Raw genomic sequence first — 57,671 nt, 5'->3', positions numbered from 1 at the left:
CCTGTTCCTGCCCGGCGGCGCGCCGGCCGGCGGCTGGACCATGTATCCGCCGCTGATGCTGCAGGGCGGCTACAACGTCGCCTTCTCGGTGTTCGCCATCCACGTCGCCGGCATCAGCTCGATCATGGGCGCGATCAACATCATCGCCACCGTGCTCAACATGCGCGCGCCGGGCATCGACCTGCTGAAGATGCCGATCTTCTGCTGGGCCTGGCTGATCACCGCGTTCCTGCTGATCGCGGTGATGCCGGTGCTGGCGGGCGCGGTGACCATGCTGCTCACCGACAAGTTCTTCGGCACCTCGTTCTTCAACGCCGCCGGCGGCGGCGATCCGGTGATGTACCAGCACATCTTCTGGTTCTTCGGGCACCCCGAGGTCTACATCATGATCCTGCCGGCGTTCGGCGTGATCAGCGAAATCATCCCGACCTTCAGCCGCAAGCCGCTGTTCGGCTACCAGGCGATGGTCTACGCGATCGCGGCGATCGCGTTCCTGAGCTTCATCGTCTGGGCGCACCACATGTTCACCGTGGGCATGCCGTTGGGCGGCGAGATCTACTTCATGTTCGCCACCATGCTGATCTCCATCCCCACCGGGGTGAAGGTGTTCAACTGGGTCAGCACCATGTGGCAGGGCTCGATGACCTTCGAGTCGCCGATGCTGTGGGCCATCGCCTTCGTCATCCTGTTCACCATCGGCGGTTTCTCCGGGCTGATGCTGGCGATCGTGCCGGCCGACTTCCAATACCACGACACCTATTTCGTGGTCGCGCACTTCCACTACGTGCTGGTCACCGGCGCGGTGTTCGCGCTGATCGCGGCGGTGTACTACTGGTGGCCGAAGTGGACCGGGCGCATGTACAACGAGACCTGGGCCAAGTTCCACTTCTGGTGGACGATGCTGTTCGTCAACCTGCTGTTCTTCCCGCAGCACTTCCTCGGCCTGGCCGGCATGCCGCGGCGCATCCCCGACTACAACGTGGTGTTCGCCGACTGGAACCTGGTCAGCTCGATCGGCGCGTTCGGCATGTTCGTCACCCCGTTCCTGATGGCCGGCATCCTGCTGGCGTCGCTGCGCAATGGCGCGCGTGCCGAAGCACGCTCGTGGGAAGGCGCGCGCGGCCTGGAGTGGACGGTGCCGTCGCCGGCGCCGGCGCACACCTTCACCCTGCCGCCGGTGCTCAAGCCCGGCGACCTGGCCCACGACGACATCAGCCACTGATGACCGCGCAACCGCCGCTCGACGACCTGGTCCTGCGCCGCAAACGTGCGGTGCGCACCGCGCTGGTGGTCGGCGCGGTGGCGCTGGCGATCTACGTCGCCTTCGTCCTTTCGGGGGTGCTGGGCCGATGAACGCGCCAGCGCCGCGGGTGCACAGCAGCGCCGGGCTGTTCAAGCTGGTCGGCGTGGCGCTGGCGGTGTTCGTGCTGACCTTCTCGCTGGTGCCGCTGTACCGCATCGCCTGCGAGAAGGTGTTCGGCGTGCGCCTGGAGCGCGGCCCCGGCGAAGGGCCGCAGGCCGGCAAACCGCTCGCGGGCAAGCGCACGGTCACTGTGCAGTTCGATGGCGGGGTGAACTCCAAGCTGCCCTGGTCGTTCCATCCGGAGCAGCTGACCATGCAGGTGGTGCCGGGCGAACTCAACGAGGCGCTGTACTACGCGCACAACGATGGCGCGCACGCCATCGTCGGCAGTGCGGTGCCCTCGGTGGCGCCGGCGCGCGCTTCGGGCTACTTCACCAAGACCGAGTGCTTCTGCTTCACCGCGCAGACCCTGCAGGCTGGCGAGAAGCGCGACATGCCGGTGCGCTTCATCGTCGATCCCAACCTGCCCAGCGACATCAGCACCATCACCCTGTCCTACACCTTCTACAAGAACGATGCGCTGAGCGCGGAACTGGGATCGCCGAAACTGGCCGGTTCCGCGCGCGCGGCTCCCTGACCCGACCGGAATGCCTGCCATGGCCCAGCCCAGCACCGACGCCACCGCCAACGCCAACGCCTACTACGTGCCCAGCCAGAGCCGTTGGCCGTTCATCGGCTCGATCGCGATGTTCGTGACCATGATCGGCGTGGCCAGTTGGCTCAACGACGCGTCCTGGGGCAAGTGGACCTTCTTCACCGGCATCGCGATGCTGGTGGCGACGCTGTTCATGTGGTTCGGCGATGTGATCCGCGAATCGATCGCCGGGCACTACAACCGCCAGGTCGACGTGTCGTTCCGCATGGGCATGGTGTGGTTCATCTTCTCCGAGGTGATGTTCTTCGGCGCTTTCTTCGGCGCGCTGTTCTACACCCGCACTTTCATCCTGCCGTGGCTGGGCGGCGAGGGCGACGGGGTGATGACCAATGCGCTGCTGTGGGACGGCTACTCCGCCGCCTGGCCGACCAACGGCCCGGGCGGCATCGGCGGCCAGTTCCAGACCATCCCGGCCTGGGGCCTGCCGCTGATCAACACGCTGATCCTGCTCAGCTCCGGCGTCACCCTGACCATCGCCCACCACGCGCTCAAGGCCGGTCAGCGCACCCGGCTGATGGTGTTCCAGGCGCTGACCGTGGCGCTGGGCTGCACCTTCCTGTACTTCCAGGCCGAGGAGTACATGCATGCCTACAAGGAACTCAACCTGACCCTGGGCTCGGGCATCTACGGCTCGACCTTCTTCATGCTCACCGGCTTCCACGGCGCGCACGTGCTGCTGGGCACGATCATGCTGCTGGTGATGCTGCTGCGGATCAGCCGCGGCCACTTCAGCCGCGACAACCACTTCGCCTTCGAAGCGGCGGCGTGGTACTGGCACTTCGTCGACGTGGTGTGGCTGGCGCTGTTCCTGTTCGTCTATGTGCTTTGACTGCTGGAAATAGGGAGTCGGGAATGGGGAATCGCAAGCACGGCTTTCGCTTGCGCTCCCGCTTTGCCGATTCTCTTTTCCCGATTCCCCATTCCCGGCTTCTCAGCGGCCAAGTCCGTGAGGCTTGATCACTCCCGTGTAGATGCCCAGGATCACCAGCAGGATCAGGCACACCGATAGGCCGATGCGCCAGGTCAACGCGTTCACCGTGCGCTTGCTCTGGCCGCGGTCCACCAACAGGTAGTACAGGCCGGCGCCCAGGTTCCACAGGATGAGCAGCAGGAACGCGACGATCAGCAAAGTCTTCAGCGAGTCGTTCATGGGCGTCTCGGCGCATGGTGTGTCCGCATTATGACCCTCGCCGCTGCCTCGCGCGTGGGTGCGCGCCGGCGCATGCCGCTGTGGCTGGGTTGGAGCATCGCGTTGGCGGTGGCGGTGTGCTTTTGCATGCTCGGCCGCTGGCAGTTGCAGCGCATGCACGAGAAGCAGGCGCTGTTGGCGCAGGCGGCGCATGTGCGCGATCGTCCGCAGACGCTGGCCGATGCGCTGCGTGCGACGCCACCGGGACAACTGCGCTGGGTGCATGGCGCTGGCCGCTTCCTGCCCGGCCAGATCCTGCTCGACAACCAGCTGCGACAGGGCCGCAGCGGGGTGAAGGTGTACCAGCCGTTCCTGGCCGACGGCGCGGCGGCGCCGCTGCTGGTGGAACTGGGCTGGCTGCCGCTGCCGGCCGATCGCGCGCTGCCGGAGCCGGCGCCGCTGCAGGGCCGCTACACCGTGGCCGGCCTACTCGGACCGGCACCGTCGCATGGGCTGGCCCTGGGTCCGGCGCTGGTGGCGGCGCCGTCGCCGCAGCGCTGGCTGGCGATGCGCATCGAGCCGGGAGCGATCGGCGAGGCACTCGGCCGCCGCGACATTTTGTCGCAGGTGCTGCGCCTGGATCCGGCCCTGCCGCTGGGCTATCCGCGCGACCTGGACCTGTTGCCGAACACGCTGCCGCCCGAGCGCCACTTGGGTTACGCGGTGCAATGGTTCGGCCTGGCGCTGGCGGTGCTGGTCACCGCGGCGCTGCTCAGCTGGCGTGCGCGCAGGGGACGGGGCGGGCGCTGAGCGCGCGCGCATGAGAAAATCCCCGGCATGAATGCTCCCACCCCGGCCCCGCGCCCGGCGGCCGCACGCGGCCGCTGGCCGCTGATCGTGTTGTTCGTCCTGTTCTTCGGCTCGATGCTGGTCGCCGGCGCGTTGCGCTTTTCCGGCTGGCAGCCGGCCGCCAGCCGCAACCACGGCGAACTGCTGCAGCCGCCGGCCGACCTGCGCGCGCTGCAGCCGCGGCTGGCCGACGGCCGCGTCTACGCCTGGGAGCCGCAGCGGCGGCTGTGGCGCATCGCGCTGGCGCCGCCGGCGGACTGCGGCAGCGCCTGCGAGGCGCTGGCGCGCGACCTGGACAAGGTCTGGCAGCTGTTCGGCCACGACGCCGACCACGTGCAGATCCTGTGGATCGGCACGCCGCCGGCCGCCGCCCAGGCCCTGCCGCAGGTGCAGGCGCTGCGCGCGGATCCGGCGCTGCTGGCGACGCTGCCGCGGGTGCGCGATGCGGCCGGGGTGCCGGTCTACGTCATCGATCCGAACGGTTTCGTGGTGCTGCGCTATGCCCCCGGGTTCGACCCGGCCGGGTTGCGCGCGGACCTGGCGAAACTGCTGAAACTCCTGTGAGCCGCTTCCTATGACCTTGTTCGCGCGCCCGGCGCTGTTCCGGCATTTCCATCGCATGGCCTGGCTGGCGGCGCTGTTCACCGCCAGCACCATCATGTTCGGCTCGTTCGTGCGCCTGTCCGATGCGGGCATGAGCTGCCCGGATTGGCCGACCTGCTACGGCCGCATCACCTGGCCGCAGACCAGTGCCGAAGCCGATACCCACGCCGCCAGCAAGATCCGGCCGCTGGAGACGCACAAGGCGTGGCGCGAGCAGATCCACCGCTTCCTGGCCGGTGCGCTGGGCGTGGAAGTGTTGGTGCTGTCGCTGCTGGCGGCGCGGCGGCGCCGGCTCGGCATCGCCCAGATCGTCACGGCGGCGGCGCTGGTGGCGCTGTCGATCCCGCTGTACATGTCCGGCTGGCCGGGGCTGGCGATGCTGGTGGCGGTCGGCGGCGAGGCGATCCTGCTGCTGGCGGCGCTGCGCTGGTCCAACGACGACCTGGCCCGTGCCGCGGTGCTGACCCTGTCGGTGGTGATCTTCCAGGCCCTGCTGGGCATGTGGACGGTGACCCTGCTGCTCAAGCCGATCGTGGTGATGGGGCATCTGCTGGGCGGCCTGCTGATGTTCTCGCTGCTGGTGTGGATGGCCTGGCGCGCCACCCATCTGCCGATCACCCTGGCCGATGCGCCGCGCCTGAAGTGGCTGCTGCGCCTGGGCGTGGCGGTGCTGGTGCTGCAGATCGCCCTGGGCGGCTGGGTCAGCGCCAACTACGCGGCGTTGGCCTGCGGCGGCGGCAGCTGGTCGGCCGACAACTTCCCGCGCTGCGTCAGCCAGTGGTGGCCGCCGCACGATTTCCGCGAGGGCTTCACCCTGTGGCGCGGCATCGGCGTGGACTACGAAGGCGGCGTGCTCGACGGCGCGGCGCGCATCGCCATCCAGATGGCGCACCGGATGATGGCGATGGTGGTGGCGGCCTACCTGCTGTGGCTGAGCTGGCGCCTGAGCCGCACGCCGGGCATGCGCGGCTGGGCCGCGGCGCTGGCGCTGCTGCTGGTCGCGCAGGTGTGCCTGGGCATCCTCAACGTCAAGCTGGCGCTGCCCTTGCCGGTGGCGGTGCTGCACAACGCCGGCGCGGTGGCGCTGCTGTTCGTGCTGGTGTCGTTGCTGGCGCGCTTGCGGGCGCCGCAATGAGCGCGCATCGCGTCCACTGGCGCGACTACTGGGACCTGACCAAGCCCAAGGTGGTGGCGCTGATCGTGTTCACCGCCCTGGTCGGCATGTGCCTGGCGATCCCGGGGCTGCCGACCTGGGCGCAGGTGCGCACCGGCCTGCTCGGCTTCTTCGGCATCTGGCTGGCGGCCTCGGCGGCGGCGGCGATCAACCAGCTGCTGGACGCACGCATCGATGCGCAGATGGCGCGCACCTCCTGGCGTCCGCTGGTGGTGGGCAAGGTGCTGCCGTGGCAGGTGCTGCTGTTCGCTACCCTGCTGACGGCGCTGTCGATGACCGTGCTGGTGGTGTGGGTCAACGGGATCACCGCGGTGCTGACCTTCGCCTCGCTGATCGGCTATGCGGTGATCTACACGGTGTTCCTCAAGCGCACCACGCCGCAGAACATCGTCATCGGCGGCCTGGCCGGCGCGGCGCCGCCGCTGCTGGGCTGGGCCGCGATCACCGGCATGCAGGGCCAGTGGGACTGGGCCTATGCCTCGCTGTTGGTGCTGATCATCTTCGTGTGGACGCCGCCGCACTTCTGGGCATTGGCGATCTTCCGCCGCGCCGACTACGCCAAGGCCTCGATCCCGATGCTGCCGGTCACCCATGGCGTGGCGCATACCCGCCGGCAGATCCTGGTGTACACGGTGCTGCTGGTGGTGGTGACGCTGCTGCCGGTGGCGGTGGGCATGAGCGGGGTGTTCTACCTCGGCGGCACCCTGGTGCTGGACGCGGTGTTCCTCTGGTACGCCTGGCGCATGCTCGATCCGCCGGACGAGATGTTCTCGATGCGCATGTTCGGCTACTCCATCGTGTACCTGATGGCGCTGTTCGCGTTCCTGCTGGTCGATCACTGGATCGCCTGAACGGGTCGTTCAGTTTTCCGCTCAAGTGTTGCCGGTCGCGGTCGTTACCGGGCGAACGACCAAGATCGGCAAAGCCGCGGAGACATCCATGTGGGGCAAGAGCAAGCAAGACGCGGCGAAGCTGCAGGCACTGACCGAGCGCCTGCGCGAGGCCGAGGCCGAGCGTGACCGCGCCCGTGCGCAGGCCGACAGCGCCCTCGCCAATGTGGACGACATGCGCGTCCGTTTCGACCTGGTCACCAAGGCGACCACCGACGGCCTGTGGGAAATGCGGGTGATCGCCGGCGATCCGATCAACCCCGCCAACGAATTCTGGTGGTCCTCGCAGTTCCGCACGATGCTGGGCTTCTCCTCCGAGCTCGACTTTCCCAACGTGCTCGACAGCTGGGCCTCGCGCCTGCATCCGGACGACAAGCAGGCCACGCTGGACGCGTTCGCCAAGCACCTGGGCGACCGCAGCGGCCAGACTCCGTACGACGTGGACTACCGCCTGCAGCTGAAGAACGGCCAGTACCGCTGGTTCCGCGCGATAGGCACCACCCAGCGCGACGCCCAGGGCTTACCGCTGCGGGTGGCCGGCGCGCTGACCGACATCACCGAGCGGCGCGAGCGCGAGGCGTTCCTGGACATCGTGCTGACGCGCTTCGAGCTGGGCCAGCAGATGCTCAACGACGGCCTGTGGGACATGAGCGTGACCGCCGGCGATCCGATCAATCCGGCCAACGAGTTCTGGTGGTCGCCGCAGTTCCGCGCGTTGCTGGGCTTCGCCTCCGAGGCCGAGTTCCCCAACGTGCTCGACAGCTGGTCCTCGCGCCTGCATCCGGAGGACGCGGAATTCGCGCTCAATGCCTTCGCGTCGCATATCAACGACCGCACCGGCCGGACCGGCTTCGACATTCAGTATCGGATCAAGCTGAAGAGCGGTGAGTACCGCTGGGTCCACGCGCGCGGCCTGACCAAGCGCGCCGCCGACGGCACCCCGCTGCGTGCGGTCGGCGCGTTGCTGGACATCCATGCCACGCGTCAGCTCGGCGAGGCGGCGCACACGCTGCAGACCGCGGCCGCGGAGATGGTCGAGGACAACAACGATCTGGCCCGGCGTACCGAGCAGCAGGCCGCGGCGCTGGAAGAGGCGGCCAGCTCGATGGAGGAGATCACCGGCACCGTGCAGCGCAACGTCGAGCACGTCGGTCACGCCAACCGCCTGGTGGATGGTGCCAGCGACGTCGCCCAGCGCGGTGGCGAGGTGGTGCGCGACGTGGTGCAGACCATGGCCGGCATCGAGAGCGCCTCACGCAAGATCGCCGACATCATCAGCGTGATCGACGGCATCGCCTTCCAGACCAACATCCTGGCGCTGAACGCGGCGGTGGAAGCGGCGCGTGCGGGCGAGCAGGGCCGTGGTTTCGCCGTGGTCGCCACCGAAGTGCGCAGCCTGGCGCAGCGCTGCGCCGATGCGGCCAAGGAAGTGCGCGGCCTGATCGCCAGCTCCAGCGAGCAGGTCGATCGCGGTTCGGCGCTGGTCGCACGCGCCGGTGCCACCATGGAAGAACTGCTCGGCTCGGTGCGCGAGGTGCAGCGCATCATGACCGACATCGCCGGCGCCAGCCGCGAGCAGAGTGCCGGCATCGGCCAGGTCAACCAGATCGTGGTGCAGATGGACACCGCCACGCAGCAGAACGCGGCGCTGGTCGAAAAGATGGCCGAAGCGGCGCGCGCGCTGGAAAACCAGGCCAGCGGCCTGAACGCGCATACCGCCAAGGAGCAGCAGCGCGCGGCCAACCAGGCGGCGCCGGTGCGCGTGGCGGCCTGATCGGGAGCGGCCCAGCCCACGGCGCGTCTGCCGCGTCGTGGGCGTGAGGGGGGCTGTCGCGTCCTGCGACGCGGCAGATCCGCCGGCTCGGGAGCGGACAGCTGTGCAGGCACTGGCGGTCGCCCCCGGCGTGCTGCCCTGCCGTGGTGCGTGAGGCGCCTCTCGCGCTCACCCCAGCCAATGCTGGCAGCCGTCGCCCTCCTGGCTGCCGCAGCTTTGCTGCATCTTGTGCTGCAGCCGCGCGAGCACCGCGCTGCCGTCGTGGCCCTTGCTCCAGGCCTGCAGGGTCTTGGCCAGGGTATCGAAACGCTGCCGGGTGCGCTGGTGATAGCCATCCGGCTGGCCGGCCAACTCCCCGATCACCTGGCCGGCGGCCGCCTCGATCGCGGCCGCATTGTCCGGCTGCAGCCGGACCAGCCCATCGACATAGAGCACGCCCCACTGCACGCGGGTGGCCGGGCCCTGCGCGCTCTCGTAGGCCTTTTTCAGCCAGAACAGCGCCGTCTGCTTGTCGCCGCGCGCCTCGGCCAGGCCGGCCAGTTCCGGCATGTAGTAGTACGGGGTCTTGCTGCGCTGAAGCTCGGCCAGCAGCAGTTGTTCGGCACCGGCGCTGTCGCCGGCGGCGTCCAGCAGGCTGGCGGCGTTGCTGATCGTGGACTGGCGTTCGTAGTCGGTCGTGGCGGCCTGCTCGGCCCAGTGCACGCGCTGCTGCACCTTGGCGACCACCGCCGGCGGCAGCGGCGGATGCGGACCGTCGCCGGCATCGGCCGGCTGGCCTTGCGCCAAGCGTGCCAAGGCGATGTCCGCGGCGGCGGTGTCCAGGCGATCGCTGATCGGCAGGCTGCTGTCGGCGTAGACCTGGTCCAGCGCATGGGTCAGTGCGGCGGACAGCGTGTTGCGCTCGGCGGCGTCGCTGGCCGCGGCCTGCACCAGCTCGCGCGCCGCATAGGTCAGCGTGCTGCGGTTGGCGCGCACTTCGGCAGGGTCGGCCAGCACCGTCTGCAGCAGTTCGCGGTCGGCGGCGCGGTGCTTGGCGTCCACCTTGGCAGCCTTGGCCGGATCCTGCGCGGCCAGCGCCAGCAACGCGAAACGGCGCTGCAAGGCCGGCTGCGGCGCGGCCGCGGCCAGGCGCGTGAGCATGTCGGCCGCCTGACCCGGCTTGACCAGTTGGGCCGCATCCACCGCCCAGCCGTATTCGCCGAGCAGGATCCAGTCGTCGGCGCTGAGCGTGGCCGGTGCCTTCAGCGCTTGCTGCAGCAACTGCGCCGAGGTGGTGGTGCGGGTCGCGGCCACGCGCAGGGCCTCGGCCAGACGCACGGTATCGCTGTCCCCGGCCAGGCGGGTGATCTCGCTGCGGTCCGGGCGCAGCACGATGATGGTCGGATAGCCCTTGACGCCGAAGCGTTCGCCCCAGGCCTGCGCGCCTTCCGAATCGCCGTCCAGGTGCACCGCGACGAAGGCGCGGGTGCGGGCAATGAACGCCGGGTCCTTGAACAGCGTGGCCTTGAGCCGATTGCAGGGCGGGCACCAGGCCGCGCCCCAGTACAGCAGCACCGGCTTGTCGTGTTCGCGCGCTTCGGCGAAGGCGTCGTCGACGTCGCCCTCGCGCCAGGCGATGCCGGCGCTGTCGGCGGCAGGCGCCGCTGGGGCGGCCTTGGGCGCGGCCGGCGCGGGCGGTTGCTGGCAGGCACTCAGCGCCAGCAGCGCGGCCAGGCTGGCGGAGATCGTCGCGGAACGGCGGAACATGCGGCTCATGGGGGCACCGGGAGGGGAGGGAGACACGGCGCCGGCCGTGCCGGCCGTCTACTGTACGCAGCCGTTGCCGTCATCGCTCATGCCGGCTGCGCATCTGCATATGCCGCCCGTGCAGGTGCTGCGCGGCGCATGACACGCGCTTGCGGCCCGCGTCGGCGCGGCGTGCCGGCCGGCGCCCGCGACCGCCCCTTGCCGTTCGCCGCTAGCCGGTCGCTTCTGCCTTCGCCGCGCGCGCGTAGCGTTGCGCGATCACCGCGCAGACGATCAGCTGGATCTGGTGGTAGATCATCACCGGCAACACGATCGCGCCGAGGCTGCCGCTGGCGAACAGTACCTTGGCCATCGGCACGCCGGTGGCCAGGCTCTTCTTCGAGCCGCAGAACACGATCGGAATCTCGTCCTCGCGGGAAAAGCCCAGGCGCCGTGCGCCGAAGGTGATCAACGCCATCGCCAGCGCCAGCAGCACCGCGCCGACCACGGCGACGCCGAGCAGCGCCGGCAGCGGCGTCTTGCGCCACAGGCCTTCGACCACCGCGGCGCTGAACGCGGTGTACACCACCAGCAGGATGGTGCTCTGGTCGGTGTAGCGCAGCACCGCGCGGCGGCGCTCGACCCAGCCGCCGATCCAGCGCTGCAGCAGATGGCCGGCGACGAACGGCACCAGCAGCTGCAGCATGATCTTGCCCATCGCCTCCAGCGGATTGGACATGGCGTTCTGCGCGTCGGTCAGCACGCCCATCAGCAGCGGCGTCAGGAACACCCCGAGCAGGCTCGACAGCGAGGCGCTGCACACCGCCGCCGGCACGTTGCCGCCGGCCATCGAGGTGAAGGCGATCGACGACTGCACCGTGGACGGCAGCGTGCACAGGAACAGCACACCGATGTACAGGTCCGGGGTCAGCAGCCAGTGCGACAGCGGCTTGAACAGCAGGCCCAGCAGCGGGAACAGGATGAAGGTGGCGGCGAAGATGGTCAGGTGCAGCCGCCAGTGCAGCGCGCCGGCGACGATGGCCTCGCGCGACAGCCGCGCGCCATGCAGGAAGAACAGCGCGGCGATCGCCAGATCGGTGACCACGTCCATCACCGACGCCGCGCGCCCCTGCACCGGCAGCAGCGAGGCCAGCAGCACCGTGCACAGCAGCGCCAGGGTGAAGGGTTCGATGCGCAGGCGCGCAAGCCAGGACTTGATCATCGGGGAAGGTCGAGCGGTGGGGGGAGTCGTGCATTTTAGAAAGCATGGCGCCCGCACGCGAATCCGGACGCACTGCGTAGACAACTCGCAGACATGTTGCGCTGCCGGCCGTTTCGGTCAAATGCGCGTACCGGCAGCTTGCTAGATTGCGGCCACCCGGTCGATGGGGAGCGCGCCGGGCACGCAGGCGCGTCGTGCACGCGTTTGTGCTTCCCGCTCCTCCAGGCATTGCCACGGACTCGGAGCTTGCATATGTCGTACGACCAGTATCAGACCGTTTTTGCGCTTTCGACATTGGCTAATTGGGTCAGTACCCAAAAGGGAACAGCGGTACAGCTGCAGGCCGCCTACCAAGCAGTGCTACAAAATACGCTGGCGTCGCAGCCGGCGAAGGATGCCATCGGCAGCTGGGAGTTGGTCTGGGGACCGCAGGTGTGGCAGATGGATGGTTCCGACCTTTCGGAAAATGCGATGTTCGTAGCCAAGGCGAGCGACGTGGGCGCTATCGCCGGAGACGTGTACGTCGTGGCGATCGCAGCTACCAACCCGAATTCTCTTTACGACTGGCTGATCGAGGATTTCAATGTGGTGCCGGTTGTGGACTTTTCCCACTTCAATCCACTAGACAAGAGTCCGCCGACCAGGGCCGTGTGGCCATGGGCGCCGAATGTCCCCTTTATCTCGATGGGAACTGCTCTGGGAGTATGGCATCTGCTGCAGATGGTCAGCCCGGCCAAGGCGATGGCGCCGGGTAAGAGCCTATGCGATTTCCTGCAGAGTGTGGCGCATAGCGATGCTACGGTGATCTTCGCCGGACATAGTCTTGGCGGTGCCTTGTCGCCGACTATGGCGTTCTGGCTCAAGAATGCTAACAAACTCAGTGGATACAAGGCGGTGTATTGCTATCCCACCGCTGGTGCCACGCCGGGGAATGGAGTGTTCGCGCAGGCGTATGCAAAGGCGCTTTCGGCGGAACCATCCGGTGCCACGGGATATCAGTCGTGGAATTGCGATCTGTGGAATACGCTTGATGCGGTGCCGCATGCCTGGAGAATAAACATGCTGGGCGATATCAAGACGAAGTTGTACGGAAATGTGTCGATCCCCGACGTCAATCACTTTGTCGATTTTGCGATCGCCAGTTCGTTGGCATCGCGCATTGGTTATGCGCAGATCCCCAATCAGTCGCTTCCGGGAAAGGTAAGTGGTGATAAGCCGAGCGATTTTAGATCTTTCATGAATCAGGTGAGGATTCAGCACACCGATGCGTATGAGACGTTGATTGCGGCCAAGCTTCAGCCCGTGCTGCCGCCCTCGCATGCGCTTCAGACCACAATGCGTGATAGCGAGGCGCAATTGGATGCCCTGGCCGCGCGGATGGAAGCGGAGCGCGAGGAACTGGCCGAACGTTTCTCAAAAGCGCGCGAGGCGTTGGGCGTGACCGATCCTGCAAAGTCGACGGCATAAGCGGAATCTGCGCCGATGCAACAGCGATGATCGGCACGACGGTCGCCGCCCTGCGCCGTATGCGGGCTGCAGCGCAGGTGAGTCCTCAATGCAGCCCCGCACGCGCCTTCAGCAGTTCCCGCAGCTCGTACTTGTCGGTCTCGTCCAACCCTTGCGCGCGCTGCTTGGCCTGCAGTTCGTCCAGGCGCTGCTGCAGCGTCTGCTTTTCCAGCTGCACGACCACGTCGTGCAGTTCCTGGCGCCAACTGGTGGTCTCGCCGGCGATCTCCTGCACCGCCAGCTTCTGCAGTGCGGCCAGTTCCTCGCGTTCTTGGAAGTGTTCGAGCAGGGCGCCGGTGGTGATTTCCGGGCGCGCATGCACGATCTGCAGCAGTTCGATCATCAGCTCGATGCCGGGCAGGCGCAGGCCAGCGAACGGGTAGGGCGGCGGCAGGTCCAGCGCCAGCGACGGTGCCTGCAGCAGGCGCACGATCCCCTCGCGGACCAGGCTGCGCTTGTGCGCCGGGCGCGGCGCGCGCGGCGGCGGCCGGCTCGCCGCGGCCGTGGCGACTGCCGGTGCGGCGGCGCCGATGCCGGTGAGTTCGGCCAGGCGCTGACGCATCAGGTCGCCGAAGGCGCCGTCGGGAATCTGCGCCAGCATCGGCCGCGCGCGTTCGGCCAGGCGCGCCTTGCCGTCGAGCGTGCCGAGGTTGATCTCGCGCGAGAGTTCGTCGAAGAAGAACTGCGACAGCGGCGTGGCCTGGACCAGGCGCGCGTCGAAGGCCGCGGCGCCTTCCTTGCGCACGATGGTGTCCGGATCCTCGCCGTCGGGCAGGAACAGGAAGAACGCCTGGCGTCCGTCCTTCATCCGCGGCAGCACCGATTCCAGCGCCTTCCAGCCGGCGCGGCGGCCGGCGGCGTCGCCGTCGAAGCAGAAGAACACGTCCGGCGCGTTGCGGAACAGCAGCTCGGCATGGTCCGGCGTGGTCGCGGTGCCCAGCGTCGCCACCGCCTGGGTGACGCCGAACTGGAACAGCGAGACCACGTCCATGTAGCCCTCGACCACGATCAGCCGCTCGATCTTCTGGTTGGCCTGGCGCACCTGCCACAGGCCGTACAGCTCGCGGCCCTTGTGGAACAGCGCGGTCTCCGGCGAGTTCAGGTACTTGGGGCCGTCGTCCTTGTCGAGCACGCGGCCGCCGAAGGCGATGACCCGGCCGCGGCGGTCGAAGATCGGGAACATCACCCGGTCGCGGAACTTGTCGTAGACGTGGCCGCGGTCGTTCTTGGAGAACAGCCCGGCGCGGTCGAGCAGCTTGAGCCGGCGCTCGTCGGTGCCCAGCGCGTCCTTGAGCGCGCTGTAGCCGTCCGGGGCGTAGCCGATCTGGAAGCGCGCGCGGTTTTCGGCGTCCACGCCCCGGCCGTCCAGGTAGGCGCGCGCCTTCTCGCTGCCGTCGAACTGGCGTTGGAAGAACTTGGCCGCCGCTTCCAGCGCGGAGTACAGGTCGCGATGGTCGTCGCCGGCGGCCTGCGCCGCGCCACGCTGCTGGGCGTCGCGCGGGATCTCCATGCCGGCGCGCTTGGCCAGCTCGTCGACCGCGTCGAGGAATTCGAGGCGGTCGTAATTCATCAGGAAGCTGATCGCGGTGCCGTGCGCGCCGCAGCCGAAGCAGTGGTAGAACTGCTTGGTCGGCGACACCGTGAACGAGGCCGAGCGCTCGTCGTGGAACGGGCAGCGCGCCGCGTATTCCTTGCCCTGGCGCTTCAGCGGCACGCGCGTGCCGATCACCTCGACGATGTCGGTGCGTGCGAGCAGGTCGTCGATGAATGCGTCGGGGATGCGGGCCATCCGCATAGGATGCCACGCGCGTGTGCCGTCACGCTGGCCGCGCGGCCTGCGTGTGGTTCAGTGCCGTGCGGTCAGGGCGCCGGCGGTGTCTGCGCAACGCTGCGCGGGTCGATCCCGGCGGCGACGAGCTTGCTGTGCGAGCGCAGCCGCTCGTCGATCACCGCGGTGATCAGCGCGCCGACGAAGAACACCACCGTGGCGTAGTAGATCCACACCAGCAGGATCACCAGCGCGCCCATCGAGCCGTAGGCGCTGCCGGGCGCGGCGGTGGCGATGTACAGGCCGATCGCGTAGCGCCCGGCCACGAACAGGCAGGCGGTGATCGCGCCGCCGATGATGGCCTGGCGCCATTCCACGCGGCGGTCGGGCAGGTAGTGGTAGAGCACGGCGAAGGCCAGCACGTAGATCGCCAGGGTCGAGACATAGCCGACCGCCGGCAGCACCGACGGCATTCGTGCGAACACCACCTGCAGCACGGTGGTCAGGATCATCGAGATCAGCAGCAGGAAGCCCAGCGCGAATACCACGCCGAAGGAGAACACGCGCTTCTTCAGCCAGGCCATGAGGCCGTCCAGGCGCTGCTTGTCGGTGCGGAAGATCAGGTTCAGCGCGTTCTGCAACTGCGCGAACACCGCGGTGGCGCCGACGAACAGCAGCAGGGTGCTCCACAGCCCGGCCAGCGAGCCCACGCTGGGCTGGTTCTTGGCGTTGTCGATCACCGTCTGCGCGACCTCGCGCGCGCCGTGTCCGGCCAGTTGCCCGATCTGCGCGATCAGCGCCTCCTGCGCCTGCGGATACAGCGAGGCGGTGAGCCACAGCAGCAGCACCAGCAGCGGCGCCAGCGACAGCAGCGCGTAGAACGACAGCGACGCCGCCTGGGTCATCACGTCGATCTCGACGAAGCGCCGCACCAGCGCGGCCGGCAGGCTTTGCTGCAGGCGGTCGAGATGTTTGTGCAGGCGATCGGACGACAGGGGCATGGACATGGGCGCGGGACCTTCGGCGCGCGGCGTCGCAACGCCGGTCCCGCACTGCGCGCAGAAGGGGGCGCGGGCTTGCCGGCGTTGTAGCAGCCCGTCGCCGAAAGGCGGGTGAAGCCCGCCGCGCGCGCTAACGCATCGGTGCGGTCAGCCGGCCAGCTGCTGCTTGACCAGCACCGAGACCTGGCCCATGTCGGCCTTGCCCGCGAGCATCGGCTTGAGCACGGCCATCAGCTTGCCCATGTCGGCCGGGCTGGCGGCGCCGGTCTGCGCCTTCGCCGCCTGGATCGCGGCGACGATCTCGGCCTCGCCCATCTTGCTCGGCAGGTAGCGCTCGATCACCACGATCTCCTCGCGCTCCACCTGGGCCAGGTCGTCGCGGCCGGCGGCCTCGTACTGGCTCACCGAGTCCTTGCGCTGCTTGACCATCTTGTCCATCACCGCGATCACCGCGGCGTCGTCCATCTCCACGCGCTCGTCCACTTCCTTCTGCTTGATCGCGGCGTTGATCAGCCGGATCACGCCCAGGCTGTGCTTGTCGCCGGACTTCATCGCGGCCTTCATGTCGTCGGTGAGCTGCTGCTTGAGGGTCATGAGGGGCTCCACAGGGAAGAGAAAAGGGGGAAGGGCATTCTAGGCAAGCGCGCTGGCGCTGGCCGTGGCCGAGGTGGCACGCGGGTGCCGAGGGACAGGGATGGGACCGATGCCCGCGCGGGGCGGAGCGCCTGGCCAAGGTGGAAGACGCACAAAAAGCCGGCGACGCTTGCGCGTGCCGGCTTCGTGGGCTTATCGTAGCGGATGCCGAAACCGGCACATCCCGCTACCGCAGGCCGCGATCCTCAGTACAGACGCTGGCGCTTGGTGACGTCGCGCGAGGTGCGACGCAGCTGGCGCTTCACCGCAGCAGCGGCCTTGCGCTTGCGTTCCTGGGTCGGCTTTTCGTAGAACTCGCGCTTGCGGGTTTCGGCCAGCACGCCGGCCTTTTCGCAGGTGCGCTTGAAGCGACGGAGCGCAAACTCGAAGGGCTCGTTCTCGCGGACTTTAACGCTGGGCATGGAATCTCCGGGACACAATGGTGACCGGGTCAGGCCCGGCGAGCCGCACATTATAGCGACAGATTTCGCGGCTGCAAGCACCCCGTTTGGCCTGCCGCCGATTCGGCCGCACAATGCACCCCATGAACGTGCTCGGCATCGAATCCAGTTGCGACGAAACCGGCGTCGCCGTCTACGACACCACTCGCTCCGGGGCGGCCGCGCTGCGTGCGCATGCGCTGTACAGCCAGATCGCCCTGCACGCCGAGTACGGCGGGGTGGTGCCGGAGTTGGCCAGCCGCGACCACGTGCGCAAGCTGCTGCCGCTGATCCGCCAGACCCTGGCCGAGGCCGGCCTGCAGGTGCGCGACCTGGACGGGGTGGCCTACACCGCCGGCCCGGGTCTGGTCGGCGCGCTGCTGGTCGGTGCCGGCGTGGCCCGGGCCCTGGCCTGGGCGCTGGAGGTGCCGGCGATCGGCGTGCACCACATGGAAGGCCACCTGCTGGCGCCGCTGATGGAGGATCCGGACCCGGGGCACGGCGCGCCGGCGCCGCCGTTCGTGGCGCTGCTGGTCTCCGGCGGCCACACCCAGTTGATCGCGGTGGAGGCCATCGGCCGCTATCGCCTGCTCGGCGAGACCCTGGACGACGCCGCCGGCGAGGCCTTCGACAAGACCGCCAAGCTGATGGGGCTGCCGTATCCGGGCGGCCCGCAACTGGCGGCGCTGGCCACGCAGGGCACCTCGGGCCGGTTCCGCTTCGCACGGCCGATGACCGACCGGCCCGGCCTGGACTTCAGTTTTTCCGGGCTCAAGACCCAGGTGCTGCTGGCCTGGCGCGACAGCGACCAGTCCGACGCGGTGCGCGCCGATATCGCCCGCGGCTTCGAGGACGCGGTGGTGGACACGCTGGCGATCAAGTGCGAGCGCGCGCTGGAGGCGGCCGGCAGCGACACCATCGTGGTCGCCGGCGGCGTCGGCGCCAATCTGCGCCTGCGCGCCAAGCTGCAGGCGATGGCGCAGGCCCGCGGCGGCCGTGCCTGCTTCCCGCGCCCGGCGCTGTGCACCGACAACGGCGCGATGATCGCCTTCGCTGGCGCCCTGCGCCTGCAGGCCGGCCTGCACGACACCGCGTCCGCGGTGCAGGTGACCCCGCGCTGGGACATGGCGGACTTGCCGCCATTGGCGGCAAGTCGGGAATCGGGAATGGAGAATCGGGAATCGTGAGCGGCTCACGCGCCGCTTTTGCCTCTGCTCTTACCATTCCCCACTCCCTATTCCCCATTCCCCGCTCCCCATGGATAAAGTCTTCATCGAAGGTCTGGAAATCGACGCGCTGATCGGCATCTACGATTGGGAGCGGCGGATCCGGCAGACGCTGCGCTTCGATCTGGAAATGGGCTTCGACAACCGCAAGCCCGCGGCCAGCGACGACATCGCCGACACGCTCAACTACAAGGCGGTGAGCAAGCGCCTGGTGGAACTGGTCGAGCAGTCCGGCTACGGGCTGGTGGAAACCCTGGCCGAGCGCTGCGCGGAAGCGGTGCTGCAAGAATTCGACGTGCAGTGGCTGCGGCTGAAGCTGAGCAAGCCGGGCGCGGTGCGCGGAGCGCAGGCAGTGGGGGTCATCATCGAGCGCAGCCGCGCATGAGCACGCAGGCATCGCTGCCATTCGCCAGCGCCGCGCCGGCGGCGCTGCCCGGCGCACGTTTCTTCGCCGACCTGCAGCACACCCTGGCACCGTATCCCTGGGCCTACGACGCGATGGTGATCGTGGCGCTGCTGCTGGCGGCGTGGCTGGCCAACTGGGTGACCAAGCGCATCCTGCTGCGCGGGCTGCGGCGGGCGCTGCGCGCCACCGTGCTCAGCGACAAGGAAGTGAAGCTGAGCGTGATCCCGCGCCTGGCCAACGTCATCCCGGCGCTGGTGCTGTCGCTGGGCATCGGCGCGGTGCCGCACCTGCCGGCGGCGATGGTCAGCGTGGTGCGCAACGTCTGCGCCGCCTTCATCGTGCTGACCGTGGCGCTGGCCCTGTCGCGCGTGCTGGACCTGCTCAACCACGTCTACGAGCGGCGCCCGGACGCGCACAACAAGCCGATCAAGGGCTACATGCAGTTGCTCAAGATCGTGCTCGGCGTGGTCGCGGCGGTGCTGATGGTGTCGGTGCTGGTCGACAAGTCGCCGGTGATCCTGCTGTCGGGCGTGGGCGCGATGATGGCGGTGCTGATCCTGGTGTTCCAGGACACCCTGCTGTCGCTGGTGGCCAGCGTCACCATCAGTTCCAACGACATGGTCCGCGTCGGCGACTGGATCGAGATGCCGCAGCAGAACGCCGACGGCGACGTGATCGACATCGCGCTGCATACGGTCAAGGTCCAGAACTGGGACAAGACCATCACCACCATCCCGACCAAGAAGCTGATCAGCGATTCGTTCAAGAACTGGCGCGGGATGAGCGAGGCCGGCGGGCGCCGGATCAAGCGCGCGCTGTACCTGGACCAGCACAGCGTGCGCTTCCTCGACGCTGCCGAGATCGAGCAGATGCGGCAGTTGACCGTGCTGCGCGAGTACATCGACCGCAAGCGCGACGAACTCGGCGCCTGGAACGGGGCGCTGGCCGAACGTGGGGTGGCGCCGATCAACGGCCGCCGGATCACCAACCTCGGCACCTTCCGCGCCTACGTCGAACATTACCTGCGCGCCAGCCCGCACGTGCGCCAGGACATGACCCTGCTGGTGCGGCAGCTGGAACCCGGCGCCAACGGCCTGCCGCTGGAGCTGTACTGCTTCGCCAACGACACCCGCTGGGCGATGTACGAGCAGATCCAGGCGGACCTGTTCGATCACCTGCTGGCGATCCTGCCCAATTTCGACCTGCGCGTGTTCCAGGCTTCCAGCGACGCGATGTTCATGGACAGCGCGCGGATCCGCCGCGCCCCGGACGCCGTGCCGCCGCCGGCGGCTTGACGGCTGTCACGTCTGCGGGCATGTTGCGGGACAACATGCCGGCGCCTCTCGCCGCCGGCCCGCAGCAACAAGGGGCGCGATGGACTGGAGCAAGTACCGCACGGCCACCTTCGACGAGCTGATCCAGTCCGACGGGCAGCCACGTCCGGCCGCGCGCCGGGTCATCGAGTACCTGTCCAGCCTCAGTGGACGCGAATTGTCCGAACGCCAGCTCGCCGCCGACGTCGCCGCGCGGGTCATGGGCATCACCTTCACGGTCTACTCCGACGGCCGCAACGTCGACCGCACGCTGCCGTTCGACCTGATCCCGCGGGTGATCCCGCTGCACGAATGGCAGCGCACCGAGGCCGGGCTGAAGCAGCGCATGCGCGCGCTCAACCTGTTCATCGGCGACATCTACGGCGCCCAGCGCATCGTCAAGGACAAGGTGTTCCCGGCGATGCTGCTGGAGCACTCGGTGAACTTCCGCCCGCAGTGCGTGGGCATCACCCCGGCGCTGGGGGTGTGGGCGCACGTGTGCGGTTCGGACCTGGTGCGCGACGCCGACGGCACGCTGTACGCGCTGGAGGACAACCTGCGCATCCCCAGCGGCGTGTCGTACATGCTCGAGAACCGCATGGTCGCCAAGCGGGTGTTCCCGGAACTGTTCGAGACCAGCGCGATCCTGCCGGTGGACGATTACCCGGCGCAGCTCTACGACACCCTGGCGGCGCTGTCGCCGCGCCCGGGCGACCAGCCGGTGATCGCGTTGCTGACCCCGGGCATCTTCAACAGCGCCTACTTTGAGCATGCCTACCTGGCGCAGGCGATGGGCATCGAGCTGGTCGAGGGCGACGACCTGTTCGTGGCCGACGACGACTGCACCTACATGCGCACCGTGTACGGACCGCGCCGGGTCGACGTGATCTACCGCCGGGTCGACGACCTGTTCCTGGACCCGGAGGCGTTCCGCGCCGATTCGGTGCTGGGCGTGGCCGGGCTGATCCGCAGCTGGCGCGCCGGCAAGGTGGCGCTGGCCAATGCGCCGGGCGCCGGCGTGGCCGACGACAAGGTGGTGTTCGCCTACGTGCCGAAGATGATCCGTTACTACCTGGACGAGGAGCCGATCCTGCCCAACGTGCCCAGCTACCTGTGCCACGACGACAAGGACCGCCAGTACGTGCTCGAGCACCTGGACGAACTGGTGGTGAAGCCGGCCAACGAGTCCGGCGGCTACGGCATGCTGATCGGCCCGCGCTCGACCACGCGCCAGCGCGAGCAGTTCCGCAAGCTGATCCTGGCCGACCCGCGCAACTACATGGCGCAGCCGACCCTGGGCCTGTCCACCGCGCCGATCGTGACCGAGGCCGGGCCGGCGCCGCGGCACCTGGACCTGCGCCCGTTCATCCTGTCCCGCGAGGACGTCTACGTGACCACCGGCGGGTTGACCCGGGTGGCGATGGAGGAGGGCTCGCTGGTGGTCAATTCCTCGCAGGGAGGCGGCGCCAAGGACACCTGGGTGGTGGACCTGGACGAGGAGCTGGACTGATGCTCTCGCGCGTTGCCGACAACCTCTACTGGTTCAGCCGCTACGTACGCCGCGCCGAGACCACCGCGCGGTTGGTGGGCGTGGGCAGCCTGCTGCAGCTGGACCTGCCGCGCTCGGTGCGCTTCGCCTGGCGGCCGATGATCGACACGGTCGGCGCCGGCGAGATCTTCGCGCTGTGGTTCCCCAACGCCGGCGACGACGTCGGCGACGCCGACGTGGTGCGCTTCCTGCTGCTGGACGAGCGCAATCCGTCCTCGCTGCGCAGTTCGGTGCAGTACGCGCGCGAACTGCTGCGCAGCATCCGCGACACCCTGCCGCAGGAGATCTGGGAAGCGGTCAACGACCTGCACCTGTACATCGACGCCAACGGCGAGCGCAGCGTCGGTCGCCGTTACCGCATGGAGTTCCTGGGCCACGTGACCGACGCCTGCCTGAAGGTGTCCGGGCTGCTGACCGCCAACGTCAGCCGCGACATCGGCTTCCAGTTCCTGCGCCTGGGCACGGCGATCGAGCAGGCCGACATGACCACGCGCATCATCGATGCCGGCGCCTCGGGCCTGATCACCCCGCGCAAGGCCGACGACCGCGAGGCCTACCAGGCCATGCAGTGGATGAGCGTGCTGCGTGCGCAGGCCGCCTACCAGATGTACCGCCGCCACGTGCGCCAGCGCGTCACCGGCGAGCAGGCGCTGCGCTTCCTGCTGCAGAACAACGATTTCCCGCGCAGCGTGCAGTTCTGCCTGGTCCGCGCCCAGCACATCCTGCCGACCATGCCGCCGCGGCCGCCGGTGGAGCGCGCGCTGATGCGCATCAGCGGGCTGGTGCGCAATGCCGACCCGGCGTACCTGGCGCAGCACAACCCGGCCGGGTTCATGGACGAGATCCAGACCCACCTCGGCCACCTGCACAGCGCCATCGCCGAGGCCTACTTCAGCTCCTGAGCTGAGGCGGGCGGCCTGTGCGCTGCGCCAGCGGCCGGCCGCGGCGATCCGGGATCAGCGCCGGGCTGAGCCGGGCCCGGCTCTCCCTCCAGTCCCCCTAGGCGGCGCCCCTTCGCAGGCGTATGGTGCGCGGCGGCCGGGCCGGCCCCGGTCGGTAGACAGTTTTATGAATAGGCGATTCCGGCGCCGGAACTTGCCCCATCGACTGGCCGCAGAGCTAGAATTGGCGGCTATGTAAACGTTTTCTCAAAGGACCCCATGGCTTCGGATCGTATCGAATCGCTCATCGCCCGCATGACCGTCGAGGAGAAGGTCGGCCAGCTCGGCGTCTTCGCCGACATGGTGCGCCCGTTCGCCCCCGACGTGAATCCGGAAGCCAACGTCCGCAATGCCGACGAGGTGCTGCAGCAGGTGCGCGCCGGCCGGGTCGGCTCGCTGTTCAACGGCGTCGGCGCGGAACTGGGGCGGCGCATCCAGCAGGTCGCGCTGGAGGAGAGCCGGCTGGGGATCCCGGTGATCCTGGCTGCGGACGTGATCCATGGCATGCGCACGGTGTTCCCGATCCCGCTGGGCGAGGCCGCCAGCTTCGAGCCGGAACTGGCCGAGCGCACCGCGCGCGCCACCGCGGTCGAGGCCACCGCCGCCGGCATCCACTGGACCTACGCGCCGGCGGTGGACATCGCCCGCGATCAGCGCTGGGGCCGCGGCGCCGAGGGCGCCGGCGAGGATGTGGTGCTGGGCTGCGCCTTCGCCGCCGCGCGCGTGCGCGGCTTCCACGGGCCGGACCTGCGCGCCGACGACGCCTTGCTGGCCACGCCCAAGCACTTCGCCGCCTATGGCGCGGTCGCCGCCGGCATGGAGTACGCCAGCGTCGACATCGCCCCGCAGACCCTGCGCGACGTGCATCTGCCGCCGTTCCAGGCCGCCTTCGAGGCCGGCGCGCTGAGCGTGATGACCTCCTTCAACGACATCAACGGCGTGCCGGCCAGCGCCAACCACGAACTGCTGACCGAGATCCTGCGCGGCGAATGGAAATTCCCCGGCGTGGTGATCTCCGACTACACCGCCGACATGGAGCTGATCGCGCACGGCTATGCCGCCGACGAGCGCGACGCGACCAAGAAGGCGTTCCTGGCCGGCATGGACATGAGCATGCAGAGCGGCTTCTACGCCGCGCACCTGCCGTCGCTGGTGGAGGACGGCGAGGTGCCGATGGCGCTGCTGGATGCCTCGGTGCGCCGCGTGCTGGAACTGAAGGAAGCGATCGGCCTGCTCGACGATCCGTACCGTTCGCTGGACCCGGCGCGCGAGGCCGACCCGTCGCACATCGCCGCGCACGATGCGCTGGCGCGCGACGCGGCGCGGCGCTCGATCGTGCTGCTGAAGAACGACGGCCCGGTGCTGCCGCTGCGCAAGCAGGGCCAGAAGATCGCGCTGATCGGCCCGTTCGCGCAGGACCGCGACAACATCGAAGGCTGCTGGACCCTGTTCGGCGACAAGACCCGCTACGTGACCCTGGAAGCCGGCGTGCGCGCCGCGCTGGCCGACGCGCAGGCGCTGACCGTGGTGCCCGGCTGCGGCCTGGAAGCGCCGCTGGACGGCGGCATCGAGGCGGCGGTGGCCGCCGCGCGCGCCGCCGACGTGGTGGTGCTGGCCCTTGGCGAGCCGCAGCGCTACAGCGGCGAGGCGCAGTCGCGCACGCAGATCGTGCTGCCGCCGGCGCAGCAGGCGCTGGCCGAGGCGGTCGCCGCCACCGGCACGCCGCTGGTGGTGCTGCTGCGCAACGGCCGCGCGCTGGCGCTGCAGGGCGCGGTGCGCGATGCCGCGGCGATCGCGGTGACCTGGTACCTGGGCACGCAGACCGGTCCGGCGGTGGCCGACGTGCTGTTCGGCGACTACAACCCGTCCGCGCGCCTGCCGGTGAGCTTCCCGCTGGATGCCGGGCAGCAGCCGTACTTCTACAACCACCCGCGCACCGGCCGGCCGGAACTGCCGACGATGAGCGAGTTCAAGTCGCGCTGGCGCGAGGTGCCGAACGCGCCGCTGTATCCGTTCGGCCATGGCCTCGGCTACACGCAGTTCGCCTATGGCGCGCCGCAGCTCGACCGCACTCAGGTCGGCTGGGACGACACCCTGACCGTGACCACGCGCATCGACAACGTCGGCGAGCGCGAAGGCGAGGAAGTGGTGCAGCTGTACATCCACGACCGCGTTGCCAGCCGGGTGCGCCCGGTGCGCGAGTTGAAGGCGTTCCGCAAGGTGCGGCTGGCCGCGGGCGAGGGCATGGAGGTCCGCTTCACCCTCGACCGCCACGCGCTGGCCTTCACCGGCCGCGACGGACAGTGCGCGGCCGAGCCGGGCCTGTTCGACCTGTGGGTGTGCGCGTCCTCGGCCAGCGGCGAGCCGGTGGCCTTCGAGCTGCTGCCCGGCTGAGCCTGGCGCAGCGACAGCCGTCGCCGACCTGGGCATGACGCCGATGGTGATTCGGTCGCGCGGATTGCCCTGATCCGGAGGCAGCGCCATGCGGCCCGGAGGACGCGCGCTGGCTGCTCTTGCAGCCACTTTCATGGTCTGGCGTGCCTCTGTGGGGTCGCAACGGACGCCTGTTGTGGGTGTGGGCGCGTGTACTCGTCGCGTCGGCTCCTGCCTGCGGCCTGCGTTCCCGGCCTTCCATGCAGGACGCGGCGTGACGCCGCCTGCATCTGCGGTAGCGTTCCGATGCGGCCTGCTGCAGGCGTCTACGGCGGGGCGGCGCAGCATCCACTGTGATCGGGTGCGTAACTCGCCGCTTTCCTCTACCTTATGCATTCAGGTTGCGTTGTCGGGATGCGCGCTGCGCCTCGCCCGTGCGCCGATCCTGGTCTTCCCTCATCACAAGGAATTTCTCATGCAAGCTGCGCCCAAGACCTCCGCCGCCTTTATCGCTGCCTCCTGGGGGGCGTTGCTGCTGGGCACGGGCGGGTTCCTGATCGGCTTGTGGAATGCCGAAATGATGTTGAACGAGAAGGGCTATTACTTCACGGTCCTGCTGTTCGGCCTGTTTTCCGCGGTCTCGCTGCAAAAGAGCGTGCGCGACCGGGTCGAGGACATTCCGGTGAGCGCGTTGTATTACTCGATCTGCTGGTTCTCGGTGATCGCGGCGCTGGTGCTGTTGGCAGTCGGTCTATTCAATGCAACCTTGTTGCTGAGCGAGAAAGGCTTCTATGCCATGGCCTTCGCGCTTAGCCTGTTCGGTGCAGTGGCGGTGCAGAAGAACACCCGCGATGCGGTGGGGGCCGGTCAAGGCGGCAAGCGCCACGTCGGGCAGACGTTGCCGCCTCCGCTGGAGTGATCCGGTCTGGCGCGCTGCCCCGGGCGGGCAGACCGCTGCCGTCGTGACCGCGACCACGGCTTGGCCGCGGCATGCTTGCCGTGCACGCGGGCTCTGCTAGGTTCGGGATTCGACCCCAACCGATAGGTGCACGTCATGCGAACTCCCCTGGGTTTGGCTTGCGCGCTGGCCATGGGCCTGGCGATCTCTGCGGCGCACGCCGCCCCCGCCGACACGGCCGCCGAGCGGCGCGGCGACTGGCCGTTCTCGGCGACGCCGGTCGCCACCTTCAACGAACCGTGGGCGATGAGCTTCCTGCCCGACGGCACTGCGCTGGTCAGCGAGAAGGGTGGCACGCTCAAGCGCATCGATCCGGTCAGCGGCCATACCGGCACGGTCAGCGGCGTCCCCACCGTGGCGTACGGCGGCCAGGGCGGTCTCGGCGACGTGCTGCCGCATCCGGGCTTCGCCAAGAACGGCTGGGTCTACCTGAGCTACGCCGAACCCGGCAGCGGCGATACCCGCGGCGCAGCGGTGATGCGCGCCAAGCTGACGCTCGACAACAACGGCGGCGGCAGCCTGTCCCAACAGCAGGTGATCTGGCGGCAGCAGCCCAAGGTGTCCGGCAACGGCCACTTCGGCCATCGGCTGGCGTTCGGGCCGGACGGCAAGCTGTGGATCAGTTCCAGCGAGCGGCAGAAGTTCGATCCGGCGCAGGACATGAGCGGCAACCTGGGCAAGATCGTGCGCCTCAACGACGACGGTAGCGTGCCGGCCGACAATCCGTTCGCCAACCGCGGCGGCGTCGCCGCGCAGGTGTGGTCGCTGGGCCACCGCAACGTGCTCGGCCTGGCCTTCGACGCCAACGGCCGGTTGTGGGAACACGAAATGGGCCCGGCCGGCGGCGACGAGCTGAACCTGATCCAGCGCGGCGCCAATTACGGCTACCCGATCGTGTCCAATGGCGATCATTACGACGGCCGCCCGATTCCCGATCACAGCACACGCCCGGAATTCGCCGCGCCCAAGGTGAGCTGGACGCCGGTGATCTCGCCGGCCGGCTTCGTCATCTACAACGGCAGCCGCTTCCCGCAGTGGCGCGGCAATGGCTTCATCGGCGGCCTGTCCTCGCAGTCGCTGGTGCGGATCGAGTTCAATGGCGAGACCGCACGCGAGGCCGCCCGCTACGACATGGGCAAGCGCATCCGCGAGGTGGAGCAGGGGCCGGATGGCGCGCTGTGGCTGCTGGAGGATGGCGCCGGTGGGCGGTTGCTGAAGTTGCAGCCGCTGGAGAGTTGAGGAGTACACCCGGCAGCGGCGGTTGCGCCGCTGCCGGGTGAGCGGCGTGGGGCGCGTGCGCCTGCCGATGCGTCGGTGCTGGCGGCGTGGGTGCGATCAGGAACATCGCCGTGCTGCCTTCGTAGGCGCGGCTTCAGCCGCGACGGGCTTTACTGAGAAAGCCTGTCGCGGCTGAAGCCGCTTCTACAGGTGGGAACGTGGCGCGTCGCCTTATTCGCCGTTGCCGGCACGCTCCCAGGCGCGGCGCACCGCGTGGCGGGCCTTGCTCCAGCTCAGCGTCTGCGAGCCCTTGTTGTTGTCCCAGTCGCGGTGCAGTTCCGCTTCCACCTGCTCGTAGGCGCGGTTGAAGTCGCGGATGCGCGCCTCGTGGCCGGCGTGGTAGGCGGGTTCGTAGTCCTCGAACCGCTCGCCTTCGCTGTAATAGGGCTCGTCGGCGAAACGATCGCGCCAGTACTGCGAGACGCTGTTGCGGTCCTCGTCGTTGGGCGCACGGCCGGGAATCTGATACGGAACGCTCATGATGGTTCTCCGTGGGCGATGAATGCGCTTAAAGCTAGCCACGCCGGCGTTAAACCCGCCCCTGCGCGGTGTGATCGCGATATGAAACATTCATGCCTTCTGGCAGGCTGCGCCGGCGCTCAGGGTGGCTTACGATCCGCCGCTACGCCCCCTCTCTACCGACAAATCCCATGGCCGCCAACGGCATCGCCTTGTTGACCCCGTACCTGGCCACGGCCGGCGTCGGCTGGCTGTATTACCGACGCATCCGTCGCTACTTCGGCCGCCAGCCCTGGCAGCCGCGGCGCACCGGCGTGCGGCTGGGGTTCCTGCTGCTGGTCGCGGGCCTGCTGACCTGGCTGGCCGTGCAGTTGCCGGCCGTGCGCCTGGGCATGGCGCTGGGCGCCGTGTTGGGCGCCGCGCTGGGCGCCTTCGCCCTGCACCACACCCGCATCGAGCTGCAGGACGGCGCGCGCTGGTATACGCCAAATCCCTGGATCGGCGCCGCGCTGAGCGTGCTGTTGCTCGGGCGCCTGGCCTGGCGCTGGGCCAGCGGCGCCTTCGCCGGCGGCAGTGCCGAGACCCTGCAGAACGCCAGTCCGCTGACCATGAGCATTGCCGCGGCGCTGATCGCCTATGGGCTGGTGTACGCCGCTGGTCTGTTGGTACGCATGCGGTCGCTGACGCCAGCCGCCTGACGAAACGCGCCTGCCGATGACGACGCCATGGCGGCGGGCCTTCGGGCCGTGCAACCGCGTCAGTACGGAACTGCGCAACGGAGAGCGTCTCGCGCCAGGCCTGGCCTAGCTGGCGTGATGTCAGTGCGCGGCAGCCGCCGCTTCGTAAGGCAAGGCCGTGGTGCCGGCCGCGCGCAGCGGCGCGTCGGCGGCGTCCAGTAGCTCCGGCTCGCCTTCGATCACCACCAGGATGCGCCCGGCCTCGATTTCCTCTTCGAAGTTGCGCCGCACCGGGTCCGGCACGGTGGACCCGACCAGCGCCGAGGACCAACTGCCGACCAGGGCACCGGCGATCGCCATGACCCCGGCGCCGGCCAGGGTGATGCCGAGTGGCGGCACCGCGATCGCCGCCAGCCCGGCCAGCAGTCCGGCCGCACCGCCGCCCAGGGCGCCACGCGCCGCGGCCGGCACGGTGTCGGTCTTGCCTTCCTTGCGGTCGTCGGGGATGGCGTCCAGCTCGATGTCGCCGCGCGCGACCAGCGACAGGTCGTCGTTGTCGAGACCGGCACTGCGCGCGGCCTGCAGTGCGCGCGTGGCGGTGGGCAGATCCGGAGCGCTGTAGACGCGGCGTCGTTTCATGGCGGGCGGCTCTGGCTGGTGGGCGCCCAGCGTCCGGGTGCCGCGGTTATCCGCGCGTGACCTGCGCGCAAGGCGGCGTGAAGGCGTTCATGCCGCGTCCCTGCGCGGGAACCGATAGAGCAGCGCGCCCACCAGCAACGCCACGCCCGCGGCGGCCAGGTTCTGCCAGCTGGCGCTGAGCAGCAACGCCAGCGCCAGCAACAGCGCCGCCAGCGGGATCAACGGCCCGCCCGGCAGCCGCAGCGCGCCGGGCCGATCGCGATAGCGCCGTGCCAGCACCAGCACCGCTGCGGCGGTGCCGATGTAGGCGAACAGGCGGGTGACCATCGACAGCAGCGCCAGTTGCACGAACGAGCCGGACAGCGCCAGCGCCAGCGACAGCACGCCTTGCAGCAGGATCGCCGCGGCCGGCGTGCGGAAGCGCGGATGCACCCGCGCCAGGAACGCCGGGCCGTAGCCGTCCTTGGCCAGCGCGAACAGGAAGCGCGGCCCCAGCATCACCGTGTTGCTGGTGGTGCCGAGGATGGAGATGGTGGCGCCGACGGTGAGGATCAGCGCCAGCGCTTCGCCGCCGAAGCCGCTGGCGGCATCGGCCAGTGGCGTCGCCGATTGCGCCACGTTGGGCAGCGTGCCCTGCGCCACCACCTGCACCGCGGCATAGATCAGGGTGACGGTGACGATCATGGTGATCAGCGCGAACGGCACGTCGCGGCGCGGATTGCGGTATTCGCCCGCGGCGGCCGGGATGTTCTCGAAGCCGGCATAGGCGAACAGCAGCAGCAACGCCGCCTCGCCGAGGTTGCCGACATCGTGCGGGTCCGGGGTCTTGCCCGAGAACGCCCACGACCAGTCCACGTAGAACACGCCGATCGCCACGAACAGCAGCAGCGGCACCAGCTTGCCGATCACCAGCGCCACGCCGGTGCGCGCGGCCGACTTCACCCCGATCACGTTGATCGCGGTGAGCAGGCCGAGCGAGCCGATCACGATGGCCAGGCGCGCGCCGCCCCCGGCCGCGGCCGGCCAGAAGCGCACCACCGCATCGGCCAGCCCGTTGCTCAGCGCCGCTGCCGAACTGATCCGGGTCAGCCAGATCATCCAGCCGATCTCGAAGCCGGCGAAACGGCCGAACGCCTCGCGCGCATACAGATAGCTGCCGCCGGGTTCGTCGAAGTAACTGGCCGCCTGCGCGTAACACAGCACCAGCAGCGCCACCGCCACACCGGCCAGCAACACCGCCCACAGGCTCAACGGCCCGAGCAGGGCGGCGGTGGCCGCGGGCAGCAGGTAGATGCCGCTGCCGATCACGTCGTTGATCGACAACCCGACGATCTGCCAGCGGCTGACCGCGCGGACCAGCCCGGGTGCGGGCGCCTGGCTCACGACGCCGGCTCCACGGCCGGCAGCGCCCACTCGGCCTGCAGGCGCCGGTAGGCATGGCGCGGCAGCAGCACGAACAGCGGCGCGGCGGACGGCCGCAACCACGCCAGCAGCCGCTGCATGTCGGCCGGCTGCATCGCGGTGCAGCCGGCGGTGGGCGCGCCGGGCGCGCGCCACAGGTGCGCAAAGATGCAGCTGCCGGCGCCCGGCGTGGCCTGCGCGTTGTGCTGGATCACGAAGCCTTCGCGGTAGCGCTGATCGCCGGCGTGTTGCAGGTCCAGGCGCATCGGTTCGGTGGACCCGGCCACCGCGGCGCTGCCGACCTTGTCGGCATCGACGATCTGGTTGTACAGCGGCGATCCTGGCACATCGATGCAGTAGTTGCTCTGCTGCATCGCCTGGTAGGGCATGGCGCTGTCGATGCGCGGCGCATAGCCGAAGGCTTCGCCGATGGTGAACACGCCGGCCGGGCTGCGGCCGTCGCCTTCGCGCTTCTGCGGGCCGTCCGTCTGCGCCGGATGCAGGCCGAGGCCCCAGGCGCTGCCGTGGCGGCCGAGGCTCACGTCGAAGGCCTTGCCCTGCGCGCGCCAGCCTTTCGCGTCGCGCTCGAACGCCTGCAACGTGCCCTGCGGGCTGTCCCAATCAGGCGCCAGCACCAAGATCAGTTGCTGCGCGCGCTGCACGGCCGGCACGGTGGTGTCGGCGGCCATGCAGGGCGCGCCGATCAGGGCGCACAGCAGGGCCAAGCCGATGCGCCAGGCGCGATGGTGGCCGGCATGCGGTGGCGTGGCGGGGGACCGATGGAGCAGGGGCATGGGGATCTCCGGGGGGCGACATGGGCGCGAGGGCGCCTTGGGTGCAAGGTAGCGCAGTTGCGAGGCGGATGGCGCGCACTGGTGCGGCGATCTTGTCGACGACCTGGTCGATGCAGTGGGTGGCGAGTGGTCTATGTGTTGGTGACGTGTGGGCGGCGGTATGGGTGTTGTGTCGTGAGTGTCCGCGCTGCGCCAGAGCAAGCTGATCCACGCCGTTGCCGTTGCCGTTGCCTTTGCCTTTACCGTTGCTGTTGCTCTTGCTCTTGCTTCTGTTGTTGCTGTTGTTCTGGCTTTTGACTTACCGGGTTCCCTTCCGAAGCGGCGAACCAGGCGGGAAAAACCCGAAGGGCGGCGCACATGGATGTGCGCCGTCCGCGGCAGGGGCAGGATGCCCCTTCCGCGGATCCCGTCTGGTTCGCGGACCCGGAGCGCGCAGCGCGGAGGGCGCGTAGGCAGGGCGCGCTTTCTTTTGGTTACCTTTTCTTTGCGCGAGCAAAGAAAAGTAACTCGCCCGAAAGGGCGAAAGCCTTTAAAGCCTTTGCTGTTGCTGCTGCCGTTGCTTGAAGTCTGTCTGTCGGACGAGAAGATCTGTAAGAGCGGCTTCAGCCGCGACAGCGAGAGTCCGTTGTGTCTGTTGTGTCTGTCGCGGCTGAAGCCGCTCCTGTAATTCAGCTACGGCGGCAGCATCTTCAAGAGCAAAGCTTTCGCCTGGCGGCGAGTTACTTTTCTTTGCTTGTGCAAAGAAAAGTAACCAAAAGAAAGCACACCCTGCCTCGCGCCCTCCGCGCTAACGCGCTCCGGGTCCGCGTCCATCGCGGGGATCCGCGGAAGGGGCATCCTGCCCCTGCCGCGGACGGCGCACGTCCATGTGCGCCGCCCCTTCGGGGTTTTTCCCCGTGATGGCCGCCGCTTCGGAAGGGGACCCGGCAAGTCAAAAGCCAAAGCCACTGCAAGAGCAACAGCAACAGCAACAGCAACAGCAGTACTCGCTGACGGTGCAGCTGTGCGACGCGCATGAGGCACGGACGTTCCTCGACGTTCTCCCCCCAGTCCGCGCCCGACGATAAGAAGCTAGCGACCCAGCAGCGGCCCCGAGACGGAATCGCGCGCGACCAGCCGGTGCGGCACAACATGATTGACGCAGGTACGCCCCGAACCGGCCCCCTGCCGGATCTCCCGCAGCAGCAGATCGATGGCCGCATCCGTCATGTCCGCCACCGGCTGATGGATGGTGGTCAGCTCCGGCCACACCATCGTCGACGCCGACGTGTCGTCGAATCCCACCACCGACAGATCCTCCGGCACCTTCAGGCGGCGACGATGCGCCACCGACACCACCGCCGAGGCCATGTCGTCGTTGCTCGCGAAAATCGCACTGGGGCGTGCCCGCAACGCCAACAGTCGCTCGGCGGCCTCTAGCCCGGCGCGATAAGTGAAGTCGCCCGGCTGCACGAGCGCGGCGTCGTAGTCGATGCCCGCATCCGCCAGGGCATCGCGGTAACCCTGCCAGCGGTGCGCACTGGCGGTCTGGTTCGGGTCGCCGGTGATGTAGCCGATGCGGTTATGCCCGTGCGCGATCAGGTGCGAGACCATGTCATGGCTGGCACGGCGATCGTCGATGTGCACGCAGGACAGCCTGTCGCTGAATCGGCTCGACGCAATGGAGACGACGGGAATCCCGGCGTCGACGAACACGGCGACGATGGCTTTCGATTCGCACAAGGGCGCGGGGAGAATCACCCCTGCCACGCTGCTGCAGAGCGTGCGTGCGGCCTCGCGGCGTGCCCGCGGACCCAGTCCGTCCCACGTGGCGATTACCAGTTGCGCCGCCACGCGGGTCGAACCGCGCAGCGCGCCGACCAGCAGTTCGCGCAGATAGCTGGAGCTGGGGTTGGTGTAGATCAACGCGATGCAGGTGTGCTGCGCGGCGGCGAGCGCGCTGGCGGCCGGGTTGGGCCGGTAGTCCAGTGCGCGCACGCTGCGCATCACCCGCTCGCGCGTGCTCTCGCGCACGCCGGCGTGACCGTGGGTGACGCGCGAGACGGTCATCGGCGAGACGCCCGCATGCGCCGCGACGTCGTCGATGGTGATGGCGTTCCCTCTTCGACGCGTCGTTTTGGGGGTGTTCTTCAAGGAATGCCGTCCTTTGTTGCGACGCATGATGACAAGCGATGTCCCGGGTGCGTAGTCTGCGCCGTGACGCGATGATAGCGCTATCAATCAGCGGCAGTCGGGCTCGGGGGGAGCCTTTATCGCGCGTCGTCTGGCAATCCTGAAACGGAGTTTTGAGTCGCAGCGACCGCAGAGCGCGCTGCGATGTTCGGCGTGGAAGACGGGCATCGCCCGTGCGTGCCTCTTAGGGGAGGGGCGGTACATCCATCGATCGCATGTCAGAGGGGAGAGTCATGAGCGCTTCTATGTTTCGTCGTAGCCCAGACCTGGGGGCTCGTCCATGAGCCGCACGCTGGCGAAGTTCAAATCCAGGGCCATGTTCACCTTCGTCGGTGGCGTCCTGGTCATCAATCCCGCATTCGCACAGGACGCGTCGACGCAGACGCCGCCGGCGGCAGAGCAACAGGCGCAGAGCAGCCCGACGCAGCTGGACACGGTCCAGGTCACCGGCCTGCGCAACAGCCTCAGCCAGGCGATGGACATCAAGCGCGACGCCGCGGGCGTGGTGGATGCCATCAGTGCCGAAGACATCGGCAAGTTCCCCGATACCAACCTGGCCGAGTCGCTGCAGCGCATCACCGGCATCTCCATCGAACGGCGCGATGGCGAAGGCGCGCAGGTCACCGCGCGCGGCTTCGGCCCGCAGTTCAACATGGTGACGCTCAACGGGCGGCAGATGCCGGGCGCCGATGCGTTCGGCGCTGCCGGCCAGGTCGCCATCGGCGGGGTCGACGGCGGCACCCGTGCCTTCAACTTCGCCCAGCTGGCTGCCGAAGCGATCAATGGCATCGAGGTCTACAAGACCAGCCAGGCCAACATGCCCAGCGGCGGCATCGGCGCCACCATCAACATCCTGACTGCGCGCCCATTCGACCACCAGGGCATCGTCGCCAGTGCCGGCGCCAAGGCCGTCTCCGACCGCAGCCAGCCGTTCGACAACGACATCACCCCGGAACTGTCGGGCATCTTCAGCTACAGCAATCCGGACAAGACCTTCGGCGTCGGCGTGAGCGCGAGCTACCAGAAGCGCAAGGGCGGCTCGGTGCAGGCCACCGAAAACTATTGGAACGTGCAGCCGTGGACGGGCTCGATGCCCGGCAATCCGACCGTGGTCAATGCGCCGCAGATCGGCGCGCTGTACGCCCGGCCGAACGACCTGCGCTATGCGTTCTCCGAGTTCGAACGCGAGCGCGTCAACGGCCAGGCAGTGCTGCAGTTCGCGCCCACCGACAGCCTGACCCTGACCCTGGACTACACCTACTCGACCAACGAGATCACCGAGAATCGTGGCGAGCAGGGCATGTGGCTGCAGAACAGCAACTACACCGATGTGACGTTCGATACCAGCGGCGCGGTGGCCGTGCCGACCTACATCCGCGAAATCGCCGGCACCAAGGATTTCGGCCTTGAGCAGCAGCGCAGCATGCAGAAGTACAAGCTGGGCTCGCTCGGCCTGAATGCGGTGTGGAACGTGACCGACCGGCTCAAGCTCAGCTTCGACGCGCACGACTCGAAGAACGAAAGCCGCCCCAACGATCCGCTGACCGGCGGCGGCTCCCTCTTCATGAGCATCGCCGGCACCAACAACTGCACCACCGGGCCGCACTGCGGCGGCTCCTGGGTGCAGGAGCTGAACTTCAACAATGGCCTGCCGATCGGCACCCAGGTCTGGTATCCGAGCGACGCCGCTGCCGCGGCCAAGGCCAATGGCGTGGTCAATCCGGGCTTCGTGCCCGGCGAGATCGGTTCGCAGGTGCTGCGGGTCAACTCGCAGAGCCAGATCAGCCAGATCAAGCAGGCGCGCGTCGACGGCGAATGGAGCTTCGACCAGGGCCGCTTCCAGTTCGGCGTGGACACCAACAAGTCGACCACCCACCGCATCCAGGCGGCCGAGGCGTATTCCACGCTGGGCGACTGGGGCGTGGCCAACGTCGACCGCGATACCGCCGGCGGCCTGATGAACCTGATGCAGCCGGTCAACATCATCGGCCTGTTCCATGACTACAGCGGGACGAGTTGGCCGGCATGGCGCGGCGATGCGGGCCGGCTGGCGGAATGGGCGGCCAGCCAGTACGGCGTCGGCCTGGGCGTGAGCCCGCAGCGCGCCGCCGACAACTTCGTGGAGGAGAAGACCCGCTCGGCGTATTTCCAGGTGGAACTGGATGGCGAGCTGGCCGGTCGGCGCACCAATACCCGGCTCGGCGTGCGCTACGAAACCACCGACGTGGTGTCGACCTCGATCATCGCCACGCCCGAAGCGATCCAGTGGCAGTCCAACAACGACTTCCGCGTACTGCTGTCCAACGAGCAGCAGCCGTTCAGCGAGAAGACCACGTACAGCTACATCCTGCCCAACCTCGATTTCAGCATCGACCTCACCGACACGCTGAAGGGCCGTGTCTCGTTCGGCAAGAGCATCGCACGCGCGCCGATCGGCAACCTGTATGCCGGTGCCGGGGCACAGCAGCCGTTCGGGTCGGTGCTGATCGATCCGTCCTCGCGGGCCAGCGGCAACGCGCAGAATCCTGCGCTGAAGCCACTGGAATCCGACAACCTCGACCTGGCGCTGGAGTGGTACTTCGCCGATGCGAGCTACCTGTCGGTGACGTACTGGAACAAGTCGGTCAACAACTTCATCGGCAACACCGTCGTGCAGGAGAATCTGTACGGCCTGCGCGATCCCACCTCGGGTCCGGACGCGAAGTCGGCGCTGGCGTTCCTCACCAGCGGCGCCTGTCTGGCCCAGGTCGGCCCGGCCAATGCGGCGGCCTGCTCGGCCAACGACACCTCGCTGTTCACCGCGCTGGCCCTGCTGCGCAACAACCCGGCCGGCCTGGCCGCCTACAACGGCACCGGTGCGCAGGTGCTGGCGACCGAAGCGGCCTACGATCTCTACGGCGAGGCCGACGATCCGCTGTACGAGTTCAACGTCAACCGTCCGATCAACCAGAACCAGGCCAAGCTGCACGGCTGGGAGCTCGGCGGGCAGTACTTCCTCGGCGACACCGGGTTCGGCATCCTCGCCAACTACACCATCGTCAAGGGCGACGTCGGCTACGACAACGGTGGCGACCCGGGCATCGACCAGTTCGCGCTCACCGGCCTGAGCGACACCGCCAACGCGGTGCTGATGTACGAGAAGTACGGCTGGTCGGTGCGCCTGGCCTGGAACTGGCGCGACCAGTACCTGATCCTGGCCAACCAGGGTACCAGCCGCAATCCGTACTATGTGGAACCCTACGAACAGTGGGATCTCAGCGTGAACTACACGTTGAACGACCACTGGTCGTTCGGCCTGGAGGCGATCAACCTGACCGGCGAGGACGTGCGCTGGCGCTCGCGCACCTCGAAGATGATCGTGAAGCTGGCCGACCAGAGCCCGCGTTATATGCTGGGCGTTCGCTACAAGTTCTGAAGAAGCGGGGAGTCCTTCTTCGCATGTCGCACGGGTGTCGCCGCTGTTGCGGCGGCACCTTGTGCCGGGCTCCAGAGGGGAGTACGCATCACCATGCCGCGTTACGAGATGCTCAACAACATCGCCCATCGCGACCTGCGCGTGGCCACCGACTTCGGTCCGGAGTTCGGCGACGCGGTGGGCATGCTGCCGGCCTACCCGAGCGAGTTCGCCGAGTTGCAGCGGGAATATCCGATCTTCCTGCGCAAGGACCCGGCGGACGGCGCCTGGCAGTCGGTGGCGCTGCTGGGGTTCGAGCAGCACGAGAACCTGTTCCTGCACGAGCGGCGCTGGACGGCCTCGTATCTGCCCGGGGCGGCGGCCAAGGGGCCGTTCCTGATCGGCTTCCAGGAGCAGCGCATCGATGGCGTGCTCACCCAGGAAGCGGTGCTGCACGTGGACATGGAGCATCCGCGGGTGACGGCGATGCAGGGCGAGCCGGTGTTCCTGCCGCAGGGCGGCAACACGCCCTATCTCGACCACATCGCCACGGTGCTGCGCGGCATCCACGAGGGCAGTGCCTTCGGTGCGGACATGTTCGCCGCGCTCCATGCACACGGCTTGATCCAGCCGGTGGCGCTCGACGTGCAGCTCGATGCGCAGCATCGGGTGGGCGTCAACGGCCTGCATGCGATCGACCGTGAGCGCCTGGCCCAACTGGACGGCGTCGCGCTGGCCGCGCTCAACCGCGCCGGCTATCTGGAAGGCGCGTATCTGATGCTGGCCTCGCTGCACAACATGCGCCGCCTGATCGCCGAGAAGCAGCGACGCCTGCGCCTGCAGGATGCCGCCGGCGCGGCAGGCAGGAACTGAGCGTGCCGGACGGCGCAGCCATGCGGACACTGGAAGGCGTGCAACCCACTGCATTGCCACTGCAGGCGCTGGTGGCGGCCGGGGAGCCGGTGGTGTTACGCGGCATCGCGCGCGACTGGGGACTGGTGCAGGCCGGGCTGCGTTCCACGCAGGACGCAATGGCCTACCTGCGCGGGTTCGATGCGGGCGTGCCGGTGCCGTATTCCTTCGGCGAACCCGGGATCGAGGGACGCCCGTTCTACAACGCCGAGTTCACCGCGTTGAATTTCGAGGTCCGCCGCGGACCGCTCACGCAGGTGCTGGAGGCGATCGCCGCGACCTTCGAGGATCCGCGGCCGCCCACCTACTATGTCGCGTCGCTGCCGATCGCGCGGGCGCTGCCGGGTTTCGCGCAGGCCAACGATGCTGGCCTGGCCGGGCAGGGCATCGATGCGCCGCCGAGCATCTGGATCGGCAACCGGGTCACGGCGTCCTGCCATTTCGACACGCCGGACAACCTGGCCTGCTGTGCGGTGGGCCGGCGCCACTTCACCCTGTTTCCGCCCGAGCAGATCGACAACCTGTATCCGGGGCCGCTGGAGCCGACGCCGGGCGGCCAGGTGGTCAGCGTGGTGGATGTCGACCGCCCCGACTTCGCGCGTTATCCGCGTTTCCGTGATGCGCTGGCCAGCGCACGGCACGCCGAGCTGGAGCCGGGCGATGCGCTGTTCATCCCCAGCATGTGGTGGCACAACGTACGCAGCCTCGCGCCGTTCAACGTGCTGGTGAACTACTGGTGGCGTAGTGCGCCGGCCTTCCTGCCCTCGCCGCTGACGGCGCTGCAGCACGCGATGTGGGCGTTGCGCGATCTGCCGGCGCGCGAGAAACAGGCCTGGGCCAAGCTCTTCGATTACTACGTGTTCGGCCCCGGCGAATGTGCAGGCCAGCACCTGCCCGAGGCCGCGCGGGGCGAACTGGCGCCATTCGACGAGGCACGGGCGCGCCGCGCGCGCGCGCAGTTGCTGGCGCGGCTGAATCGCTGATGGGAGCATCACCTTGAACCTTGCCACCACAACGGACGGACGCATCCGCAAGGTCGTCATCGCCGGCGGCGGCACCGCGGGCTGGCTGGCCGGCTGCGCGCTGGCCCACCAGTTCCGCGATCGCCTGGACATCACCCTGGTGGAGTCCGAGCAGATCGGCACGGTGGGCGTCGGCGAGTCGACCGTGCCGCCGATCCGCACCTTCCACCGCTTCCTGCAGATCGACGAGCAGGAGTTCCTGCGCGCCGTCGCCGGCACGTTCAAGCTGTCTATCTCGTTCGAGCACTGGCGCCGCCCCGGCGATCGCTTCATCCATCCGTTCGGCACCATCGGGCAGGGCACCTGGGCCACGCCGTTCCATCATTTCTGGCTGGACAGCCTGCGCCGCGGCATGCCGTCGGACCTGGGCGACTTCTGCCTGGAAAGCGTCGCCTCGCGTGCGGACCGGTTCTCGCTGGAGACCCAGCCGCAGGTCAACTACGCCTATCACTTCGATGCCGCGCTCTACGCGAAGTTCCTGCGCAAGAAGGCCGAAGGGTACGGGCTGCGCCGGGTGGAAGGGCAGATCCGCGAGGTGCGGAAACATGCGCACGACGGCTCCGTCGCGTCGCTGCTGCTGGAAGACGGGCAGGTCATCGACGGCGACCTGTTCATCGACTGCACCGGCTTCCGCGGCCTGCTGACCGAGCAGACCCTGCACACCGGCTACGAGGACTGGCGCGAGTGGTTGCCCAGCGATCGCGCCGTCGCGGTGCAGACCGAGGCGGTCGCGCCGCCGGTGCCGTATACCCGTGCCATCGCGCACGAGGCCGGGTGGCGCTGGCATATCGCCCTGCAGCATCGGGTCGGCTGCGGGCTGGTGTTCTCCAGTCGCCACATGTCCGACGACGAGGCGCACGCCAAGCTGCTGCGCGACGTCGACGGCCCGCCGCTGCGCGACCCGTGGCTGGTGCCGTTCCGCAGCGGGCGCAGGTTGCAGGCCTGGAACAGGAATGTTGTCGCGCTGGGCCTGGCCAGCGGCTTCATCGAGCCGCTGGAATCGACCAGCATCCACCTGACCATCAGTGCGGTGGTGCGCCTGATCCAGCTGTTTCCACACGACGGCATCAGCCCGGCGCTGGTGGAGCTGTACAACACGGTCAGTCGCCAGGAGATGGAGCACGTGCGCGATTTCATCATCCTGCACTACCACGCCACCCAGCGCGACGAGCCGATGTGGAAAGCCTGCCGCGAGATGGCGCTGCCCGAGTCGCTGGCGATCCGGCTGCGCGCCTGGCGCGAGCGGGCGCACGCCTGGCAGGACCCGGGCGAGTTGTTCCGCGTGGATTCCTGGACCAGCGTGTTGCTGGGGCAGGGCATCCAGCCGGGACCGCCGCATCCGCTGGCCGCCGCCATCGGCGATGCGGATCTGCGCACGCTGCTGACGCGGATCCGGCAGCCGCTGCAGCAGGCCAGCGCGGCGATGCCGTCGCAGGCGGAGTTCATCGAACGCTACTGCAAGGCGACCCCGGACGTCTGGCAGCGGAGCGTATCCCTGGCGTAACGGCACACACGCTGTCGTCCAAAAATGATAGCGCTAACGAAAAGGCGGTACGACGTGGAAGAAAGGGAACTGGTAGCCGGAATCGATGCGGGAACGCAGAGCCTGAAGGTCGTGGTCTACGACCCGGTCGGGCGCAGCGTCGTGGCCAGCAGCAGCGCGCCGCTGGAGTTGCATTCCGCCGCCGATGGCAGCCGTGAACAACATCCGGCCGACTGGGTCGCGGCCCTGCAGATCTGCTTCCACGCCATCGATCCTGCGCTGCGCTCGCGCCTCGCCGCGCTGGCGGTCTCCGGCCAGCAGCATGGCTTCGTGCCGGTCGATGCGGCAGGCGAGGTGCTGGCACCGGCCAAGCTGTGGTGCGACACCAGCACCTCGGCCGAGTGCGTGCAGATCATGGACGCGCTCGGCGGCGCGGCGCGCACCATCGCGCTGGCGGGCAATCCGATCCTCACCGGTTACACCGCCTCCAAGCTGCCGTGGACCAAGACGCACCGGCCCGATGCCTATGCGCGGCTCGCCACGATCCTGCTGCCGCACGACTACCTCAACTTCGTGCTGACCGGCCAGCGCTTCTGCGAGTACGGCGACGCCTCGGGCACGGGCTGGCTGGACGTGCGCACGCGCACCTGGTCGACCGAGCTGTTGCGCGCCACCGATCCGCAGCGCGATCTGGCGGCTTGCCTGCCGCGTTTCGCCGCGCCCGATGCCTTGTTCGACATCGACCCCGCCGCCGCGCACATGTTCGGTCTGCCGGCGACGCTGAAGGTCGCCGTCGGCGGCGGCGACAACATGATGGCGGCCATCGGCACCGGCTGCGTCGTGCCCGGCCGCCTGGCGATGAGTCTGGGCACCTCCGGCACCCTGTTCGCCTACTCCGACACGCCGGTGGTCGACCCGGACGGCGCGTGGGCCGCGTTCTGCTCCTCCACCGGCGGCTGGTTGCCGCTGATCTGCACCATGAACTGCACCGTGGCGACCGAGCAGGTCGCCGCCGCGTTCGGCTTCAGCACACGCGACGGCGATGCGCATCTGCACGCCACCGCGCCCGGTGCCGACGGCCTGGTGATGCTGCCGTTCCTCAACGGCGAGCGCACGCCCGACCTGCCGCTGGGCAAGGGGGTGCTGGCGGGCCTGGACACGCACAACATGACCCCGGCCCACCTCTATCGCGCGGCGATGGAAGGGGCGACCTACAGCCTGAAGTACGGCTTCGACGCGTTCGTGCGCGCCGGCATGCGCTTCGAGCGCATCGTGCTGACCGGCGGCGGCGGCAACAGCGGCGCGTGGCGGCAGCTGGTGGCCGATGTGTTCGGCCTGCCGGTGGACGTGCCCATGCAGCCGGAAGGCGCGGCATTCGGCGCCGCCTTGCAGGCGCTGTGGGCGGTGGGCCTGGCACGCGGCGATGCCGCTTCCATTGCCGACATCGCGCAACAGCATGTGGCGGTGGATCCGCAACGGTCTGCCCGTCCGGATCCGGCGCGCACCCAGGCCTATGCCGCGGCCTATGCGCGCTTCCTGCGCCACCTCGATGCCGTCATGCCGCTGTTCCGCGGTTGATCCTCCGTTTCGCACTCCCTCCCACCACGACAGGAACCCGCACCATGCACACCCAGCCCTTCATCGGCGCCAAGGAATACTTCCCCGGCATCGGCCGCATCCCCTTCGAGGGCCGTGGCTCGGACAACCCGCTGGCCTTCAAGGTCTATGACCCCAACAAGGTCGTCGGCGGCAAGACCATGCAGGACCATCTGCGCTTTGCAGTCTGCTACTGGCACACCTTCTGCAATGCCGGGCAGGACCCGTTCGGCCCGGGCACGCGCCATTTCCCGTGGGAGGTCGGCGCGCCGATGGCCAGCGCCGAGGCGAAGGTGGATGCGGCGTTCGAGTTCTTCACCAAGCTCGGCGTTCCGTACTGGTGCTTCCACGACATCGACCTGGCGCCGGATGCCGACGATGCCGCGCAGTACGAGAAGAACCTCAAGCACATGGTGGGCCTGGCCAAGGCGCGCCAGGACGCGACCGGCATGAAGCTGCTGTGGGGCACGGCGAATCTGTTCTCGCATCCGCGCTACATGAACGGTGCCGCGACCAATCCCGATTTCGCCGTGGTGGCGCGCGCCGCCGTGCAGGTGAAGGCGGCGCTGGAAGCGACGGTGGAACTGGGCGGCGAGCATTACGTGTTCTGGGGCGGCCGCGAAGGCTATGCCTCGCTGGTCAACACGCAGATGAAACGCGAACTGGAGCACTTCGCGCGCTTCCTGACCATGGCGCGCGACTACGGCCGCAGCATCGGCCTGAAAGGCAACTTCCTGATCGAGCCCAAGCCGATGGAGCCGATGAAGCACCAGTACGACTTCGACAGCGCGACGGTGGCGGGCTTTCTGAAGGCGCACGGCCTGGACAAGGACTTCAAGCTCAACATCGAGGCCAACCACGCCACGCTGTCCGGCCACACCTTCGAACACGACCTGCAGGTCGCTTCCGACCACGGCCTGCTGGGCAGCATCGACGCCAACCGCGGCAACGCGCAGAACGGCTGGGATACCGACCAGTTTCCGACCGATCTGTACGACACGGTCGGCGCCATGCTGGTGGTGCTGCGCCAGGGCGGCCTGGAGGGCGGCCTGAACTTCGACGCCAAGGTGCGCCGCGAGTCCACCGAACTCGAGGATCTGTTCATTGCCCACATCGGCGGCATGGATGCCTTCGCCCGCGGGCTGGAAGTGGCCCACGCGCTGCTCACCGACTCGCCCTGGGAGCAGTGGCGCCGGGAGCGATATGCCAGCTTCGACAGTGGCGCCGGCGAGCAGTTCGCGCGCGGTGCGCTCGGCCTCGCCGAGCTGGCGGCATTGGGCGCGAAGGGCGGCGAGCCGCGGCAGATCAGCGGCCGCCAGGAGCGCTACGAGAACCTGATCAACCAGTACCTGCTGCGCTGAGCGCAGCGGCAAGGAGAGCGCCGTGACCGATACCCGTTCCACACGCCACACCGGCGCGTTGCTGGCCGCGCTGCTGCTCGCGCTCGCCGTGTGCAAGGGCGACGTCCAGGCTGCGGCGCCCGCCCGCGCGGAGGCCAGCCCCTGGCCCAGCGTGACCTGGCCGCTGCCCGAGGATCCCGCGCTGGAAAAGCGCCTTACCGCGCTGATCGCCACCATGACGGTGGAGGAGAAGGTCGGCCAACTGGTGCAGGGCGATATCGGCAGCCTCACCCCGGAGGACGTACGCAAATATCGCCTGGGGTCGATCCTGGCCGGCGGCAATTCCGATCCCGGCGGCCGCTACGACGCCGCGCCGGCCGAATGGCTGGCGCTGGCCGATGCGTTCTATGCGGCGTCGATGGACACCTCGCATGGCGGCAAGGCGATTCCGATGCTGTTCGGCATCGATGCCGTGCACGGGCAGAGCAACATCGTCGGCGCCACGCTGTTCCCGCACAACATCGGCCTGGGCGCGACCCGCAACCCGGCGCTGCTGCGCCGGATCGGCGAAATCACCGCGCTGGAAACCCGCGCCACCGGCATGGAGTGGACCTTCGCGCCGACCGTGGCGGTGCCGCAGGACGACCGCTGGGGACGCACCTACGAGGGCTATTCGGAATCGCCCGAGGTGGTGGCCAGCTACGCCGGTGCGATGGTCGAGGGGCTGCAGGGCAAGGTGGGTACGCCGGACTTCCTCAATGGCCGCCATGTGATCGCCTCGGTCAAGCATTTCCTGGGTGATGGCGGCACCACCGACGGCCGCGACCAGGGCGACACCAAAATCGGCGAAGCCGAACTGGTCCGTATCCATGCTGCGGGCTATCCCCCGGCCATCGCCGCCGGCGCGCAGACCGCGATGGCCTCGTTCAACAGCGTCAACGGCGAAAAGATGCACGGTCACAAGACCTACCTGACCGACGCGCTGAAGGGGCGCATGCACTTCGGCGGCTTCGTGGTCGGCGACTGGAACGGTCACGGACAGGTCAAGGGCTGCACGCCCACCGACTGCCCGGCCACCATCAACGCCGGCCTGGACATGGCCATGGCCTCGGACAGTTGGAAGGGCTTCTACACCACCGCGCTGGCGGCGGCGAAGAACGGCACCATCTCGCAACAGCGCCTGGACGATGCGGTACGCCGGATCCTGCGGGTCAAGATGCGGCTGGGTCTGTTCGAGGCGGGCAAGCCGTCGGCGCGCGCGGTCGGTGGGCAGTTCGCGCTGATCGGCGCGCCGGCGCATCGCGCGGTGGCACGGCAGGCGGTGCGCGAGTCGCTGGTGCTGTTGAAGAACCAGGGCGGTCTGCTGCCGCTGTCGCCGAAGCAGCGCATCCTGGTGGCCGGCGACGGCGCCAATGACGTCGGCAAGCAGGCCGGCGGCTGGACGCTGAACTGGCAGGGCACCGGCACCACCCGCAAGGACTTCCCGAATGCGGACACCATCTACGAAGGTTTCGCGCAGCAGGCCAAGGCCGCAGGCGGCGAGGCCGTGCTGGCGGTCGACGGCACGTACACGACCAGGCCGGACGTCGCGGTGGTGGTGTTCGGCGAGAATCCCTACGCGGAGTTCCAGGGCGATCGGCCGACCCTGGCCTACAAGCCGGGCGACGACACCGACCTGGCGCTGATCAAGCGGCTCAAGGCCGACGGCATTCCTGTGGTCGCGGTGTTTCTCAGCGGGCGACCGCTGTGGGTCAACCGCGAACTCAACGCGGCCGATGCCTTCGTGGCGGCGTGGCTGCCCGGCTCGGAAGGCGCGGGTATCGCCGACGTGTTGCTGCGCACCGCGCAGGGCGGCGTGCAGCACGACTTCAAGGGCAAGTTGAGTTTCAGTTGGCCGCGCACGGCCACGCAATACGCCAACAACGTGGGGCAGAAGGGCTACGACCCACTGTTCGCCTTCGGCTACGGCCTGCGCTATGCCGACAATGGCAACCTGGCCAGGTTGCCGGAAGTCTCCGGCCTCACCGGCAACGAAGCTGCGGCCGGCGTGTTCTTCGCCCGCGGCGCGGCCGGCCCGGGCATGGCGCTGCGCCTGGAAGGCAGCACCGGCCAGGGCGTGACCGTCACCCGCGTGCCGGAATCGCTCGACGGCGCGCTGCTCAAGGTCACCGGCGTGGACCACCTGGCGCAGGAGGATGGCCGCCGCCTCGCCTGGTCGGGTGGACGCGAGGCGGTGGTCGCGCTGCAGTCGCATACGCCGCTGGACCTGCAGCGCGAGAGCAACGGCGACCTGATGCTGGTGACCACGCTGCGCGTGGACGCTGCCCCGCAAGGCGAGGCGTGGCTGGCGGTCGGCTGCGGCAGCGGCTGCGCCGCGCGGGTGGCGATCGGGCCGACGCTGACAGCCCTGCCGGTCGGCCAGTGGAAGCGCGTGGGCGTGCCGCTCAAGTGCCTGGCGGCAGCCGGCGCGGATCTGAGCAAGCTGGATCGTCCGTGGGCATTGACCACGGCGGGCGCGATGACGCTGTCGGTGTCGCGGGTCGCGCTCGGCGCATTGAACGAAGCGGAGAGCACTGTCGCATGCCCGAGTGCGTGAGCCTGCGTGCTGCGTCAGCGCCCCTTGGGTGGGCCGGCGACCGAACCGCGCAGCACCAGCCGGTGCGGGACCACGTGGTCGCTGGACATGCGTGTGTCGTCGCGCTTGCGGCGGATGCTGCGCAGCAGGATGTCGATGGCGGCATCGGCCATCGAGGCGATCGGTTGGTGGATGGTGGTGAGCTCCGGCCACACGGTGGTGGCGGCCGAGGTGTCGTCGAAGCCGACCACCGACAGGTCGCGCGGCACTTCCAGGCCGCGCCGGTGCGCCACGGAGATCGCCGCCGCGCCCATGTCGTCGTTGCTGGCGAAGATCGCGGTCGGCGGCCGCCGGTGCGACAGCAGCTTTTCGGCGGCGGCCAACCCCGAGCGGTAGGTGTAGTCGCCCTGCTGGACCAGGCCGGGTTCGACCTTCAGCCCGGCCTCCTGCAGCGCGGTGACGAAGCCCTCGTAGCGCCGCGCACTGGCGCTGAGGTCCTGGCGCCCACGGATGAAGCCGATGCGCCGGTGGCCGTGCTGGATCAGGTGTTCGGCCATCTCCTTGCCGGCATGGAAGTCGTCGATGCGCACGCAGGAGATCGCGTCGCTGAGGCGCCCGGCGGCGATCGCGATCACCGGGATGCCGGCCTTCACCAGTTCGCTCACCGCCGCCTGCGATTCGCACAACGGCGGCGGCAGGATCACGCCATCCACGCGCCCGCCCAGGGCACGCGCGGCCTTGCGCTCGGAATCGGGGTCCAGGTCTTCCCAGTAGTGGATGACCAACTGGATGGCGGCGTTGGAGGCGACGCGCAGCAGGCCGACCAGCAGCTCGCGCAGGTAGGCGCCGCTGGGATTGGTGTAGATCAGGGCGATGCGGGTGTGCTGCGCGGCGGCCAGCGAACTGGCGGCCAGGTTGGGCGTGTAGCCCAGCTCGCGCACCGCGCGCATCACGCGCTCGCGGGTGGCATCGCGCACCTTGCCCTGGTTGATCGCGCGCGACACCGTCATCGGCGAAACCCCGGCCAAGGCCGCCACCTCGTCGATCGTCACCCCGCTGGTCTTGCGGCGGACCGCTTTCTTCGGCTTGTCCAAAACGCGTTCCCTTTGTTGTTCCTGACGCTGCCGCGCCGCGGGTACGCCGTCAGCTTACAAGGTTTGCTGGCGGCGCTTGGGTGCCGTCCGCATGTCATGCGGTGTCAGTGGATGGCATGCGCTGCCATGGTGCTGATGGTCTGCGCGGGTAGCCTGCGCGCGGAGGACGGCGCAGCGCTGTGGCTGCGTTACCTGCCCTCGCAAGGCGCCGCACGTGCGGATGGCGCCGCCCGCCTGGACGAGGTGGTGGCGCCGGCGCGGACGCCGACGCAGCGGGTGGCGCGCGACGAGCTGGTGCGTGGCCTCACCGGCCTGCTGGGGCATGCCCCGGCGACGCGTGCGGCCGCAAGCGGCGATCACGCGGTGGTGCTGGGCACGCCGCAGTCGTCGCCAGCGCTTGCGCCGTTCCGCGAGGAGATCGCGTCGCTGGGCGAGGAGGGCTACCTGCTCAAGCGCACCCGCATCGACGGGCACGCGGTGGTGCTGGTGGCGGGACGCCGGGACATCGGTGTGCTGTATGGCGTGTTCCATCTGCTGCGCCTGCTGCAGACCGGCGCGTCGCTCGAAGCGCTCGCGGTGCGCGAGTCGCCAAGGATCCGGCTGCGCGTGCTCGACCATTGGGACGACCTGGACGGCCACGTCGAGCGCGGCTATGCGGGCCGCTCGCTATGGGACTGGCAGAGCCTGCCGGAATGGCGCGACCCGCGTTACACCGACTACGCGCGCGCCAATGCCTCGATCGGCATCAACGGCACCGTGCTCAACAATGTCAACGCCAATGCGCAGAGCCTGGCGCCGGCCTACCTCGACAAGGCGGCGGCGCTGGCGGACGTGTTCCGGCCCTACGGCATCCGCGTCTACCTGAGCGCACGCTTCAGCGCGCCCATCGAACTGGGGGGATTGAACACCGCCGATCCGCGCGACCCGGCCGTGCAGCGCTGGTGGCGCGACAAGGCCGACGAGATCTATGCGCGCATTCCGGATTTCGGCGGCTTCCTGGTCAAGGCCAATTCGGAAGGTCAGCCCGGCCCGCAGGACTATGGCCGTTCGCACGCCGACGGCGCCAACCTGCTGGCCGATGCGCTGGCGCCGCACGGCGGCGTGGTGATGTGGCGGGCCTTCGTCTACGCCCACGACGTGCCGGTGGACCGCGCCATGCAGGCCTACGCCGAATTCGTCGGCCTCGACGGCGCCTTCCGCCCGAACGTGATCGTGCAGGTCAAGAACGGGCCCATCGATTTCCAGCCGCGCGAGCCCTTCCATCCGCTGTTCGGCGCCATGCCGCGCACGCCGCTGATGCTGGAATTCCAGATCACCAAGGAGTATCTCGGCTTCGCCACGCACCTGGTGTACCTGGGGCCGCTGTACGAGGACGTGCTGCAATCCGACACCCATGCCCGCGGCGCGGGATCCACGGTGGCGGACGTGGTGGATGGCACATTGGAAGGCCACGCCCTGACCGGCATCGCCGGCGTCGCCAACATCGGCAACGACCGCACCTGGAGCGGCTCGCACTTCGACCAGGCCAATTGGTACGCCTTCGGTCGTCTCGCCTGGAATCCGCACCAATCCGCCCGCGCCATCGCCTCGGACTGGGTGGCGATGACGTTCTCGCCGGCACCGGAGGTGGTGCAGCCCATCGTCGGGATGATGATGGGCTCGCGCGAGGCCGCGGTGAACTACATGACCCCGCTGGGCCTGCACCACCTGATGGCGCGCGGCCACCACTACGGTCCCGGCCCCTGGGTGGACGGCGGCCCGCGCGCGGACTGGACCGCGGTGTACTACCACCGCGCCGATCGCGATGGCATCGGTTTCGATCGCACTGCGCATGGCAGCAATGCGGTGAGCCAGTACGCGCCGGACGTGGCGGCCGTGTATGGCGACCCGGCGCGGGTGCCCGAGTCGCTGCTGCTGTGGTTCCACCACGTGCCGTGGGACCACCGCATGGCTTCCGGACGACCGTTGTGGGACGAACTGGTCGGCCGCTATGCGCTGGGCGTGCGCCAGGTGCAGACCATGCAGGCCACCTGGGATGGGCTGCGCGGCAAGGTGGACGCCGAGCGGCATGCGCAGGTGGCGGCGTTCCTGCGCATCCAGTTGCGCGAAGCGCAGTGGTGGCGCGATGCCAGCGTGGCGTACTTCCAGTCGGTCAGCGGACGGCCGTTGCCCGCGGGCGAAGCCGCGCCACCGCACCCGTTGGCCTGGTACCAGGCCCTGCAGTTTCCCTCCGCACCGGGAGATGGACGATGAAGCCGACCACGTGGACGGGCTGGTTGCTGGCGGCGGCCTTGGGGTGCAGCGCCACGCCCTGCGTGGCGCAAGACGCGGTGCCGCCGCTGTTGCATGCGCTGTTTCAGGATCACGCCGTGCTGCAGCGCGACCGGCCGATGCCGGTGTGGGGGAACGCCGCGCCGGGTGCCACGGTGTCGGTGACCTTCGCCCGCCAGTCGGTCAGCGCACGTGCCGATGCCGGCGGCCGCTGGCATGCCACGTTCAAGCCGGTCGCCGCGGGCGGTCCTTACGACATGACGGTGCGCGCGGGACAGGCGCGCCAGGTCGTGCGCGATGTGCTGGTGGGCGATGTGTGGCTGTGTTCCGGGCAGTCGAACATGGAGCTGCCGGTGTGGCGCGCGCTGGATGCGAGCCGCGAACTGGCCGCGGCCGCCGAGCCCAGCATCCGTCTGTTCACCGTGCCCAAGGCCGCGGCGGTCGCGTCGCAGGATGCGTTCCCTGCTGCGGTCGCATGGCAACCCGCGGCACCGGACACGGTGCGGGAATTTTCGGCCGCGTGCTTCTACTTCGCGCGGGAGCTGCAGAAGACGGTCAAGGTGCCGATGGGGCTGATCCAGGCGGCCTGGGGCGGTGCGCGGATCGAGGCCTGGACCAGCGCCGACGCCCTGCGTGCGCAGGGTGGCATGGACGAGGCGCTGGACGTGCTGGCGCTGTCTGCCGCCGACCGCATCGCGGCGAGCGCGCGCTGGGGCCGGCACTGGCAGCAGTGGTGGACCACGCGCGCCGGTGCCAAGCCGGCCGATACGCCGTGGCAGCCCGGTGCGGACCGCACCGGGTGGCAGGACGCGCCGGCGGCACTCGGCGCATGGGAGCGCTGGGGCGTGCCCGCGCTCGCCGACTACAACGGCATGGTCTGGTACCGCACGCAGGTCACCCTGACCGCCGCGCAGGCGGCGCAGGGCGCACGGCTGGTGCTGGGGCCGGTCGACGAGACCGACATGACCTGGGTCAACGGCGTGGCCGTGGGCAGCCAGAACGCGCCGAGCGATCCACGCCGGTATGCGCTTGCGCCCGGCCTGTTGAAGGCGGGCAGCAACACGGTGGTCGTCAACGTGCTGGACACCTACGGCGAGGGCGGACTGGCAGGCCCCGCCAGTGCGCATGCCGTCGAATTGGCCGATGGCACGCGCGTCGTCCTGGATCGGCATTGGCAGTACCGGGTCGCGCCCGATCCGCAGTCACCGCCGCTGGCGCCGTGGCATGCGGCCTCCGGTATGTCGACGCTGTACAACGGCATGATCGCGCCGCTGGGGCGTTACGGGCTGCGCGGCATGCTGTGGTACCAGGGCGAATCCAACACCGGCGACGGCGCGGCCTATGCGATGCGGTTGCGTGGCTTGCGCGACGACTGGCGCCGGCAATTCGGTGCAAAGATGCCGCTGCTGGTGGTGCAGCTCGCCGGTTACGGCCTGCCGCCGCAGGCCCCGATGGAAAGCGGCTGGGCGCAGGTGCGCGAGGCGCAGCGCCGCGTGGCGGCCGAAGACCCGCACAGCGGCATCGCGGTGGCCATCGACATCGGCGATGCCTACGACATCCATCCGCCGAACAAGCAGGAACTGGGACGGCGCCTGGCGCGGGCGGCGCGCCACGTGGTCTACGGCGAACGCGCGCTGGCGCCGTCCGGCCCGATCCCCCGCACGGCAACGCGCACGCAGGGCGGAGTGCGCATCGTGTTCGACGACGTCGACGGCAGCCTGGTCACGACCGGGGCGAGCGGCCCCATCGGCTTCGAGCTCTGCGATGCCCAGGCGCAGCGCTGTACCTATGCCGATGCCGCGCTGGACGGGCGCGCCGTCGTCCTGCGCAGTCCCCAGGCCGTCGCCGCTGCGCGCGTGCGCTACTGCTGGGCCGATGGCCCGATCTGCACGCTGCGCGACCGTTCCGGTGCGCCGGCAGGACCATTCGAACTCGCACTGTCCGAAGGAGTTCACTGATGCGCCCGTTGCTCGCCACGGCCGTCCTGCTGTTGTCCGCTGCGCTGCAGCCGCTGTGGGCCGCGCCCGCACCGCCGGTCTACTTCGACTGGTTCGACTACGCCGGGCACGACGCAGCCTTCGAGGCGCCGTTGCCGGCCGGGCATTACCGCAACCCGATCCTGGCCGGCTTCCACGCCGACCCGAGCATCGTGCGCGCAAACGGGCGGTTCTATCTGGTCAATTCCAGCTTCACCTACTTCCCGGGCATCCCGGTGTTCGAGAGCGTGGATCTGGTGCACTGGAAACAGATCGGCAACGTGATCGACCGGCCGACGCAAGTCGACTTCGATGGCCTGAGCGTGTCGCGTGGCATCTTCGCGCCGGCCATTTCCTATCACGACGGGGTGTTCTACGTGGTCACCACCGCCGTGGACAGCGGCGGCAACTTCATCGCCACCGCGCGCGATCCCGCAGGGCCCTGGTCGGATCCGCACTGGCTGCCTGGCATCGGAGGCATCGACCCGTCGCTGTTCTTCGACGCCGACGGCCGCGTCTACCTGCTCAACAACGACGCGCCGCCCGGCGCGCCGCGCTACGACGGCCACCGCGCGATCTGGATGCAGCAACTCGACCTGGCGAGCTTCACCCCGGTGGGGCCGCGTAAGGTGCTGATCGACGGCGGCGTGGAGCCGGCAAAGAATCCGATCTGGATCGAGGGGCCGCATCTGTATCGCCGCGACGGCTGGTACTACCTCTCCGATGCCGAGGGCGGCACCGGGCCGCAGCACTCCCAGGTGGTGCTGCGCAGCCGCGACGTGTGGGGGCCTTACCAGCCGTATGCGGGCAATCCGATCCTCACCCAGCGCGACCTGCCCGACGACCGATCGCTGCCGATCGCCAACGCCGGGCATGCGGACATGGTGGAAGGGCCGGACGGTTCCTGGTGGGCGGTGTTCCTGGCCAGCCGCACCTACGACGTGCGCCACTACAACACCGGGCGCGAGACCTACCTGCTGCCGGTGCAGTGGCGCGACGGCTGGCCGGTGATTCTGCCGACCGGGCAGGCCATTCCCTATGCGGTCAAGGCGCCGTCGTGGATGCAGGGCGAGGCGTCGCAGGCGCCGTCCACCGGCAACTTCGTCGCGCGCGATGAGTTCGATGCGCCGACGCTCGGCCGCGGCTGGTTGCGCGTGCGTGTGCCCAAGCAGGACTGGGCGGACCTGCGCACGCGTCCGGGAAGTCTGGCCGTGCATCCGCTGCCGGAGAACCTGGATACCTTGCGCAATCCCGCGTTCCTGGGGCGCCGCCAGCAGCATCTGCGGTTCGAGGCCAGCACCGCCTTGACGCGGCCGGCCGCAGGGGTGGCGGCGGGCCTGGCGGCGTTCCAGAACGAGGAGTACTGGTACTTCCTTGGTGTGCGCAGCCTGGGCGGCGATCGCATGGCCGTGTTCCTCGAAGCGCGCGAGGGCAAGGGCGCGACCAGAACCGTTGCCAGCCGCGAAGTGGATGCGTCCACGTCGCTGCGCCTGAAGATCGCCGGCGACGCCGGCACGTATGCGTTCGCGTTCGACGCCGGCACGGGGCAGGGTTGGCAGAGCCTCGCCGACGACGTCGACGGAACCGTGTTGAGTACGGATCGTGCTGGCGGCTTCGTGGGCGCCCTGCTCGGTCCTTTCGCGCGCGACGAGCGCGCCTCCAGGAGCAAACGATGATGACGCGCAGGTCTTCCTTTCGCAGCGGTGTTGGCGGCCGCCTGTTCCGCACGCTGGCCCTGTGCGCCGCCACCGCGCTGGCCGGTGTGGGCCATGCCGCCGACGCCGTCGACGCCAAGCCGTGGCAGGATACCTCGGCCAGCTTCGAGGCCCGGGCGGCGGCGCTGGTCGCGCAGATGACGCTGGAGGAAAAAGCGGCGCAGATGCAGAACGCCGCGCCGGCGATCGAGCGCCTGGGCGTGCCGGCCTACGACTGGTGGAACGAGGCGCTGCATGGCGTGGCGCGGGCCGGGCAGGCCACCGTGTTTCCGCAGGCGATCGGGCTGGCCGCTACCTTCGACGTGCCGTTGATGGGGCAGGTGGCCACCACCATCAGCGATGAGGCGCGCGCCAAGCACCACCAGTTCCTGCGCGAAGGCGCGCATGGCCGTTACCAGGGGCTGACCTTCTGGTCGCCGAACATCAACATCTTCCGCGACCCGCGCTGGGGCCGCGGCCAGGAAACCTACGGCGAGGACCCCTACCTCACCGCGCGCATGGGCGTGGCCTTCGTGCAGGGATTGCAGGGCGACGACCCGGTGTACCGCAAGCTCGATGCCACCGCCAAGCATTTCGCCGTGCACAGCGGCCCGGAGGCCGACCGTCACCACTTCGACGCCCGCCCCAGCAAGCGCGACCTCTACGACACCTACCTGCCGGCATTCGAGGCGCTGGTGAAGGAGGGTCAGGTGGACGCGGTGATGGGCGCCTACAATCGCGTATACGGCGAGTCCGCCAGCGCCAGCCAGTTCCTGCTGCGCGACGTGCTGCGCCGCGACTGGGGCTTCACCGGCTACGTGGTCTCGGACTGCTGGGCCATTGTCGATATCTGGAAGCATCACCATCTGGCGCCCAGTCGCGAGGCCGCCGCGGCGCTGGCGGTCAGGAACGGCACCGAACTGGAGTGCGGCCAGGAGTACGCCACGCTGCCGGCGGCGGTACGCCAGGGGCTGATCGGCGAAGCGGAGATCGACGATGCGGTGACGCACCTGTTCGCCGCGCGGATGCGGCTGGGCATGTTCGATCCGCCCGAGCGCGTGCGCTGGGCGCGGATCCCCGCCTCGGTGAACCAGGCGCCCACGCACGATGCGCTGGCGCTGCAGGCCGCACAGGAATCGCTGGTACTGCTGAAGAACGATGGCGTGCTGCCGCTGTCGCGCACGCTCAAGCGCATCGCCGTGGTCGGCCCGACCGCCGACGACACCATGGCCTTGCTCGGCAACTACTTCGGCACGCCGGCGGCGCCGGTGACGATCCTGCAGGGCATCCGCGACGCGGCCAAGGGCATCGAGGTGCGCTATGCGCGCGGTGTGGATCTGGTCGAAGGGCGCGACGATCCGAGCGCCACGCCGCTGATCGAGGCGGCGTATCTGCGGCCCTCGGCGGACTCGCCGGAACGCGGCCTGCGCGGCGAATACTTCCGCACGCCCGATCTGTCGGGGACGCCGGCGCTGGTGCGCACCGACGCGCAGATCGGCTTCCGCTGGGACCGCGGTTCGCCGACCGACAATCTGCTGGCCCGCGGCGAAGCGGGGCCGGGGCAGGGCATTCCCAACGATCATTTCAGCATCCGCTGGAGCGGTCAGTTGCTGCCACCGGTCTCGGGCCGCTACCGGATCGAGGCGGCCGCCGACGACGGCTTCCGCCTCTATGTCGACGGCAAGCTGGTGCTGGATCACTGGACCGACAGCGACCGCATGCGCGCCGACGGCGTGGACCTGGAGCTGCAGGCGGGCCGCGCCTATGCGGTGAAGCTGGAGTACTACGACGCCGAGCGCGACGCGAGCGTGCGCCTGGGCTGGCGCATGCCCGGGGCGAAGCCGCCGTTCGACGAGGCGCTCGATGCCGCGCGCAACGCGGATGTGGTGGTGTTCGTCGGCGGGCTGACCGGCGATGTCGAGGGCGAAGAGATGAAGGTCGACTACCCGGGCTTCGCCGGCGGCGACCGCACCGACCTGCGCCTGCCCGCGCCGCAGCGCGCCTTGCTGGAAGCGCTGCACGCCACCGGCAAGCCGGTGGTGATGGTGCTGACCGGCGGCTCGGCGCTGGCGGTGGAGTGGGCGCAGGCGCATCTGTCGGCGATCCTGATGAGCTGGTATCCCGGGCAGCGCGGCGGCACCGCGGTGGGCCAGGCGCTGTTCGGCGAGGTCAACCCCTCGGGGCGCCTGCCGGTGACGTTCTACCGGGCGGACCAGGCGCTGCCCGCCTTGGACGACTACGCGATGGAAGGCCGCACCTACCGCTACTTCCGCGGCACCCCGCTGTATCCGTTCGGCCACGGGCTGTCGTATACGCGCTTCGACTACGCCAAGCTGCGCCTGGATGCACCGCGCATCGCCGACAACGGACGCCTCAAGGTGCAGGTGGAGGTGGCTAACACCGGCAAGCGCGCCGGCGACGAAGTGGCGCAGCTGTACGTGCGGCGGCTGGCGGCCGCGCCCGGCGACGCGCAGCAAACGCTGCGCGGCTTCCAGCGCGTTCGCCTGGCCCCTGGCGAACGCCGGACCCTGACGTTCCAACTGGACGCGCAGCAGGCGCTGCGTCAGTACGACGAGGGACGCGGCGCGTATGTCGTGCCGGCAGGAAGCTACGAAGTACGCATCGGCGGCTCCAGTGCCGATGCCCGCGTGCGTGCCGGCTTCACCGTGGAGGCGCGCCGTGACTGAGCCCCGCAGTGCGGAGACCGCCGCGCACACGCTGTCGGTGCGCGAGAAGCTGGGCTACAGCCTGGGCGACCTGGCGGCGAACCTGATCTTCCAGACGCTGATCACCTACCTGGCCTTCTTCTACACCGATGTGTACCGGTTGCCGGCCGCCACGGCGGCGACGGTCATCTTCGTGATCGGCCTGCTCGGCGCGTTCGTGTTCACCCCGCTGATCGGCATCGCCGCAGACCGCACGGCCACGCGCTGGGGCAAGTTCAGGCCCTGGATCCTGTGGACGGCGATTCCGTTCGGGGTGCTGTCGCTGCTGGCCTTCAGCACCCCGGAGCTCGGCGCGCGCGGCAAGGTCGTCTACGCGTTGACCACCTATGGCCTGCTGATGCTGGTGTACGCGGCCAACAACCTGCCGTACTCGGCGCTCAGCGGCGTGCTCACCGGCAACATGGCCCAGCGCAACAGCCTGTCGGCCTACCGCTTCGTGGCGGTGATGATCGCGCAGTTCATCATCCAGGTGCTGCTGCTACCGCTGGTGCTGATCCTGGGCGACGGCGACAATGTGCGTGGTTTCGAGCGCCTGATGACGGTGTTCGCGGTGGTGGGCACGCTGTTCTTCCTGATCACCTTCGCCACCACCCGCGAGCGCATCGTCCCGGCCAAGGAACAGAGCGCCGGCGTGCTGCAGGACCTGTCCGACCTGCTGCACAACCGGCCGTGGAAGGTGATGCTGGCGCTGACCGTGCTGGTCTTCGTCAACCTGGCGCTGAAGGGCGGCACCTACATCTACTACTTCCAGTACTACCTGAGCGAGGCCGCGCTGGCGGGCTTTCTCGACAACTCCGGCTTCAACGGCTTCATCGGCGGTGTGAATGCGCTGCTTGGCGGCTGGGGCCTGTCCGGCTTCACTTGGCCGCAGGATGCGGCGACCTCGGCGTTCAGCCTGTTCAACGCCTGCGGCATCCTGTGCATGATCCTGGGCATCGGCTTCTCGCGGCGGCTGGCCGACCGCTTCGGCAAGCGCGATGCCTTTGGCGGCGCGCTGCTGGTCTCCACTCTGTTCCTGCTGGTGTTCTACGTCCTGCCGCCCACTGCGATCGGCGTGGCCTTCGGCGCCTTCATGCTGCACGGCTTCTGCTACGGCATCACCATCCCCTTGCTGTGGGCGATGATCGCCGACGTCGCCGACTACTCCGAGTGGAAGAACCATCGCCGCGCCACCGCGATCATCTTCTCGGCGATGCTGTGCGGACTGAAGATCGGGCTCAGTATCGGCGGCGCGCTGGTCGCCGGCATCCTCGCGCACCACGGCTACCAGGCGGGCGCCGAACAACAGCCGCAGGCCGTGGTGGACGGCATCCGCCTGACCGTGAGCGTCTACAGCGCCATTCCGTTCTTGGTCGCGGTGGCGCTGCTGTGCTTCTACCGGATCGACAAGCGCATGGAACGTCGCATCGAACACCACCTGCAGGCGCGGCGCCAGGGCAGCGACCTCGACCACCTCGCGGCGCACGCCGTCTCGCAACCGCTGGTCACCCACATTTACACGGCCGATCCGTCGGCCCATGTGTTCGAGGGGCGCCTGTACATCTATCCGTCGCACGACATCGACAGCGGTGCGCCGTTCGACGACGACGGCGGCCACTTCGGCATGGAGGACTACCACGTGCTGCGTATGGACACGCCCGACGGAGCGGCCACCGACTGCGGCGTCGCCCTGCATGTGCGCGACGTGCCCTGGGCCAGCCGGCAGATGTGGGCGCCGGACGCGGCCAGCCGCGACGGTCGCTATTACCTTTACTTCCCCGCCAAGGACGCGCACGGCCTGTTCCGCATCGGCGTAGCGGTGGCCGATCGCCCGGAAGGCCCGTTCGCCGCCGAACCCGAGCCGATCGCGGGCACCTATTCGATCGACCCGGCCGTGTTCGAGGACGACGACGGCGCGCACTACCTGTGCTTCGGCGGCATCTGGGGCGGGCAGTTGCAGAAGTACCGCGACGATCGCTTCGATGCGACGTACGTCGAGCCCGAGGGCGATGCGCCGGCACTGGGCCCGCGCATCGCCAGGCTGGACCCTGGCATGACCCAACTGGCGGAGCGAACGCGGGAAATCGTCATCCTCGACGAGCACGGGCAACCCTTACGCGCCGACGACCACGCGCGCCGCTTCTTCGAGGGACCGTGGCTGCACAAGGATCAGGGCCGGTATTACCTGTCGTATTCCACCGGCGATACGCATCTGCTGTGCTATGCCACCGGCGACAGTCCGTATGGCCCGTTCACCTATCGCGGCGTGCTGTTGAAGCCGGTAGTGGGCTGGACCACGCACCACTCCGTCTGCAGGTTTGAAGGCCGGTGGTACCTGTTCTATCACGATGCCCTGTTGTCCGGCGGCGTGACACACCTGCGCTCGGTCAAGTGCACGCCGCTGCACGTCGAGCCGGACGGGAGCATTCGCACTGTCGATCCCTATGGTGGCTGAAAGGCCGTGGTCTAGTGACACTGCGCCGCCTGCGGAGTTGGCGGGCGGCGCATTGGCCTCTTCTAGGCGTCGGCTGCCATGCAGCCGAGGCGAGCGAAGTGCTATGCGTTCCGATGGCGCGATGCGTCGGGACTGAAGTCCCTCCCACAGTGCACTCGATGGGTTCCCCGCGAGCCCCTGTGGGAGCGACTTCAGGGCACCTCGAACAACCTGCCAGGACCTGGAGCCAGGGGTAG

General features: G+C 68.9%; 45 protein-coding genes and 1 pseudogene (1 of these 46 running past the window's edge). 33 read left to right on the top strand and 13 right to left on the bottom strand.

Annotation, left to right across the window (positions count from 1 at the left end):
• The 4 genes in view from ctaD to CEK66_RS06650 are tightly spaced (at most 19 nt apart) and all read left to right on the top strand, a layout consistent with a single transcriptional unit that may run on beyond the window.
• On the top strand, nt 1–1,222 hold the 3' portion of the coding sequence (ctaD, locus tag CEK66_RS06660) for a cytochrome c oxidase subunit I (protein ID WP_017914173.1). 389 nt of this gene lie to the left of the window's left edge; 1,222 of the gene's 1,611 nt are visible here — the last part of the coding sequence; its start codon lies beyond the left edge, outside the window; the stop codon is at nt 1,220–1,222.
• Nucleotides 1,222–1,353 carry a hypothetical protein gene (locus CEK66_RS20775; protein ID WP_017914172.1) on the top strand — a complete coding sequence of 44 codons (132 nt, stop codon included), beginning with the start codon at nt 1,222–1,224 and terminating at the stop codon, nt 1,351–1,353. The genes ctaD and CEK66_RS20775 overlap by 1 nt, the downstream gene beginning before the upstream one ends.
• Complete coding sequence (locus tag CEK66_RS06655; protein WP_017914171.1) at nt 1,350–1,940, top strand: cytochrome c oxidase assembly protein; 591 nt, start codon at nt 1,350–1,352, stop codon at nt 1,938–1,940. Before CEK66_RS20775 ends, CEK66_RS06655 begins: the two co-directional genes overlap by 4 nt.
• Before the next feature lie 19 nt (nt 1,941–1,959).
• On the top strand, nt 1,960–2,847 hold the full coding sequence (locus CEK66_RS06650) for a cytochrome c oxidase subunit 3 (RefSeq protein ID WP_152236359.1): 888 nt from the start codon (nt 1,960–1,962) through the stop codon (nt 2,845–2,847).
• A 102-nt stretch (nt 2,848–2,949) separates the two neighbouring features.
• On the opposite strand, the gene CEK66_RS06645 is transcribed toward CEK66_RS06650, so the two are convergent.
• The gene (locus tag CEK66_RS06645; RefSeq protein ID WP_010341612.1) at nt 2,950–3,168 is read right to left on the bottom strand and encodes a twin transmembrane helix small protein; all 219 of its coding nucleotides are present in this window, start codon (nt 3,166–3,168) and stop codon (nt 2,950–2,952) included.
• 30 nt (nt 3,169–3,198) lie between these two features.
• Here CEK66_RS06645 and CEK66_RS06640 point away from each other — a divergent pair, with 30 nt between their 5' ends.
• The 5 genes from CEK66_RS06640 (at nt 3,199) to CEK66_RS06620 (ending at nt 8,437) form a co-directional block, all read left to right on the top strand.
• Complete coding sequence (locus CEK66_RS06640; RefSeq protein ID WP_152236358.1) at nt 3,199–3,957, top strand: SURF1 family protein; 759 nt, start codon at nt 3,199–3,201, stop codon at nt 3,955–3,957.
• 27 nt (nt 3,958–3,984) lie between these two features.
• On the top strand, nt 3,985–4,560 hold the full coding sequence (locus CEK66_RS06635) for a hypothetical protein (protein WP_152236357.1): 576 nt from the start codon (nt 3,985–3,987) through the stop codon (nt 4,558–4,560).
• A 10-nt stretch (nt 4,561–4,570) separates the two neighbouring features.
• Nucleotides 4,571–5,734, top strand: a complete 1,164-nt coding sequence (locus tag CEK66_RS06630; RefSeq protein ID WP_017914359.1) for a COX15/CtaA family protein — start codon at nt 4,571–4,573, stop codon at nt 5,732–5,734.
• Nucleotides 5,731–6,624 carry a heme o synthase gene (cyoE, locus tag CEK66_RS06625; protein WP_017914706.1) on the top strand — a complete coding sequence of 298 codons (894 nt, stop codon included), beginning with the start codon at nt 5,731–5,733 and terminating at the stop codon, nt 6,622–6,624. The genes CEK66_RS06630 and cyoE overlap by 4 nt, the downstream gene beginning before the upstream one ends.
• A gap of 88 nt (nt 6,625–6,712) precedes the next feature.
• Entirely contained in the window at nt 6,713–8,437 is a 1,725-nt protein-coding gene (locus CEK66_RS06620; RefSeq protein WP_152236356.1) for a PAS domain-containing methyl-accepting chemotaxis protein, read from the top strand.
• A gap of 168 nt (nt 8,438–8,605) precedes the next feature.
• On the opposite strand, the gene CEK66_RS06615 is transcribed toward CEK66_RS06620, so the two are convergent.
• Together CEK66_RS06615 and CEK66_RS06610 are read right to left on the bottom strand one after the other, a co-directional pair.
• On the bottom strand, nt 8,606–10,192 hold the full coding sequence (locus tag CEK66_RS06615) for a thioredoxin family protein (RefSeq protein WP_152236355.1): 1,587 nt from the start codon (nt 10,190–10,192) through the stop codon (nt 8,606–8,608).
• Nucleotides 10,193–10,394: 202 nt separating this feature from the next.
• Nucleotides 10,395–11,384 carry a bile acid:sodium symporter family protein gene (locus CEK66_RS06610; RefSeq protein WP_148829649.1) on the bottom strand — a complete coding sequence of 330 codons (990 nt, stop codon included), beginning with the start codon at nt 11,382–11,384 and terminating at the stop codon, nt 10,395–10,397.
• A 252-nt stretch (nt 11,385–11,636) separates the two neighbouring features.
• Between CEK66_RS06610 and CEK66_RS06605 the strand changes: the two genes are divergently transcribed.
• Complete coding sequence (locus CEK66_RS06605) at nt 11,637–12,851, top strand: hypothetical protein (RefSeq protein ID WP_152236354.1); 1,215 nt, start codon at nt 11,637–11,639, stop codon at nt 12,849–12,851.
• Between the two features lie 85 nt (nt 12,852–12,936).
• On the opposite strand, the gene dnaG is transcribed toward CEK66_RS06605, so the two are convergent.
• From dnaG to rpsU, 4 genes are all read right to left on the bottom strand, one after another.
• Entirely contained in the window at nt 12,937–14,679 is a 1,743-nt protein-coding gene (gene dnaG / locus CEK66_RS06600) for a DNA primase (protein WP_152236353.1), read from the bottom strand.
• A 71-nt stretch (nt 14,680–14,750) separates the two neighbouring features.
• Nucleotides 14,751–15,665: a YihY/virulence factor BrkB family protein gene (locus CEK66_RS06595; RefSeq protein WP_150410091.1), complete on the bottom strand. Its 915-nt coding sequence runs from the start codon at nt 15,663–15,665 to the stop codon at nt 14,751–14,753.
• Nucleotides 15,666–15,806: 141 nt separating this feature from the next.
• A complete protein-coding gene (locus tag CEK66_RS06590; RefSeq protein WP_017912044.1) occupies nt 15,807–16,253 on the bottom strand; it encodes a GatB/YqeY domain-containing protein in 447 nt (148 codons plus the stop codon).
• A gap of 245 nt (nt 16,254–16,498) precedes the next feature.
• The gene (gene rpsU, locus CEK66_RS06585) at nt 16,499–16,714 is read right to left on the bottom strand and encodes a 30S ribosomal protein S21 (RefSeq protein WP_003465342.1); all 216 of its coding nucleotides are present in this window, start codon (nt 16,712–16,714) and stop codon (nt 16,499–16,501) included.
• 122 nt (nt 16,715–16,836) lie between these two features.
• Between rpsU and tsaD the strand changes: the two genes are divergently transcribed.
• The 8 genes from tsaD to CEK66_RS06545 all read left to right on the top strand — a co-directional run bounded on the left by tsaD (nt 16,837) and on the right by CEK66_RS06545 (nt 26,737).
• Complete coding sequence (gene tsaD / locus CEK66_RS06580; protein WP_017912043.1) at nt 16,837–17,919, top strand: tRNA (adenosine(37)-N6)-threonylcarbamoyltransferase complex transferase subunit TsaD; 1,083 nt, start codon at nt 16,837–16,839, stop codon at nt 17,917–17,919.
• A 70-nt stretch (nt 17,920–17,989) separates the two neighbouring features.
• Nucleotides 17,990–18,343: a dihydroneopterin aldolase gene (folB, locus tag CEK66_RS06575; RefSeq protein ID WP_017912042.1), complete on the top strand. Its 354-nt coding sequence runs from the start codon at nt 17,990–17,992 to the stop codon at nt 18,341–18,343.
• The gene (locus CEK66_RS06570) at nt 18,340–19,659 is read left to right on the top strand and encodes a mechanosensitive ion channel domain-containing protein (protein WP_043094374.1); all 1,320 of its coding nucleotides are present in this window, start codon (nt 18,340–18,342) and stop codon (nt 19,657–19,659) included. The genes folB and CEK66_RS06570 overlap by 4 nt, the downstream gene beginning before the upstream one ends.
• Nucleotides 19,660–19,738: 79 nt before the next feature.
• On the top strand, nt 19,739–21,187 hold the full coding sequence (locus tag CEK66_RS06565; protein ID WP_010341631.1) for a circularly permuted type 2 ATP-grasp protein: 1,449 nt from the start codon (nt 19,739–19,741) through the stop codon (nt 21,185–21,187).
• On the top strand, nt 21,187–22,128 hold the full coding sequence (locus CEK66_RS06560; protein ID WP_017908619.1) for an alpha-E domain-containing protein: 942 nt from the start codon (nt 21,187–21,189) through the stop codon (nt 22,126–22,128). The genes CEK66_RS06565 and CEK66_RS06560 overlap by 1 nt, the downstream gene beginning before the upstream one ends.
• Nucleotides 22,129–22,386: 258 nt before the next feature.
• Entirely contained in the window at nt 22,387–24,561 is a 2,175-nt protein-coding gene (locus tag CEK66_RS06555) for a glycoside hydrolase family 3 N-terminal domain-containing protein (protein ID WP_152236352.1), read from the top strand.
• Nucleotides 24,562–25,015: 454 nt separating this feature from the next.
• Nucleotides 25,016–25,459 (top strand): inner membrane protein YiaA, encoded by a 444-nt coding sequence (yiaA, locus tag CEK66_RS06550; protein WP_043094380.1) that lies wholly within the window; start codon nt 25,016–25,018, stop codon nt 25,457–25,459.
• A gap of 135 nt (nt 25,460–25,594) precedes the next feature.
• Nucleotides 25,595–26,737: a PQQ-dependent sugar dehydrogenase gene (locus CEK66_RS06545; RefSeq protein WP_193312587.1), complete on the top strand. Its 1,143-nt coding sequence runs from the start codon at nt 25,595–25,597 to the stop codon at nt 26,735–26,737.
• Between the two features lie 210 nt (nt 26,738–26,947).
• Here the strand turns inward: CEK66_RS06545 and CEK66_RS06540 are convergent, their stop codons facing one another.
• A complete protein-coding gene (locus CEK66_RS06540) occupies nt 26,948–27,256 on the bottom strand; it encodes a hypothetical protein (protein WP_017916324.1) in 309 nt (102 codons plus the stop codon).
• Between the two features lie 170 nt (nt 27,257–27,426).
• On the opposite strand from CEK66_RS06540, the gene CEK66_RS06535 reads away from it, so the two are divergent.
• Nucleotides 27,427–27,933 carry a hypothetical protein gene (locus CEK66_RS06535; RefSeq protein ID WP_152236351.1) on the top strand — a complete coding sequence of 169 codons (507 nt, stop codon included), beginning with the start codon at nt 27,427–27,429 and terminating at the stop codon, nt 27,931–27,933.
• A 120-nt stretch (nt 27,934–28,053) separates the two neighbouring features.
• Here the strand turns inward: CEK66_RS06535 and CEK66_RS06530 are convergent, their stop codons facing one another.
• The 3 genes from CEK66_RS06530 to CEK66_RS06520 form a co-directional block, all read right to left on the bottom strand.
• Nucleotides 28,054–28,551: a hypothetical protein gene (locus CEK66_RS06530; protein WP_152236350.1), complete on the bottom strand. Its 498-nt coding sequence runs from the start codon at nt 28,549–28,551 to the stop codon at nt 28,054–28,056.
• 87 nt (nt 28,552–28,638) lie between these two features.
• Entirely contained in the window at nt 28,639–29,934 is a 1,296-nt protein-coding gene (locus CEK66_RS06525; RefSeq protein WP_152236349.1) for an APC family permease, read from the bottom strand.
• Nucleotides 29,931–30,641 carry a L,D-transpeptidase family protein gene (locus CEK66_RS06520; RefSeq protein ID WP_226978520.1) on the bottom strand — a complete coding sequence of 237 codons (711 nt, stop codon included), beginning with the start codon at nt 30,639–30,641 and terminating at the stop codon, nt 29,931–29,933. The genes CEK66_RS06525 and CEK66_RS06520 overlap by 4 nt, the downstream gene beginning before the upstream one ends.
• Nucleotides 30,642–30,924: 283 nt before the next feature.
• Here CEK66_RS06520 and CEK66_RS20325 point away from each other — a divergent pair, with 283 nt between their 5' ends.
• Nucleotides 30,925–31,413, top strand: coding sequence for a hypothetical protein (locus tag CEK66_RS20325; RefSeq protein WP_193312586.1), 489 nt, complete (start codon nt 30,925–30,927; stop codon nt 31,411–31,413).
• 404 nt (nt 31,414–31,817) lie between these two features.
• On the opposite strand, the gene CEK66_RS06500 is transcribed toward CEK66_RS20325, so the two are convergent.
• Nucleotides 31,818–32,795 carry a LacI family DNA-binding transcriptional regulator gene (locus tag CEK66_RS06500; RefSeq protein WP_255424689.1) on the bottom strand — a complete coding sequence of 326 codons (978 nt, stop codon included), beginning with the start codon at nt 32,793–32,795 and terminating at the stop codon, nt 31,818–31,820.
• Nucleotides 32,796–33,198: 403 nt separating this feature from the next.
• Here CEK66_RS06500 and CEK66_RS06495 point away from each other — a divergent pair, with 403 nt between their 5' ends.
• The 7 genes from CEK66_RS06495 to CEK66_RS06465 all read left to right on the top strand — a co-directional run bounded on the left by CEK66_RS06495 (nt 33,199) and on the right by CEK66_RS06465 (nt 45,261).
• The gene (locus CEK66_RS06495; RefSeq protein WP_152236345.1) at nt 33,199–36,333 is read left to right on the top strand and encodes a TonB-dependent receptor; all 3,135 of its coding nucleotides are present in this window, start codon (nt 33,199–33,201) and stop codon (nt 36,331–36,333) included.
• A 93-nt stretch (nt 36,334–36,426) separates the two neighbouring features.
• Complete coding sequence (locus tag CEK66_RS06490; protein WP_152236344.1) at nt 36,427–37,185, top strand: SapC family protein; 759 nt, start codon at nt 36,427–36,429, stop codon at nt 37,183–37,185.
• A 20-nt stretch (nt 37,186–37,205) separates the two neighbouring features.
• Complete coding sequence (locus CEK66_RS06485; RefSeq protein ID WP_152236343.1) at nt 37,206–38,207, top strand: cupin-like domain-containing protein; 1,002 nt, start codon at nt 37,206–37,208, stop codon at nt 38,205–38,207.
• A gap of 13 nt (nt 38,208–38,220) precedes the next feature.
• Nucleotides 38,221–39,750 carry a tryptophan halogenase family protein gene (locus tag CEK66_RS06480; protein WP_152236342.1) on the top strand — a complete coding sequence of 510 codons (1,530 nt, stop codon included), beginning with the start codon at nt 38,221–38,223 and terminating at the stop codon, nt 39,748–39,750.
• A 54-nt stretch (nt 39,751–39,804) separates the two neighbouring features.
• Nucleotides 39,805–41,307, top strand: coding sequence for a xylulokinase (xylB, locus tag CEK66_RS06475; protein ID WP_152236341.1), 1,503 nt, complete (start codon nt 39,805–39,807; stop codon nt 41,305–41,307).
• Nucleotides 41,308–41,351: 44 nt separating this feature from the next.
• On the top strand, nt 41,352–42,686 hold the full coding sequence (gene xylA, locus CEK66_RS06470; RefSeq protein ID WP_152236340.1) for a xylose isomerase: 1,335 nt from the start codon (nt 41,352–41,354) through the stop codon (nt 42,684–42,686).
• Nucleotides 42,687–42,774: 88 nt separating this feature from the next.
• Nucleotides 42,775–45,261, top strand: a complete 2,487-nt coding sequence (locus tag CEK66_RS06465; protein WP_226978519.1) for an exo 1,3/1,4-beta-D-glucan glucohydrolase — start codon at nt 42,775–42,777, stop codon at nt 45,259–45,261.
• A 14-nt stretch (nt 45,262–45,275) separates the two neighbouring features.
• On the opposite strand, the gene CEK66_RS06460 is transcribed toward CEK66_RS06465, so the two are convergent.
• Entirely contained in the window at nt 45,276–46,334 is a 1,059-nt protein-coding gene (locus CEK66_RS06460; protein WP_152236338.1) for a LacI family DNA-binding transcriptional regulator, read from the bottom strand.
• A 111-nt stretch (nt 46,335–46,445) separates the two neighbouring features.
• Here CEK66_RS06460 and CEK66_RS06455 point away from each other — a divergent pair, with 111 nt between their 5' ends.
• From CEK66_RS06455 to CEK66_RS20575, 6 genes and pseudogenes are all read left to right on the top strand, one after another.
• Complete coding sequence (locus CEK66_RS06455) at nt 46,446–48,587, top strand: alpha-glucuronidase family glycosyl hydrolase (protein ID WP_152236337.1); 2,142 nt, start codon at nt 46,446–46,448, stop codon at nt 48,585–48,587.
• Nucleotides 48,584–50,563 (top strand): sialate O-acetylesterase, encoded by a 1,980-nt coding sequence (locus CEK66_RS06450; protein WP_152236336.1) that lies wholly within the window; start codon nt 48,584–48,586, stop codon nt 50,561–50,563. The genes CEK66_RS06455 and CEK66_RS06450 overlap by 4 nt, the downstream gene beginning before the upstream one ends.
• Complete coding sequence (locus tag CEK66_RS06445) at nt 50,563–52,257, top strand: glycoside hydrolase family 43 protein (RefSeq protein WP_152236335.1); 1,695 nt, start codon at nt 50,563–50,565, stop codon at nt 52,255–52,257. Before CEK66_RS06450 ends, CEK66_RS06445 begins: the two co-directional genes overlap by 1 nt.
• Entirely contained in the window at nt 52,254–54,962 is a 2,709-nt protein-coding gene (locus tag CEK66_RS06440; protein ID WP_226978516.1) for a glycoside hydrolase family 3 protein, read from the top strand. The genes CEK66_RS06445 and CEK66_RS06440 overlap by 4 nt, the downstream gene beginning before the upstream one ends.
• Nucleotides 54,955–56,445, top strand: a pseudogene (locus CEK66_RS20580) (MFS transporter); the annotation flags it as partial. The gene CEK66_RS06440 and the pseudogene CEK66_RS20580, both read left to right, overlap by 8 nt.
• Nucleotides 56,419–57,435 (top strand): glycoside hydrolase family 43 protein, encoded by a 1,017-nt coding sequence (locus CEK66_RS20575; protein WP_343193308.1) that lies wholly within the window; start codon nt 56,419–56,421, stop codon nt 57,433–57,435. The pseudogene CEK66_RS20580 and the gene CEK66_RS20575, both read left to right, overlap by 27 nt.
• The last annotated feature ends 236 nt before the right edge of the window (nt 57,436–57,671 follow it).

It is taken from the genome of Xanthomonas sp. LMG 12460 (genome assembly GCF_009192895.1).
Classification (GTDB): domain Bacteria; phylum Pseudomonadota; class Gammaproteobacteria; order Xanthomonadales; family Xanthomonadaceae; genus Xanthomonas_A; species Xanthomonas_A sontii.
This window is presented reverse-complemented; position numbering and strand designations above follow the sequence as displayed.

Bases quoted from the DNA above. Each gene is read 5' to 3' on its own strand.
- CEK66_RS20775 (WP_017914172.1), top strand. From the start codon at position 1,222: ATGACCGCGCAACCGCCGCTCGACGACCTGGTCCTGCGCCGCAAACGT.
- CEK66_RS06655 (WP_017914171.1), top strand. From the start codon at position 1,350: ATGAACGCGCCAGCGCCGCGGGTGCACAGCAGCGCCGGGCTGTTCAAG.
- CEK66_RS06650 (WP_152236359.1), top strand. From the start codon at position 1,960: ATGGCCCAGCCCAGCACCGACGCCACCGCCAACGCCAACGCCTACTAC.
- CEK66_RS06645 (WP_010341612.1), bottom strand. From the start codon at position 3,168: ATGAACGACTCGCTGAAGACTTTGCTGATCGTCGCGTTCCTGCTGCTC.
- CEK66_RS06640 (WP_152236358.1), top strand. From the start codon at position 3,199: ATGACCCTCGCCGCTGCCTCGCGCGTGGGTGCGCGCCGGCGCATGCCG.
- CEK66_RS06635 (WP_152236357.1), top strand. From the start codon at position 3,985: ATGAATGCTCCCACCCCGGCCCCGCGCCCGGCGGCCGCACGCGGCCGC.
- CEK66_RS06630 (WP_017914359.1), top strand. From the start codon at position 4,571: ATGACCTTGTTCGCGCGCCCGGCGCTGTTCCGGCATTTCCATCGCATG.
- cyoE (WP_017914706.1), top strand. From the start codon at position 5,731: ATGAGCGCGCATCGCGTCCACTGGCGCGACTACTGGGACCTGACCAAG.
- CEK66_RS06620 (WP_152236356.1), top strand. From the start codon at position 6,713: ATGTGGGGCAAGAGCAAGCAAGACGCGGCGAAGCTGCAGGCACTGACC.
- CEK66_RS06615 (WP_152236355.1), bottom strand. From the start codon at position 10,192: ATGAGCCGCATGTTCCGCCGTTCCGCGACGATCTCCGCCAGCCTGGCC.
- CEK66_RS06610 (WP_148829649.1), bottom strand. From the start codon at position 11,384: ATGATCAAGTCCTGGCTTGCGCGCCTGCGCATCGAACCCTTCACCCTG.
- CEK66_RS06605 (WP_152236354.1), top strand. From the start codon at position 11,637: ATGTCGTACGACCAGTATCAGACCGTTTTTGCGCTTTCGACATTGGCT.
- dnaG (WP_152236353.1), bottom strand. From the start codon at position 14,679: ATGGCCCGCATCCCCGACGCATTCATCGACGACCTGCTCGCACGCACC.
- CEK66_RS06595 (WP_150410091.1), bottom strand. From the start codon at position 15,665: ATGTCCATGCCCCTGTCGTCCGATCGCCTGCACAAACATCTCGACCGC.
- CEK66_RS06590 (WP_017912044.1), bottom strand. From the start codon at position 16,253: ATGACCCTCAAGCAGCAGCTCACCGACGACATGAAGGCCGCGATGAAG.
- rpsU (WP_003465342.1), bottom strand. From the start codon at position 16,714: ATGCCCAGCGTTAAAGTCCGCGAGAACGAGCCCTTCGAGTTTGCGCTC.
- tsaD (WP_017912043.1), top strand. From the start codon at position 16,837: ATGAACGTGCTCGGCATCGAATCCAGTTGCGACGAAACCGGCGTCGCC.
- folB (WP_017912042.1), top strand. From the start codon at position 17,990: ATGGATAAAGTCTTCATCGAAGGTCTGGAAATCGACGCGCTGATCGGC.
- CEK66_RS06570 (WP_043094374.1), top strand. From the start codon at position 18,340: ATGAGCACGCAGGCATCGCTGCCATTCGCCAGCGCCGCGCCGGCGGCG.
- CEK66_RS06565 (WP_010341631.1), top strand. From the start codon at position 19,739: ATGGACTGGAGCAAGTACCGCACGGCCACCTTCGACGAGCTGATCCAG.
- CEK66_RS06560 (WP_017908619.1), top strand. From the start codon at position 21,187: ATGCTCTCGCGCGTTGCCGACAACCTCTACTGGTTCAGCCGCTACGTA.
- CEK66_RS06555 (WP_152236352.1), top strand. From the start codon at position 22,387: ATGGCTTCGGATCGTATCGAATCGCTCATCGCCCGCATGACCGTCGAG.
- yiaA (WP_043094380.1), top strand. From the start codon at position 25,016: ATGCAAGCTGCGCCCAAGACCTCCGCCGCCTTTATCGCTGCCTCCTGG.
- CEK66_RS06545 (WP_193312587.1), top strand. From the start codon at position 25,595: ATGCGAACTCCCCTGGGTTTGGCTTGCGCGCTGGCCATGGGCCTGGCG.
- CEK66_RS06540 (WP_017916324.1), bottom strand. From the start codon at position 27,256: ATGAGCGTTCCGTATCAGATTCCCGGCCGTGCGCCCAACGACGAGGAC.
- CEK66_RS06535 (WP_152236351.1), top strand. From the start codon at position 27,427: ATGGCCGCCAACGGCATCGCCTTGTTGACCCCGTACCTGGCCACGGCC.
- CEK66_RS06530 (WP_152236350.1), bottom strand. From the start codon at position 28,551: ATGAAACGACGCCGCGTCTACAGCGCTCCGGATCTGCCCACCGCCACG.
- CEK66_RS06520 (WP_226978520.1), bottom strand. From the start codon at position 30,641: ATGGCCGCCGACACCACCGTGCCGGCCGTGCAGCGCGCGCAGCAACTG.
- CEK66_RS06500 (WP_255424689.1), bottom strand. From the start codon at position 32,795: ATGACCGTCTCGCGCGTCACCCACGGTCACGCCGGCGTGCGCGAGAGC.
- CEK66_RS06495 (WP_152236345.1), top strand. From the start codon at position 33,199: ATGAGCCGCACGCTGGCGAAGTTCAAATCCAGGGCCATGTTCACCTTC.
- CEK66_RS06490 (WP_152236344.1), top strand. From the start codon at position 36,427: ATGCCGCGTTACGAGATGCTCAACAACATCGCCCATCGCGACCTGCGC.
- CEK66_RS06485 (WP_152236343.1), top strand. From the start codon at position 37,206: ATGCGGACACTGGAAGGCGTGCAACCCACTGCATTGCCACTGCAGGCG.
- xylA (WP_152236340.1), top strand. From the start codon at position 41,352: ATGCACACCCAGCCCTTCATCGGCGCCAAGGAATACTTCCCCGGCATC.
- CEK66_RS06455 (WP_152236337.1), top strand. From the start codon at position 46,446: ATGGCATGCGCTGCCATGGTGCTGATGGTCTGCGCGGGTAGCCTGCGC.
- CEK66_RS06450 (WP_152236336.1), top strand. From the start codon at position 48,584: ATGAAGCCGACCACGTGGACGGGCTGGTTGCTGGCGGCGGCCTTGGGG.
- CEK66_RS06445 (WP_152236335.1), top strand. From the start codon at position 50,563: ATGCGCCCGTTGCTCGCCACGGCCGTCCTGCTGTTGTCCGCTGCGCTG.
- CEK66_RS06440 (WP_226978516.1), top strand. From the start codon at position 52,254: ATGATGACGCGCAGGTCTTCCTTTCGCAGCGGTGTTGGCGGCCGCCTG.